The organism is Rhodoferax sp., assembly GCF_044236835.1.
In the GTDB taxonomy this organism is placed as follows: Bacteria; Pseudomonadota; Gammaproteobacteria; order Burkholderiales; family Burkholderiaceae_C; genus Allorhodoferax.
In genome coordinates, this window is record NZ_JBIIGC010000003.1 from 1 (window position 1) to 57671 (window position 57671).

General features: G+C 64.2%; 50 protein-coding genes and 1 riboswitch (1 of these 51 running past the window's edge). Of the genes, 11 read left to right on the plus strand and 39 right to left on the minus strand.

Annotated elements, in window-relative coordinates:
* A partial coding sequence (locus ACILRC_RS03005) for a glutamate ligase domain-containing protein (RefSeq protein ID WP_395667865.1) occupies window positions 1-534 on the plus strand: 534 nt, incomplete at its 5' end.
* Between the two features lie 8 nt (window positions 535-542).
* On the opposite strand, the gene ACILRC_RS03010 is transcribed toward ACILRC_RS03005, so the two are convergent.
* The 4 genes from ACILRC_RS03010 to gspF form a co-directional block, all read right to left on the minus strand.
* On the minus strand, window positions 543-1667 hold the full coding sequence (locus ACILRC_RS03010; RefSeq protein WP_395667866.1) for a 3-deoxy-7-phosphoheptulonate synthase: 1125 nt from the start codon (window positions 1665-1667) through the stop codon (window positions 543-545).
* Window positions 1668-1867: 200 nt separating this feature from the next.
* On the minus strand, window positions 1868-3328 hold the full coding sequence (tldD, locus tag ACILRC_RS03015; RefSeq protein WP_395667867.1) for a metalloprotease TldD: 1461 nt from the start codon (window positions 3326-3328) through the stop codon (window positions 1868-1870).
* A gap of 150 nt (window positions 3329-3478) precedes the next feature.
* Complete coding sequence (gene rodA, locus ACILRC_RS03020) at window positions 3479-4633, minus strand: rod shape-determining protein RodA (RefSeq protein WP_395667868.1); 1155 nt, start codon at window positions 4631-4633, stop codon at window positions 3479-3481.
* 49 nt (window positions 4634-4682) lie between these two features.
* Window positions 4683-5915, minus strand: coding sequence for a type II secretion system inner membrane protein GspF (gene gspF / locus ACILRC_RS03025; protein WP_395667869.1), 1233 nt, complete (start codon window positions 5913-5915; stop codon window positions 4683-4685).
* Between the two features lie 64 nt (window positions 5916-5979).
* Between gspF and ACILRC_RS03030 the strand changes: the two genes are divergently transcribed.
* Window positions 5980-6729: a heparan-alpha-glucosaminide N-acetyltransferase gene (locus tag ACILRC_RS03030; protein WP_395667870.1), complete on the plus strand. Its 750-nt coding sequence runs from the start codon at window positions 5980-5982 to the stop codon at window positions 6727-6729.
* Here the strand turns inward: ACILRC_RS03030 and ACILRC_RS03035 are convergent.
* From ACILRC_RS03035 to gspG, 10 genes are all read right to left on the minus strand, one after another.
* Window positions 6716-8104 carry a GspE/PulE family protein gene (locus ACILRC_RS03035; RefSeq protein WP_395667871.1) on the minus strand — a complete coding sequence of 463 codons (1389 nt, stop codon included), beginning with the start codon at window positions 8102-8104 and terminating at the stop codon, window positions 6716-6718. The two genes, ACILRC_RS03030 and ACILRC_RS03035, sit on opposite strands and share 14 nt — an antisense overlap.
* 5 nt (window positions 8105-8109) lie before the next feature.
* The gene (gene gspD / locus ACILRC_RS03040) at window positions 8110-10314 is read right to left on the minus strand and encodes a type II secretion system secretin GspD (RefSeq protein ID WP_395668088.1); all 2205 of its coding nucleotides are present in this window, start codon (window positions 10312-10314) and stop codon (window positions 8110-8112) included.
* A gap of 82 nt (window positions 10315-10396) precedes the next feature.
* Window positions 10397-11191: a type II secretion system protein N gene (locus ACILRC_RS03045; RefSeq protein ID WP_395667872.1), complete on the minus strand. Its 795-nt coding sequence runs from the start codon at window positions 11189-11191 to the stop codon at window positions 10397-10399.
* Window positions 11192-11725: a type II secretion system protein GspM gene (gspM, locus tag ACILRC_RS03050; protein WP_395667873.1), complete on the minus strand. Its 534-nt coding sequence runs from the start codon at window positions 11723-11725 to the stop codon at window positions 11192-11194.
* Window positions 11726-11727: 2 nt separating this feature from the next.
* A complete protein-coding gene (gene gspL / locus ACILRC_RS03055) occupies window positions 11728-12957 on the minus strand; it encodes a type II secretion system protein GspL (RefSeq protein ID WP_395667874.1) in 1230 nt (409 codons plus the stop codon).
* Window positions 12958-12973: 16 nt separating this feature from the next.
* The gene (gene gspK, locus ACILRC_RS03060) at window positions 12974-13957 is read right to left on the minus strand and encodes a type II secretion system minor pseudopilin GspK (RefSeq protein WP_395667875.1); all 984 of its coding nucleotides are present in this window, start codon (window positions 13955-13957) and stop codon (window positions 12974-12976) included.
* Entirely contained in the window at window positions 13954-14643 is a 690-nt protein-coding gene (locus ACILRC_RS03065) for a type II secretion system protein J (RefSeq protein ID WP_395667876.1), read from the minus strand. The genes gspK and ACILRC_RS03065 overlap by 4 nt, the downstream gene beginning before the upstream one ends.
* The gene (gene gspI / locus ACILRC_RS03070) at window positions 14643-15101 is read right to left on the minus strand and encodes a type II secretion system minor pseudopilin GspI (RefSeq protein ID WP_395667877.1); all 459 of its coding nucleotides are present in this window, start codon (window positions 15099-15101) and stop codon (window positions 14643-14645) included. Before gspI ends, ACILRC_RS03065 begins: the two co-directional genes overlap by 1 nt.
* Window positions 15098-15556, minus strand: a complete 459-nt coding sequence (locus ACILRC_RS03075; RefSeq protein ID WP_395667878.1) for a prepilin-type N-terminal cleavage/methylation domain-containing protein — start codon at window positions 15554-15556, stop codon at window positions 15098-15100. Before ACILRC_RS03075 ends, gspI begins: the two co-directional genes overlap by 4 nt.
* Before the next feature lie 7 nt (window positions 15557-15563).
* Window positions 15564-16022 carry a type II secretion system major pseudopilin GspG gene (gene gspG, locus ACILRC_RS03080; protein ID WP_395667879.1) on the minus strand — a complete coding sequence of 153 codons (459 nt, stop codon included), beginning with the start codon at window positions 16020-16022 and terminating at the stop codon, window positions 15564-15566.
* Between the two features lie 131 nt (window positions 16023-16153).
* Between gspG and ACILRC_RS03085 the strand changes: the two genes are divergently transcribed.
* The 6 genes from ACILRC_RS03085 to ACILRC_RS03110 are packed head-to-tail and all read left to right on the plus strand — an operon-like array spanning window position 16154 to window position 22030.
* Window positions 16154-16609, plus strand: coding sequence for a type II secretion system protein N (locus ACILRC_RS03085; RefSeq protein WP_395667880.1), 456 nt, complete (start codon window positions 16154-16156; stop codon window positions 16607-16609).
* Window positions 16610-16641: 32 nt separating this feature from the next.
* Entirely contained in the window at window positions 16642-18795 is a 2154-nt protein-coding gene (locus ACILRC_RS03090; RefSeq protein ID WP_395667881.1) for a ribonuclease catalytic domain-containing protein, read from the plus strand.
* Window positions 18774-19643, plus strand: coding sequence for a TonB family protein (locus ACILRC_RS03095; protein ID WP_395667882.1), 870 nt, complete (start codon window positions 18774-18776; stop codon window positions 19641-19643). Before ACILRC_RS03090 ends, ACILRC_RS03095 begins: the two co-directional genes overlap by 22 nt.
* 24 nt (window positions 19644-19667) lie before the next feature.
* Window positions 19668-20387, plus strand: a complete 720-nt coding sequence (gene mtgA, locus ACILRC_RS03100; RefSeq protein WP_395667883.1) for a monofunctional biosynthetic peptidoglycan transglycosylase — start codon at window positions 19668-19670, stop codon at window positions 20385-20387.
* 35 nt (window positions 20388-20422) lie between these two features.
* Window positions 20423-21034 carry a lysophospholipid acyltransferase family protein gene (locus ACILRC_RS03105; RefSeq protein ID WP_395667884.1) on the plus strand — a complete coding sequence of 204 codons (612 nt, stop codon included), beginning with the start codon at window positions 20423-20425 and terminating at the stop codon, window positions 21032-21034.
* A 6-nt stretch (window positions 21035-21040) separates the two neighbouring features.
* Window positions 21041-22030: a phosphatidate cytidylyltransferase gene (locus ACILRC_RS03110; RefSeq protein ID WP_395667885.1), complete on the plus strand. Its 990-nt coding sequence runs from the start codon at window positions 21041-21043 to the stop codon at window positions 22028-22030.
* An 89-nt stretch (window positions 22031-22119) separates the two neighbouring features.
* On the opposite strand, the gene ACILRC_RS03115 is transcribed toward ACILRC_RS03110, so the two are convergent.
* Window positions 22120-26262: a pilus assembly protein gene (locus ACILRC_RS03115; protein WP_395667886.1), complete on the minus strand. Its 4143-nt coding sequence runs from the start codon at window positions 26260-26262 to the stop codon at window positions 22120-22122.
* 147 nt (window positions 26263-26409) lie between these two features.
* On the opposite strand from ACILRC_RS03115, the gene ruvC reads away from it, so the two are divergent.
* Together ruvC and ACILRC_RS03125 are read left to right on the plus strand one after the other, a co-directional pair.
* Window positions 26410-26976 carry a crossover junction endodeoxyribonuclease RuvC gene (ruvC, locus tag ACILRC_RS03120; RefSeq protein WP_395667887.1) on the plus strand — a complete coding sequence of 189 codons (567 nt, stop codon included), beginning with the start codon at window positions 26410-26412 and terminating at the stop codon, window positions 26974-26976.
* Window positions 26977-27117: 141 nt separating this feature from the next.
* A riboswitch (cyclic di-GMP riboswitch) is annotated at window positions 27118-27209 on the plus strand.
* A 76-nt stretch (window positions 27210-27285) separates the two neighbouring features.
* Window positions 27286-29643 carry a S8 family peptidase gene (locus tag ACILRC_RS03125; RefSeq protein ID WP_395667888.1) on the plus strand — a complete coding sequence of 786 codons (2358 nt, stop codon included), beginning with the start codon at window positions 27286-27288 and terminating at the stop codon, window positions 29641-29643.
* Between the two features lie 87 nt (window positions 29644-29730).
* Here ACILRC_RS03125 and ACILRC_RS03130 read toward each other — a convergent pair whose 3' ends face one another.
* From ACILRC_RS03130 to ACILRC_RS03245, 24 genes are all read right to left on the minus strand, one after another.
* Window positions 29731-29907 carry a hypothetical protein gene (locus ACILRC_RS03130; protein ID WP_395667889.1) on the minus strand — a complete coding sequence of 59 codons (177 nt, stop codon included), beginning with the start codon at window positions 29905-29907 and terminating at the stop codon, window positions 29731-29733.
* A gap of 10 nt (window positions 29908-29917) precedes the next feature.
* A complete protein-coding gene (lpxC, locus tag ACILRC_RS03135) occupies window positions 29918-30841 on the minus strand; it encodes a UDP-3-O-acyl-N-acetylglucosamine deacetylase (RefSeq protein ID WP_395667890.1) in 924 nt (307 codons plus the stop codon).
* Between the two features lie 215 nt (window positions 30842-31056).
* The gene (ftsZ, locus tag ACILRC_RS03140; protein WP_395667891.1) at window positions 31057-32283 is read right to left on the minus strand and encodes a cell division protein FtsZ; all 1227 of its coding nucleotides are present in this window, start codon (window positions 32281-32283) and stop codon (window positions 31057-31059) included.
* A 127-nt stretch (window positions 32284-32410) separates the two neighbouring features.
* Entirely contained in the window at window positions 32411-33640 is a 1230-nt protein-coding gene (gene ftsA / locus ACILRC_RS03145) for a cell division protein FtsA (protein WP_395667892.1), read from the minus strand.
* 23 nt (window positions 33641-33663) lie between these two features.
* Complete coding sequence (locus tag ACILRC_RS03150) at window positions 33664-34449, minus strand: cell division protein FtsQ/DivIB (RefSeq protein WP_395667893.1); 786 nt, start codon at window positions 34447-34449, stop codon at window positions 33664-33666.
* Window positions 34446-35426 carry a D-alanine--D-alanine ligase gene (locus ACILRC_RS03155; RefSeq protein WP_395667894.1) on the minus strand — a complete coding sequence of 327 codons (981 nt, stop codon included), beginning with the start codon at window positions 35424-35426 and terminating at the stop codon, window positions 34446-34448. Before ACILRC_RS03155 ends, ACILRC_RS03150 begins: the two co-directional genes overlap by 4 nt.
* The gene (gene murC, locus ACILRC_RS03160; protein WP_395667895.1) at window positions 35423-36853 is read right to left on the minus strand and encodes a UDP-N-acetylmuramate--L-alanine ligase; all 1431 of its coding nucleotides are present in this window, start codon (window positions 36851-36853) and stop codon (window positions 35423-35425) included. Before murC ends, ACILRC_RS03155 begins: the two co-directional genes overlap by 4 nt.
* The gene (murG, locus tag ACILRC_RS03165; protein WP_395667896.1) at window positions 36850-37932 is read right to left on the minus strand and encodes an undecaprenyldiphospho-muramoylpentapeptide beta-N-acetylglucosaminyltransferase; all 1083 of its coding nucleotides are present in this window, start codon (window positions 37930-37932) and stop codon (window positions 36850-36852) included. Before murG ends, murC begins: the two co-directional genes overlap by 4 nt.
* A complete protein-coding gene (ftsW, locus tag ACILRC_RS03170; RefSeq protein ID WP_395667897.1) occupies window positions 37929-39185 on the minus strand; it encodes a putative lipid II flippase FtsW in 1257 nt (418 codons plus the stop codon). The genes murG and ftsW overlap by 4 nt, the downstream gene beginning before the upstream one ends.
* Window positions 39182-40693, minus strand: coding sequence for a UDP-N-acetylmuramoyl-L-alanine--D-glutamate ligase (murD, locus tag ACILRC_RS03175; RefSeq protein WP_395667898.1), 1512 nt, complete (start codon window positions 40691-40693; stop codon window positions 39182-39184). The genes ftsW and murD overlap by 4 nt, the downstream gene beginning before the upstream one ends.
* 3 nt (window positions 40694-40696) lie before the next feature.
* Complete coding sequence (gene mraY, locus ACILRC_RS03180; RefSeq protein ID WP_395667899.1) at window positions 40697-41875, minus strand: phospho-N-acetylmuramoyl-pentapeptide-transferase; 1179 nt, start codon at window positions 41873-41875, stop codon at window positions 40697-40699.
* Window positions 41866-43308: a UDP-N-acetylmuramoyl-tripeptide--D-alanyl-D-alanine ligase gene (gene murF, locus ACILRC_RS03185; RefSeq protein WP_395667900.1), complete on the minus strand. Its 1443-nt coding sequence runs from the start codon at window positions 43306-43308 to the stop codon at window positions 41866-41868. Before murF ends, mraY begins: the two co-directional genes overlap by 10 nt.
* A complete protein-coding gene (locus tag ACILRC_RS03190) occupies window positions 43305-44816 on the minus strand; it encodes a UDP-N-acetylmuramoyl-L-alanyl-D-glutamate--2,6-diaminopimelate ligase (RefSeq protein WP_395667901.1) in 1512 nt (503 codons plus the stop codon). The genes murF and ACILRC_RS03190 overlap by 4 nt, the downstream gene beginning before the upstream one ends.
* Window positions 44816-46558, minus strand: coding sequence for a peptidoglycan D,D-transpeptidase FtsI family protein (locus ACILRC_RS03195; protein ID WP_395667902.1), 1743 nt, complete (start codon window positions 46556-46558; stop codon window positions 44816-44818). The genes ACILRC_RS03190 and ACILRC_RS03195 overlap by 1 nt, the downstream gene beginning before the upstream one ends.
* Complete coding sequence (gene ftsL, locus ACILRC_RS03200) at window positions 46555-46902, minus strand: cell division protein FtsL (RefSeq protein ID WP_395667903.1); 348 nt, start codon at window positions 46900-46902, stop codon at window positions 46555-46557. The genes ACILRC_RS03195 and ftsL overlap by 4 nt, the downstream gene beginning before the upstream one ends.
* Window positions 46899-47834: a 16S rRNA (cytosine(1402)-N(4))-methyltransferase RsmH gene (gene rsmH, locus ACILRC_RS03205; RefSeq protein ID WP_395667904.1), complete on the minus strand. Its 936-nt coding sequence runs from the start codon at window positions 47832-47834 to the stop codon at window positions 46899-46901. Before rsmH ends, ftsL begins: the two co-directional genes overlap by 4 nt.
* A gap of 9 nt (window positions 47835-47843) precedes the next feature.
* On the minus strand, window positions 47844-48272 hold the full coding sequence (mraZ, locus tag ACILRC_RS03210) for a division/cell wall cluster transcriptional repressor MraZ (protein WP_395667905.1): 429 nt from the start codon (window positions 48270-48272) through the stop codon (window positions 47844-47846).
* Between the two features lie 262 nt (window positions 48273-48534).
* Complete coding sequence (hslU, locus tag ACILRC_RS03215) at window positions 48535-49860, minus strand: ATP-dependent protease ATPase subunit HslU (protein WP_395667906.1); 1326 nt, start codon at window positions 49858-49860, stop codon at window positions 48535-48537.
* Window positions 49857-50417 carry an ATP-dependent protease subunit HslV gene (hslV, locus tag ACILRC_RS03220; RefSeq protein ID WP_395667907.1) on the minus strand — a complete coding sequence of 187 codons (561 nt, stop codon included), beginning with the start codon at window positions 50415-50417 and terminating at the stop codon, window positions 49857-49859. The genes hslU and hslV overlap by 4 nt, the downstream gene beginning before the upstream one ends.
* Before the next feature lie 5 nt (window positions 50418-50422).
* Complete coding sequence (locus ACILRC_RS03225) at window positions 50423-52033, minus strand: STAS domain-containing protein (RefSeq protein WP_395667908.1); 1611 nt, start codon at window positions 52031-52033, stop codon at window positions 50423-50425.
* 35 nt (window positions 52034-52068) lie between these two features.
* Complete coding sequence (gene dksA, locus ACILRC_RS03230; RefSeq protein WP_395667909.1) at window positions 52069-53310, minus strand: RNA polymerase-binding protein DksA; 1242 nt, start codon at window positions 53308-53310, stop codon at window positions 52069-52071.
* Between the two features lie 226 nt (window positions 53311-53536).
* Window positions 53537-54619, minus strand: coding sequence for a CobW family GTP-binding protein (locus tag ACILRC_RS03235; protein WP_395667910.1), 1083 nt, complete (start codon window positions 54617-54619; stop codon window positions 53537-53539).
* Between the two features lie 31 nt (window positions 54620-54650).
* Window positions 54651-55832, minus strand: a complete 1182-nt coding sequence (locus tag ACILRC_RS03240) for a class I SAM-dependent rRNA methyltransferase (RefSeq protein WP_395667911.1) — start codon at window positions 55830-55832, stop codon at window positions 54651-54653.
* Entirely contained in the window at window positions 55829-56749 is a 921-nt protein-coding gene (locus ACILRC_RS03245) for a LysR family transcriptional regulator (protein WP_395667912.1), read from the minus strand. The genes ACILRC_RS03240 and ACILRC_RS03245 overlap by 4 nt, the downstream gene beginning before the upstream one ends.
* 88 nt (window positions 56750-56837) lie before the next feature.
* Here ACILRC_RS03245 and ACILRC_RS03250 point away from each other — a divergent pair, with 88 nt between their 5' ends.
* On the plus strand, window positions 56838-57671 hold the 5' portion of the coding sequence (locus ACILRC_RS03250) for an Acg family FMN-binding oxidoreductase (RefSeq protein WP_395667913.1). Its footprint extends 351 nt past the window's final position; 834 of the gene's 1185 nt are visible here — the first part of the coding sequence; it begins with the start codon at window positions 56838-56840; its stop codon lies off the right edge, out of view.

Genomic DNA, 57671 nt, shown 5'->3' on the forward strand with positions numbered 1-57671 from the left:
GCGGCCGAGCATGTGGGCGTGGCGCCCGCCGACGCAGCCGCTGCGCTGGCAAGTTTTGAGAGCGTCAAGCGGCGCATGGAGGTGCGCGAGCGCATCACGCTGTCCAAGGCCGCAGCCCACACCTCCGACGTAGATTTGCCGCCGGTCACGATCTACGACGACTTTGCGCACCACCCCACCGCCATCCGCACCACCCTGGACGGCTTGCGCCGCAGGGTGGGTGGCGCGCGCATTCTGGCAGTGTTCGAACCGCGCTCCAACACCATGAAGCTCGGCGCGATGAAAGCGCAATTGCCCTGGAGTCTGGAGCAGGCCGACCTGGCGTTTTGTCACAGTGCTAGCTTGGGCTGGGACGCGTCAGAGGCGCTCGCGCCCATGGGTGCGCGCTCCGAGGTGATAGACACGGTGGACGCGTTGGTGGCACGCATCGCACACGTGGCACGCCCGGGCGACCACATCGTGTGCATGAGCAACGGCGGTTTCGGCGGCATCCACCAAAAGTTGGCCGACGCCCTGCGCGCCCCAAGCGACTAAGCGCCGGTCTAGGCGCCAGCCATTTGCTTGCGCCGCGCCTGAACACCCTCGGACAAAAGCGCCAAAGTCTTGAGCGAATCGTCCCAACCCAGGCACGCATCGGTGATGCTCTTGCCGAACTCGAGTTGGTCCACACGGTCCTTGCCAGGCGTGAACTTCTGGGCACCTGCTTGCAGATGGCTCTCCACCATCACGCCGAAAACGCTGCGCGATCCGGATGCGAGCTGGGTGGCGATGTCGGCGGCGACGGTCAACTGCTTTTCGTGCTGCTTGCTGCTGTTGGCGTGGCTGCAATCGACCATCAGCGTGGCGCTTAACTTGGCTCGGGCCAACTCGGCGCAGGCCTCGGCCACGCTCTGGGCATCGTAGTTGGGCGCCTTGCCACCGCGCAGAATCACGTGGCAATCCGGGTTGCCCTTGGTCTGCACGATGGCGACCTGACCGTTTTTATGCACCGACAAAAAGTGGTGCCCACCGGCTGCCGCCTGGATCGCGTCGGTGGCGATTTTGATGTTGCCATCGGTGCCGTTCTTGAAGCCGATGGGTGCCGACAAACCGGAGGCCAATTCGCGGTGCACCTGGCTCTCGGTGGTGCGCGCGCCAATCGCACCCCAGGCGATCAAGTCGCCCAGGTACTGCGGCGAAATCACGTCCAAAAACTCGCTGGCTGCGGGCAATCCCAGGCGGTTGATCTCGATGAGCAGTTGGCGCGCAATGCGCAGACCCTCGTCGATGCGAAAGCTCTCGTCCAGGTACGGATCGTTGATCAGCCCTTTCCAACCGACCGTGGTGCGTGGCTTCTCGAAGTACACCCGCATCACGATTTCCAGCGTGTCGGCGTAGGCGATGCGCTGCGCCTGGAGGCGGCGGGCGTACTCCAGTGCCGCGCCGGGGTCGTGGATGGAACACGGCCCGATGATGACCAGCAGCCGGTCGTCCTTGCCCGCCATGATGTTGTGGATGGTGCGGCGGGTGTCGGAGATCAAGCCCTCGACTGCGGTGCCACGGATCGGGAAAAAGCGCACCAGGTGCTCGGGCGGTGGTAACACGGTGATGTCCTTGATGCGTTCGTCGTCGGTGATTCCGGTGCGGTCGCCGTGCGGTTCGGCGCTGCGGTGGCTGGAAGCGGTCATGTGGGGAACTCCAGGGTCGTGGGTGAATGAACATAAAAAAACCGCCGGGGGAGCCGGCGGTTTTTGGAGGGTTCGGAACGTTTACTTCAGCACGCTTCAAATCTCTCTACCGCCGCAGGCGCTTGAGAACCAAAAGAAGCCAAAAAAATAAGAACGCGAAACCATGGACGGCAATGTAGCACAGCTTTTGCGGACCACGCTCAGGCGGTTCCGCCCACAGTCAGGCCATCGATGCGCAGCGTGGGCTGCCCCACTCCGACCGGCACGCTTTGCCCTTCTTTGCCGCAGGTGCCCACCCCGCTGTCCAGCCGCATGTCGTTGCCAATCATGCTGACCCGCGTCAGCGCGTCGGGGCCATTGCCCACGATGGTGGCGCCCTTCACCGGATACAAAACCTTGCCGTTCTCCACCCAGTAGGCCTCACTGGCGGAAAACACAAACTTGCCGCTGGTGATGTCGACTTGCCCACCACCGAAGTTGGTGGCGTACAGACCCTTCTTGATGCTCTTGACGATCTCTTGCGGGTCTTTGTCGCCGCCCAGCATGTAGGTGTTGGTCATGCGCGGCATGGGGATGTGCGCATAACTCTCGCGGCGGCCGTTGCCGGTAGGGGCCACGCCCATCAGGCGCGCGTTCATCGCATCTTGGATGTAGCCCTTCAAGATGCCGTCTTCGATCAGCACATTTCGCTGGCTGGTGTTGCCCTCGTCATCCACATTGAGCGAGCCGCGCCGGTCGGCCAAGGTACCGTCGTCCAACACGGTCACTCCTTTGGCAGCAACCCGCTGGCCGATGCGGCCACTGAAGGCGCTAGAGCCTTTGCGGTTGAAGTCACCCTCCAGGCCGTGGCCAATCGCCTCGTGCAACAAGATGCCTGGCCAGCCAGGGCCCAGAACCACCGTCATTTCGCCCGCAGGCGCTGGGCGGGCGTCCAGGTTGGTAAGGGCGGCGTGCACCGCTTCATTGACGTAGGTGGCAATCTGCTCGTCGGAAAAGTAAGCTAAACCGAATCGGCCACCGCCACCGCTGGAGCCCATCTCGCGGCGGCCCTTCTGCTCGGCAATCACCGTCACCGACAGGCGCACCAAGGGACGCACATCCGCAGCTATGGTGCCGTCGGCGCGGGCAACCAACACCACGTCGTACTCACTGGCCAAGCCAGCCATCACCTGGGCGACCCGTGGATCTTTGGCACGCGCCAGCCGCTCTACTTTGCCCAACAAAGCCACCTTGGTGACGCTGTCTAAGGTGGAAATGGGGTCCACGCCGGTATACAGCGCACGGCTCGAAGCGAGCTTTCGACTGGCGGCCTTGACGCGTCCGCCCTTTGCCGCCGCAGAGATGGTGCGCACCGTACGGGCGGCGTCGAGGAGAGACGCTTCAGAGATGTCATCCGAGTAGGCGAACGCTGTTTTTTCGCCGCTAACCGCACGCACGCCAACGCCTTGGTCGATGCTGAACGAGCCGCTCTTGACAATGCCTTCCTCCAGACTCCAACTCTCAGAGCGGGTGTACTGAAAGTACAAATCGGCCTCGTCGACAGCGTGGGCGCGGATCTCGCCCAGCGCTTTGGACAAGTGCGACTCGTCCAAGCCGAAAGGTGTGAGCATCAGGGACTTGGCGATCGCCAAGCGTTCAAGGGTAGGTTCGCGGGAGATCATCCGGTCATTTTAGGTGTGTGCGGACCGCGGCTGGCGCAGCGACGATCTATGCCCTTTGGGACGCGCAGGGGCAGTCAATGGCGCGTGAGCGCTCACCCGTTGGCTTACATGCTGGCGTGGCAAAAGAGCATCCACCAGAAACGTTCATGTCTAGCTTTGCACCAGCCGCTTCGAGTTTGCAATGGACATCAATATCCCTAGCGCCAAGCCCAGGGTCACCATGGCGGTACCGCCGTAGCTGATGAAGGGAAGTGGCACGCCCACCACCGGCAAGATGCCGCTGACCATTCCCATGTTGACGAAAGCGTAGGTGAAAAAAATCATGGTGACGCTGCCCGCCAGCAAGCGGGCAAACAAAGTGGGTGCTTCCAGTGCGATGGCCAGGCCGCGAAAGATCAAAAACAAAAAGGCCGACAGCAGTAACAAGTTGCCCGCCAGCCCAAACTCCTCGGAAAAGGCGGCAAAAATGAAGTCGGTGGTGCGCTCGGGAATGAACTCCAGGTGGGTTTGGGTGCCTTGCATGAAGCCCATTCCAAAGAAGCCGCCCGAGCCGATGGCTATCATGCCCTGGATGATGTGAAAGCCCTTACCCAGCGGATCGCGAGTGGGGTCCAGCAAGGTGCAGATGCGCTGCTGCTGGTAATCGTGCAGCACCGCCCAGCGCAGCCCCTCGGCGCACAAGGTGGGCTCCAGCACCACCAGCAACACGATACCCACCACCGCCGCCAACACCGGCGGAACCACCAGCTTCCACGGCATGCCAGCAAAGAAGATGACCGACAGACCTGCAGCGAGCACCAGCAAGGATGTGCCGAGGTCGGGCTGCTTCATGATGAGCAGCACCGGCACCGCCAGCAGGACCCCGGCCACCAAAAAATCCAGGGGCCTCAGCTGGCCCTCGCGCTTTTGAAACCACCATGCCAGCATCAGCGGCATCGCGATCTTGAGTATCTCGCTGGGTTGGATGACCAAGCCCACATCGATCCAGCGTTGCGCGCCCTTTTTGGTGATACCCACCAGCTCCACCCCCACCAACAAGGCGACGCCGACCAGGTACAGCGGCACCGCCAAAGCCATCAGGCGCTGGGGTGGCACTTGCGCCACCACAAACATAATGGCCGCAGCAATCAGCATGTTGCGGCCGTGATCCACGAAGCGGGTGCCGTGGTCCCAACCAGACGAGTACATGGTCAGCATGCCAGCAAAAGCCAGTACCAGAACGGCCAGCGCCAAGGGGCCATCAAAGCCCGCAAACCAGGGAGCTAGGCGTCGGCGAAGTGAAGGTTGACCAAAACGGGTTGCCATGGCCTGCGATTATCTCGCGCACCTTGCTCAAGCCGCGCCGCGCAGAACGCTAGCCAACCCAGCGATTGAGTTCGATGATGGGCATCAGCACCGCCAGTACGATCAACATCACGATCAAGCCCATGGCGACGATGAGCAGGGGCTCCAGAACAGTGGCTAGCGCCAAGGAGCGGCGTTGTACTTCGGTGCTGAACTGGCGCGCGGCGCGCTCTAGCATCTCGGGCAACTGGCCCGTTTGTTCGCCTAGCCGGGCGAACATGGACAGCAGGCCAGGGAAACGCTTTTTTTGCGCCAGAGCCGATGCCAGGGGCGCTCCCTCACGCACCAGCACCAGCGCGTCTTGTGCATCGCGGCGCAGCGCATGGTTGCCCAAAGTGTCCGAGGCCGCCTGCAGCGAACGCAAAATCGGCACCCCAGCGGCGCACAACATGGACAAGGTGCTGGCAAAGCGCGCCGCGTTGTACAGGCGCGCGAGCTTGCCCACCACCGGCAGGTTCAACCAGGCCGCATCAAAGCGCTCACGCACAGGTGCCCTTTGCAGCATCCAGCGGCCTACGCCCGCAATGCAAGCCAGTACCAGCAAAGCCAGCCACCCATAGCCGCGCACCAAGTCGCTCACCAAAAGCATCACACGGGTCAACCAAGGCAGTGCGTGTTTGGTACCGGCAAACACCTGTGCCACCTGCGGCACGACGTAGCCCACCAAAAACAGCACGATAACCAAGGCAACCAAGGAGACGATGGCCGGGTACAGCGCCGCGCCAATCAACTTGGACTTGAGCACCTGCCGTTCTTCCAGGTCCTCGGCTAGGCGCAAGAGGACCAGCCCCAAATGGCCGCTTTGCTCACCGGCACCGACCACCGCCACAAAGATGTCTGCAAACTCGCGCGGGTGCTCGCCCAAGGCCTTGGCAAAGCTGCTGCCACCGTTCACCGCGGCCCGCAGAGCAGCATTGAGGTTGCGCTCGCTCTCGCGGTCTGCTTCTTCGGCCAACGACCCCAGCGCGCGCTCCAGAGGCAGACCGGAGCTGACCAGTGAGGCCAGCTGACGCGTCCAGACCGCCAACTGGTTCGCAGTGAAGACCCGGGCTGTCCACCAACCTGTCGATGGACTGCCGGCGCTGCCACGCACCGCCTGGCCCAAAGCCACCTGCTCTACCGCCAAGGGAATCATCGCCTGGGCCCGCAGCTGGGCGCGGGCCGACTTAGCGCTGTCGGCCTCCAAGGTCCCTTTATGGGCTTGGCCTTGTTGGTCCAGCGCTGAAAAAGTGTAGGCGGGCATGCTTGGAACATACCACGAGCCCCCACGCCAACGCGCTCAGTGACAATGTGCCATGCGTCCGACTTTGCACCCCTCTTCCCGTCCCATCGGCGAGCGCGCGTCGGCGCTGGACAGCTTGCGCGGCTTCGCCATGCTCTGGATGACCGGTTTTCACCTGTGCTTTGACTTGCAGCACTTTGGCCACCTGCAGGCCGACTTCTATAACGACCCGTTTTGGACGGTGCAACGCAGCGCCATCGTCACCCTGTTTGTGTTTTGTGCGGGCATGGGCCAGGCGTTGGCAGCGCACCAAGGGCAGGGCTGGCCGCGCTTTTGGCGGCGCTGGCGCCAGATCGCGTTGTGCGCTGTCTTAGTGACTGTGGGCTCGGTGGTGATGTACCCAGACAGCTTTATCTACTTCGGCATCTTGCATGGCCTGGCACTGATGTTGATCGTGGCGCGGGCCACGCAGCACTGGGGGCGCTGGCTGTGGCCGCTCGGGGCGCTGGCCATGCTGCTGCCGATACTGGCCAAAGGTGCCCACCAGCAGTTCCCTGCTTTGGAGTTCTTGAACACACCGGCCTTCAATTGGCTTGGGCTTATCAACCGCAAACCAGTGACCGAGGACTACGCGCCACTGATGCCGTGGCTGGGCGCCATGTGGTGGGGCGTGGCCAGCGGCCAGTGGTGTTTGCAGCACAGGGCGCACTGGCTAACCCACGGCGGTGTGCCTCTGCTGGCGCGGTTGGGACGCTGGAGCCTGTCGTACTACATGGCGCACCAGCCAGTGCTGATCGGTGGCTTGCTGGCCTGGGGCTGGCTCAGTCGCGGGTAACGCGCACCAGCTCTTCGGCGGTGGTTACGCCACCGGCTACCAAACGCGCGCCATCGTCGCGCATGAGCACCATGCCCGCAGCCAGTGCGGCAGCACGCAGCTCGGCCTCGGATGCTTTTCGGTGGATCAAGGCGCGCTGCGCTTCGTCCGTTACCAGCAGCTCAAAGATGCCGGTGCGGCCGTGGTAGCCCGTGTGTGCGCATACCGCGCAGCCAGTTCCTGCGCAGGCGATGCATGTCTTGCGCACTAGCCGCTGGGCCAGCACACCCAGTAGGCTGGAACTCAGCAAGAAAGGTTCAATCCCCATGTCGGTCAGGCGGGTCACCGCACTGGCAGCGTCGTTGGTATGCAAGGTAGCCAGCACCAGATGGCCGGTTAGCGAGGCCTGGATGGCAATCTGCGCGGTCTCGAAATCGCGGATCTCGCCGATCATGATTACGTCTGGGTCTTGGCGCAGGATGGCGCGCAGCGCCTTGGCAAATGTCAGGTCAATCTTCGGGTTGACCTGGGTTTGCCCGACACCGGCAAGCTCGTACTCGATCGGGTCTTCCACCGTCATGATGTTGCTGCGCCCGGCGTCCAAGCGGCTCAATGCAGCGTACAACGTGGTGGTCTTGCCTGAGCCGGTCGGGCCGGTCACCAAAATGATGCCGTGCGGCTGGTCGATGAGGTGCTGTAAGCGCCGCAGCACCTCGCCATGCAGACCGACCGCCTCAAGCTCCAGCTTGTTTTGACTTTTGTCGAGCAGGCGCAGCACCGCGCGCTCTCCGTGGGCGCTGGGCAGGGTACTGACCCGCACATCCATGGCGCGGGTGCCAATGCGCAGCGAGATACGGCCATCCTGCGGCAGGCGCTTCTCGGAGATGTCAAGCTGCGCCATGATTTTGAGGCGCGAGATCAGCGCCGCATGCAGCGCTCGGTTGGGCTGCACCACCTCGCGCAGCGTGCCGTCCACCCGAAAGCGCACGCTGCTGTGCCGCTCGTACGGTTCGATATGGATGTCGCTCGCGCCGTCGCGCGCGGCCTGCGTGAGCAAGGCGTTGAGCATGCGGATGATGGGCGCGTCGTCGGCGGTTTCCAAAAGGTCTTCCACGGCGGGCAGCTCTTGCATCATGCGCGAGAGGTCGGCGTCGCTTTCCACCTCGCTGACCACCGAGGCCGCGCTGGACTCACCTTGCGCATAGGCCGCGCTGATGCGCTGCTGCAAGCCCGCCGCTGCTTCCACTTCCACCCGGTGTGCGCGGTGGCGGCGCATCACCTCCGCGATGCCAGCCGTAGGACTTTGCGGGTGCACCCACAAGGTCAGCGTGTCACCGCTGTCTTCCAGCAGCAGTTGCTGGTTGCGGGCGAACGCGTAGGGCAGCGGGTAGCGCATGGTGGCTATTGCGGCAGGGCCGCACCGGGTGCAGCGGGCAGTGGCGCCACTGGCATCGACGTTGCAGGCTGTGGCGCGGCCTGCGCAGGCGCAGCCGGAACGCCGGTGGCGGGGACAGGTGCGCCCGTGGCGGGCGGTGCCAAGGCCGGGCCAGGCAGTATCGGTGCTGCGTTGATGGGCAGGCGGTCGTTCTCCAGCGGCTGCGCATCGGTTTGTACTTTGCGCATCTGTTCGTAGCGACCTGCGGACAAGGCCTCGGCACCCGCCGCATCACGCACCACCACCGGGCGCAGGAACACCATCAGGTTGGTCTTTTTGCGGCTGCGCGATTCGCTCTTGAACAGATTTCCAAATATGGGGATGTCCGCCAGCCCCGGGACTCGGTCATCGTTACCCGAGTAGTCGTCTGACAGCAAGCCACCGAGCACTACGATGGCGCCGTCCTCAACCAACACGTTGGACTCAATGGAGCGCTTGTTGGTGATCAGTCCCGTTGAGGAGTTGACGCTGGACGACTGCACGCTGGAGACCTCTTGAAAGATCGACAGCTTGACGGTGCCGCTCTCGCTGATTTGCGGCTTGACTTTGAGCGTCAGCCCCACGTCTTTGCGCTCGATCGTCTGGAACGGGGTCACCGTTGCGCCGTTGCCGCCCCCACCCGAGTTGGTGTACTGGCCGGTAACGAAGGGCACGTTCTGTCCGATCACGATCTTGGCTTCTTCGTTGTCCAAGGTCAGCAGGTTGGGTGTGGACAGGACGTTGCCATCCTCGTTTGCCTCCAAAAAGCGCGCCAAAAAGCCTAGCGTGTAAACCCCCTTGGTGTACTGCGTGGCCACACCCACATTCAAGCCGTTGCCGGGCAGCGCCACACCGCCAGCCTGCGCGGACAGACTGATAATATTTCTGCCGGCGGTTCCAAAGTTGGTACCCAGAAGGCCTATGGTGCCGCCGCTGGTGTTGCCGATGGGGCCTTGCCACTGGATGCCAAATTCGGCGGCGCGCGCGGCGTTCACCTCAACAATCAGGCTCTCCACAAACACCTGCGCTCGCCGGGCATCGAGCATGCGGATGACCTCACGCAACTGGCGGTACTGCGGGTCGGGCGCAGTGATGATCAGCGCATTGGTGGCCACATCGGCCTGAATCTGACCGGCGGTGCTGGTCGGACTGGCTGCTGCGCTGGCGGCCACACTGCCTGCGCCTACGCCCGCGCCTGCACTCGGCGTGCCCGGGCTGCGAACCTCGCCAGACAGGACGGCCCGCAGCGTGGCAGCTAGCTTGGTGGCGTCAGCGTTCTTCAGGTAGACCACGTGGATGTTGCCGGTACCTGCGCTGCCCTGCACCGCCGGCTGGTCGAGCTTGGCAACAAGCGAACGCACCAGTGCGACGCGGGCAGGATTGGCCGCGCGCAGAATCAACGAATTGCTGCGCGGCTCGGCAATCAGCGTGGTGCGAAAGGAGTTGTCGGTTTGGCCCTGGGCTGCGGCACCTGGTGTGCTCGAATCGGCCAAGCGCAGCACCAAGGGCGCCAGGTCGGACGCAATCGCATGCTTGAGGCTAATGACCTCGACTTCGGTACCGTTGGCCACGTCGCTGGCCGCAATGATGCGGGCGATGCGCTGCAGGTTGTCGGCGTAGTCGGTAATGATCAAGGAGTTATTGCCTGGGTTGACGTTGATCACGTTGTTGGGGCTGATCAACGGGCGCAGCACCGGCAACAGGTTGCTGGCATTCTCGAAATTGAGCTTGAAGATTTGCGTCATTACCTGGCTGCTGCCACCCGCGCCCCCACCGGTCAGCGCACCCGCATTCACTGCGCCGCTTTGCAGCTTGGCTTCGGCCTCGGGCACCACCTTGTCAAGCCCCCCGGACTCCACCACCGTGAAGCCCTGCAGCCTCAGCGCCGCCAAAAACTGGTTGTAGGCCGCGTTGGGCGACAAGGGTTTGTCACTTTGCAGGGTGATAGTCCCTTTCACCCGGGGGTCCACTACGACTTGGCGGCCGGTGATTGCCGCCATGGCGCGAGCCACCGCTTCGATGTCCGCATTGCTAAAGCTCAGGGTGACCGGCCCGCCCGCTGGCGCTGCGGCCTGGGCGCGCACCGGCTGCGGCAACGCCGCAATCAAACTGGCAAACAGCAGCAAGGCCGCAGCAGCTTGGGCAGCCCGTGAGGGCGCAGCGCAGGTTGCTCGCGCTCCGGCCGATGGCACCGTGGTGGGCGGGGCTGCGTGCGCCACGCAGGAGGCGTTCGCTACGCACAAAGAAGACAGTCGAAGTAGACGTGGCATAGCACTAGCCCAAGGTGATAACGGAGCGTGCACCGTCGCGGCGCCCGATGATATTGAGAAGGTTGGAGAGTTCCTGCGCATGCTCGGGCGTGGCGCTGGCTTCGCCTTCAAAGCGCAAGCGTCCGGCCGTCCAGCGCCCCTGACCCTGAAGTTGCAGCGCGCCACGTTGGGTGGACAGCGTCAACGCAGGCTGGTCGCCGCCTGTGACACCTAGGCGGTAACTGCCCAGCGGGCGCAGGCCCGACAGGCGCGACTGCATTTCCTGCGCGTCGAGCTGGACGCTGCCTTGCAAGGTCCAACGGTCGAACGTCGTGGTAAGCACCATGGCGGAGGTGTCGAGTACCAGGTTGCCCTGAAGCTGCAGCGTGTTCCAAGGCGTGCCCAAACCCGCCAGCACAGACGCTGGCCAGCGCGATTGGTGGCGCGCAATATGCAGCGTCCAACCCGGCCAGGCTGGCGCAAGCGCAAGCTCCAAAGGATCGGTGGTACAGCAATCGGCGCCCAGCTTCAGGCGCAGCGTGCCCCAACCCGGCGCCAGCGACCAGTGCACCCGCCCGGGCAGGCGCGCCGCATCACGGCTGCCAGCGCCGCCAGTAAGTGTGAGCCCGGCAGAGCCCGACCATACGGTGCCGGTGGCGTCAGTGAGCAGCACCTTGCCCTGGGTGGTCGCAGCGACCGTGCGCACCAACCAGGCAGCGGGCGCCCACCAAAGCGTGGCCAACACAGCGCCAACCAGCAGACCGCAAGCAGCCCAGGTCCAAGCGGCGGCGGTAGAGTTGGAAGACGGCGTGCGCTGCATTTACGGAGTCCGTGCGTCGAGCGCAGGCAGTCGGTACACCAAGGTGCCACTCCAAGCCGGCACGGGCCCCGGATCGCGCACCCACCGCGCCTCGACGGGCTGCAGCCGCGTCCCCACCTGCGGTTGCACCAGCCACTGGGCGAGTGCGTCGGCGCTGACCTGCTGCAACTTGACCGTCGCCACCTCGCCGACCACCTGCAAGCTGGCTCCACTACCCAAGGCGGAAACCGCCGTCTGCAAGGCCTGCAAGGCATCGGCCGGGGACAAGGTGGCCTGGGCCTGCAATGTTTGCGCGCGCAACTGCAAAGCCAGCATGCGATCGCGCTGCTGCTCCAACTGCAGGCGCTGCGCCGGCGCCTTTGTGAGGGTGCCCAGCGCAGGCGCCAGGACCACCCACCACACCAATGCGAAGCCGACGACAACAACGGCCGTCTGCAAGGCGCGCCGCTCACGCGGCGCCAGCGCGGCAAAGCGCGTGGCGAGCGCAGCGCGCAGCGTACGCCATCCAGTCCAAGCGCTTGCTGGTGCAGACATGATCACGGAGCCCCTTGTTGCGAGAGCACCAACTGGTCACCCTGCAACTTCGCGGTCCAACCTTGGCCACCCAAGACTGCGGTCAAGTCGGCCGCATCCTGGTCGCTGAGTTGGCTGGCCCGCACACGCAAAGCGCCGGCAGAGAAATCCAGGGTGGTCACCGGCTTGTTCACTCCCAGCACGGTGCCGACCGCGGTGAGAAGCCGGGCCAGATCGGCCCCCTCCTGGCCACGGGCGCGAGCCAGCGCAGCCACCTCGCGCTGCATCTGCAGCGGTGCATCGATGACAACCGGCACGTTGGGAAAGGTTTCCAACAACACCGAGCGGACCGCGGCGCGCTGGGCTTCGAGCTGGGCTTCTTGCTTGTAGGCCAAAGCATTGAGCGCCACCATCTGCAGCAGCAGCAAGGCCAGCAGACCATAGCGTAAGGGCTGCCAGTGTTTCGCATGGAGCAGCTCTGACCAGGCTGCCGCCATGCGGCGCGACAGCCGCCCGCTTTGGGACGGTTTGAACTCCAATTGCGCCAAGTTCCAGGGCGAGCGTGCCGCCGCAATCCAACGCTGCGCCGAGGTTTGTGCCACAGCCGGCACGCCAAAGCACTGTTCGGCCAGGCCCATCACCGACGGTTCTGCCAGCAACTCCAACGGGTGATGCGGCTGGGCCAGACGGGCCACCGCATCACCCAAGGGCAGCAAGCTTACCCCGGCCGCTGTGCACAAGGCGGCCTGGGCCGGGGCGAGCGCGTCAGTCACCGTCACTCGGGCAGTGGCCGGGTCTGGCATCGGCTCGTATTCGGCCACCAACCGGGCAAGCTGGAGACCAGCCACATCAAGCGCTTGCACAGCGGCACGCAGCCAGGCGCGGTCGCACGTCGCCACCCACAGCGTCTGCGCAGCCGCACCGCCAAAGACAGCGAAGTGCAGCTGCACGGGCTCGTCAAGCAAATGCTCTTCCAATGCACCACCCAGCACCGCGCGGGCGCGTTGGGCATCGGTGCGACCCGCCAGCAGGCCAGCAACCACCCGCGCCGGCAGCACCAAGCTGTGCCACGACAGCATGGCGCCGGGAATGACAGCCACCACCTCTTTGGCTTGGCGCGCACTGTGCGGGAGCAGCGAGGCCAGCGCGCGCCCATGCGCATCCGACAGTCCGTCGTCGCGCAGCACGACAAAGTCGTACTCTGGCGCGTGGGGACCGGATGCAAGGGGCAGGGAAAGAATCAGGGTCGACATGGGCGTGGGATGGCGGTCATTGTAGAGACGCGGCAACCGCACCGGCTGGCGACGACAGGGCCTCTCGCGCGCGCCACAACACCGTGACTGTGGTGCCGTCTCGGCTTACCAGCGAGGCTTCCTGCACCACCGTATTGCCCAGGCGCAGCTGCCCATGCACCATGAAGTACCGCGAGGCGACCGCCAGGCGAGCCACGTCGACTTGGTCGACCCTCAACTTGGCCGCCTCCAGTGCCTGGGCCACGTTGGCGTAATGGGTCAATGCGCGCTGGGTCACCATCTGCTGCGCCAGGCGCAGGTCCACGCCTGGCAGCGCCGCAGACAGCACTTGCGCGGGCGCAGTATTGAGGTTCACCGGCGTGCGGGTGGGCAGCCAGGTGACATACGGGCGCAGCGCCTGCAGGCTGCTGCTGGGCAGGCCTAACCAAAGAAGATGCTCCAAGCGCTGGGGGCCAAGCACCCCCGGCGCATCCGCAACGGGTGGTCCTGGGCGGTTGGCAAGCAGCAGCTGATCAGCCAAACGTGCGAGCTGCGACTTGGGAATTCCCAGTTGCTTGAACAGGCGGTCAAACGCGGCATAGTCGGCGCCCGACACCTCGCCGCCTTCGACCAGGTTGGCCAGGTTAAGCAAGCCTTGTTGGTCGGTAACTTGGCCCGACAAAAAGGCCTCCATCGCACCGTCGGTGTTGTTCTGGTCCACCGCCAAAAAGCTCGAAAGGCGTGCCTCAGCCAGAGGCAAGGCCCAAGGCTCGGAGAGGTGGTCCACCGCGCTGGTGCGGGCGTCTTCGCGCAGGATGAGGCGGGCCCAGTCCAGCGCACCGGTCAGCACCCAGGTCATCTGCGTGCGGGTTCGCTCGGCACTTTCCACTTCGACCGCGCGCCACTGCTGCCACAACGCCGCCGACGCCAGCGTGGCCACCAGGGTGACGGTGAGCATGGCGGTCAGGATGGCTGCGCCGCGCTGGCGCGCCGAAGGCTGGTGCAAAGACGCTGGCCTCATGACTTGGGGCCCGCCACCGCGGGACGAATCCAGTCGCGCGTCAGCTTGCCAGCCAGCACACCGCCGCTGGGCAGCGTCAGGACCAGGCGCACTGCGTCGGGCGTGGCGGTGGCGTTCTCGGCGCTGGATAGCGGATTGCTCCAGGCGTCATTTCGGAAGTAGAAGATCTGCCAGTCTGAAAGCGGCAGCACCGCTAGTTCTTGCAGGCGCTCGGCATCGCCCGGGTTCTGGCCCCAGAGTGCAGCCTGAGCCCAGGCCGCGCGCCAGGCCAGCGGGTCGCGAATGGGCGGCGACTGCCAGCGAAGCCAGTGCGGCACGCCTTGCACCTCGCGACGGCCCCACGCCACCACCCGCAGGCCGAACTGCGCTCCGGCGGGGTCGGTGCGGGTCAGGCGCAGCACCTGCCCATTCCAGTCCAGGGCGGCGGGCGCGGACGGGTCCGGCTTGGCGGGGCCGGGCTTGGGCGGGTCCACCATGGCGTCCAAGTCCACCCCCCATTGCGCCATGCCAGTTTGCAGCACCATGAGTGCGTCGGAGCGTTGCTGGGTGTGGGTGGTGGCGCGGGCCATGGCGTCGAGCCCGCGCCAAGCCATCACCGACATCAAGGCCATCACTGCCAACGCCACCAGCAGCTCCACCAAGGTAAAGCCGCGCAATGTGCGCGCTGACGTGCCCTGCGTACACATCAGTAACGCCCCACCACCGTAGTGAGTTGGAGCAGCGGGGTCTGCCCGCGCAGTACCTTGGCCTGCACGCGCATGAAGTTGGGGTTGGGCGTGGGCCGCACACTGGCTACCACCTGCAATTGTTGCCCCGCTTGCTCGCACACCTCTTCGGTGTCGCCCGCCGAGGGAAGTTGCCTCGTGAGGCGGATGCGGATGAGCGCGTTTTCGGCACACCACTGGGCGATTAAGGCGTCGGACTGGCGCTGTGCGTTGGACGCCAGTGCGCTGCTGGCCTTGATGCCCGCAGTCAGCGCAATCGCCACGATGCCCAGCGCCACCAGCACTTCCACCAGCGTAAAGCCCCACTGGCGCCGGCGTGCCAAGGGTCGGTGGCCTGTGGGCCTGCGCCCACCGAACGGATGCGCCTGGCTCCGGTGCACGCCTTGCAACTGGGCCGTGGCCGCAGGCCCGGCCATCATGGGCGCTCCACCTGGAAGGGGCGCAGCCCGTCGCTGGCCACACGCCAACCAGGCGCCGAAGGCTGGCTACCGCGCAAGGTGACGCCTTGCGGCGCCAGGATAGGCTCTGGACCCAGCACGAGCCAGGCACCGACCGGCGCGCGCGTGGCGGAGTCCAGCCAGTTGCTGGGCAGGGAGTCGGGCTGCACGCCCTCAAACCGAAAGCCGCTGGGCGTGACCCGCCAACGCACCACCGTGCCGGTCAGGCGGGACTGGGCGCGGGCTGACTCCAACAGGCTGGCCAGACGCTGCGCCTCGCGCTCCAGTTGGGCCTGGCCGCTGTCTGGCAAAGCCATGGCCACGCCGGCCGCCGCAATGGCGATGATGGACACCACCACCAGCAGCTCCAGGAGAGTCACGCCACGGACGACCCACGCAGCCGCTGTGGTGGCGGTGTGTCGGGGCTGCCGACCCATCGCGAGGCTACTGCCAGCTGCCGATGTCGGCACCGGTGCCCTCACCACCAGCTGTGCCATCGGAACCGAAGGACATCACATCGATCTCACGCTGGATGCCAGGGTTAAGGTACTGGTAGGGGCGGCCCCAAGGATCGTCGGGCAGTTTGTCGAGGTAAGGCCGCCAGTTGGGCGGAATGGGGTCCACGCTGGGCTTGGCCACCAACGCCTGCAGACCCTGCTGCGCGCTGGGGTAGCGCTGGTTGTCCAGCCGGTACAGCTTGAGGGCTTGGCCCAGGTTGGCAATGTCGGCCTTGGCGGCGGTGACGCGCGCACTGTCGGCACGGTCCAGCACATTGGGAACGATCAGCGCCGCCAGCACGCCAATGATGACCAGCACCACCATCAACTCAATGAGCGTAAAGCCACCAAGGCGGGTTGCAGCTGTGGATGGACGGGGTCGTTGGAGATGCAAATGGCGTGTCATACAAGAAAGACCCAATAAAGAGCCAAGAAACAAAAAAACAAAGGCCAGAAAACGCAGCCAAGAATCCACGCGACTCTGGGGCGGCAGTCCATGGTAAGGGGTGAAGGAATGCTTACACGATAATCGCAATCATGCAACGGAATGTTTACTCCCCTTGGGCACCGCGGCTCGGCGCATTTTTTTCCGCGCTGCTGCTCGGTGCCAGTGCGGTCTATTGGGCGTTGCAGTGGCAGCAGGCACAACCTGCAGCGCCAGCGTCGGCGGCGGCGCAATCCGAACTCCCCACGGCCGCACTGGGCGCGGTAGTCGGGGTGCTGGGCGGTCGTCCTCAGCCCGTGACCAATGCGCCGGTGCAGGACCGCTCCGAACAGTTCAAACTGGTAGGCGTACTGGCACGCAGCAACGGCCGGGGAGCCGCGATCATCTCTGTCAACGACTTGCCGCCCAAAGCCTTCAGGGTGGGCAGCACTGTCACCGAAGAATGGGTTCTACATACAGTCGCGCCGCGCCAAGCCACCTTGGCGCGCGGCGCTGACCGCAGCCAAACCCACATCCTGGACATGCCCGCGGCCGACGCAACCAACTAAGGCGCTGGGGCCCGCATGGGACAATTCGTTTCATGCATGTACTCTTCGAAGAAGCGGGCCGTTTCATGGCTGGGCGGGTGTTGTCTGAAGCCGAGGCCTCAGCGCAGGTGGAGCTCGACAGCGGCAAGCGCGTAAAAGTCAAAAGTAGCCACCTGCTGCTGCGCTTTGAGACCAGCGCCAGCGCCGCCTGGATGGCCGCCGCGCGCAGTTTGGCCGACACCATCGAGTTGGATTTGGCTTGGGAGTTTTCTCCTGAAGACGAGTTCGGATTCGCCGATCTGGCCCGCGATTACTTCTCTGCGCAAGCCACCCCACAACAACAAGCGGGCATGTTGCTGGCCTTGTTTGAGGCGCCGCACTACTTCCGCCGCGCCGGCAAAGGGCGTTTTCGCAAAGCCTCAGCCGAAGTCATCGCGCAGGCACTGGCAGCCATTGAAAAAAAGCGGCGCGTGGCCGAGCAAATTGCCCAATGGGCCACCGAATTGGGCCAAGGCAGTTGCCCTGCGCCGATTGCAGAACAGCTCTACAAAATCCTGTTCAAACCCGACAAAAACGCGCCCGAGTACAAGGCCGTAGTCGACGCTTCGCGCGCCACCCAAACCGCTCCACTGGCACTGCTGCAAAAGGCGGGAGCAATTGCCTCGCCATACCTGTTCCACTGGAAGCGTTTTTTGATGGAAAACTTTCCCAAGGGCACTGGTTTTCCGGCTTTGGCAGCACCGGCGATTGCCGAACCACTGCCGGTGGCCAGCGTGCAGGCGTTCTCCATTGACGATTCGCAGACCACAGAAATTGACGACGCCCTCTCGGTGCAAGGCCTGGGTAGCGGCACGGTGACGCTGGGCATCCACATCGCCGCACCGGCGCTCGCGGTGCTGCCGGGCAGTGCGGTCGACCTGGTTGGGCGCGCGCGCCTATCCACCGTGTACATGCCGGGCTACAAAGTCACGATGCTGCCCGACGAGGTAGTGCAAACCTACACCTTGCAAGCCGGGCGCAACTGCCCCGCGGTGTCGTTGTACGTCACACTGGACGAAGCCAGCTTGGCAATCCAATCGTCTGAAACCCGGCTGGAGTCGGTGCCCATCGCCCACAACCTGCGCCACGACCAACTCGACGCGGTGGTCACCGAGCCGTGGTTGACCGATCCAAGCTTTGTGCACGGCGCAGACGACCCCACGCCAATGCCCACACTGCGCCGCGAGCTCGCCTTTTTGTTCCGACTCGCCAAGGACCTCAAGGCCAAACGCGAGCTGGTGCGCGGAAAGCCCGAAACATTTAACCGCCCGGACTACAACTTCCGCCTGCAAGGCAACGACGGCCAGGAGCCCCAGGGCACCGAGTTGGTGTCCATCGGCCTGCGTCAGCGCGGCGCGCCGCTGGACCTGATCGTCGCCGAGGCCATGATTCTGGCCAACAGCACCTGGGGCCAGTGGATGGCGGAGCTGGGCGTGCCCGGCATTTACCGTAGCCAGGCGTCGCTTGCGCCCGGCGTCAAAGTGCGCATGGGCACCAAGGCACTGCCGCACGCGGGCATCGGCGTCAAAAGCTACGCCTGGAGCACCTCGCCGCTGCGCCGCTATACCGATCTGGTCAACCAATGGCAAATCATCGCTTGCGCGCGCCACGGCAAGACCGCAGCCCTGGTGGCGCCCTTCAAGCCCAAGGACGCGGACCTGTTTTCCATCATCAGCAGCTTCGATGCCGCCTACAGCGCGTACAACGGCTACCAGAGCGCGATGGAGCGCTTCTGGACCCTGCGCTACCTGCAGCAACTGGGCTGCACCGAACTGACGGCCAGCGTGGTCAAAGACAACCTGGTGCGCGCCGAAGACATTCCGCTGGTGCTGCAGGTGGTAGGTACCCAGGGCCTACCGCGCAATGCCAGAGTACGCGTCAAGCTCGGTGCAATGGACCTGATCACGCTCGACGTGCAGGGCACGGTGATCGAGCGTCTGGACACCCCGGTGGCTGCGAACCCGCAGGGTGGCGATGACTTCGTCGCAGAAGGCCCCGGTGACGACGAGGACAACGATGACGCCATGGCCGGGCCGATCACGATTGCGGTGGACCTGAACGACGCGCCCGAAGCAGCAGGCGACGACCTGCCTGGCAAATCAGCGAGTGCCGAGTCCGCGCCGGCGGAAGACTCCGCACCCGCGCCATGGACAGGTGGCACGCCGTGACACCAACGCGTATCAGCACCCTGCACTGGGCGCTGGGCGCCTCGCTGGCGGTGCATGCCAGCCTGTTGACCGTACGTTTTGTCGCTCCCGAGTCCTTCAACCGGGTGTTTGAAGACACGCCGCTGGAAGTCATTTTGGTCAACGCCCGCAGCAAAGATGCCCCCGAGATGGCCCAGGCCATTGCGCAGGCTTCGCTCAACGGTGGTGGCCAGGCTGAGAGCGGGCGCGCTACCAGCCCACTGCCCGCGTCAGACCTTAGCCAAGCAGGCGAAACCCAAGAGCAAAGCCGCGCCCGTGCACTACAACAAATGCAGGACCAGCAAAACCTGTTGCTGGCGCAAGTGCGCAGCCAAATCAGCGCCCTGCCCCAACCCCAAGAAGCGGGCGATACCGCCAGTGCGGCGCGAGAGGAGCGGCGTCGCCAGCTGGAGAAAATCCTCGCGGAGATTGAGCGACGGATCCAAGCCGAGAACGCGCGCCCGAAGAAAGGCTACATCAGCCCGGTCACGCGCGAAAGCGTGCACGCCGCCTACTACGACGCGTTCCGGCGCGCGGTAGAAGCACGCGGAACCGAGAACTTTCCCACCCTCAACGGCAAGAAGCTGTATGGCGAACTCACCATGGTGGTCACGGTGAACTTCGATGGGAAGGTGCTGTCCACCGAGGTGATGCAAAGCTCGGGCATTCCCACGCTGGACCGCCGTGCCGCTGCCATCGCCCGCACCGCCGGCCCCTTTGGGGCGTTCCCCAAAGCTATGCGCGCACAGATGGACCAGCTGCTGGTCGTGTCGCGCTTTCGCTTTACCCGAGAGGAAACCTTGGAAACCAAGGTATCGACCGGGCCATGACGCTCGAACCATGAAAACTGCACGATGAAGACCGCACTGCGTTGGCTGGTCATGTTTGCACTTGCGGTTGCGGCCATGCAGGTGTTTTTTGTCCTGCGGATTGCGTCTATGGCGGTGGTTGATGTGCAGTCCACCGCCTTCGAGCGCTCGCAGGCGTGGCAGATTGCTCTAGCCCAAGGCGCACTGCCATGGCGACAAGAGTGGGTGGACTACCCGCAGCTATCGGACCGGCTCAAACGCGCCGTCATTGCCTCCGAGGACGACGGCTTTGCCAGCCACGGTGGCGTGGATTGGGATGCGCTGGAAAAAGCCTGGGCCCGCAACACCCGTGCCGAGCAGCGGGCCGAGCAGCGCAAATCCACCCGCCCCCCAAAGGTCGTTGGCGGCTCCACGATCACCCAACAACTGGCCAAGAATTTGTTCCTCTCCGGGGAGCGCACCTTGTTGCGCAAAGGCCAGGAGCTGGTGTTGACCCTGGTGCTGGAGCAACTGCTGTCCAAGGAGCGCATCCTAGAGATCTACCTCAACCATGTGGAGTGGGGCCAAGGCGTGTTTGGCGCGCAGGCCGCCGCGCAGCACTACTTTCGCAAGCCAGTGCAGCAACTCAGCGCTTTTGAAGCCGCCCGACTCGCCGTGATGTTGCCGCGCCCAAAGCACTTTGAGAAGCTGCCCAACTCGGCGTACCTGAGTGGCCGTGCAGCCGTGATCGTGCAGCGCATGGATGACGCACAGCTGCCGCCTTGAGCTTGGGACCAAGCGCCGTCGGTATCATCTCACCCATGCTGGCGACACTGGTGCGTTATTTTTTGCTTGGCGTGGTACGTGTCTTGACCGGCTCACAGGCCCGCTGGCTGGGCTGCCCACCCAAGGCCGAGCAGCGTATCTACTTTGCCAACCACCAAAGCCACGCCGATCTGGTGCTGCTGTGGGCAGCACTTCCGCATGAGTTGCGCAGTGTCACCCGGGCCATCGCCGCACGCGACTACTGGACCAAGACGCCGCTCAAGCAGTGGCTCACCACCCGCGTCTTCCATGTGATCTACGTCTCGCGCGAGCGCAGCGCCGACGAAGACCCGCTAGAGCCGCTGATAGAAGCACTTGAGAACGGCGACTCCATCATCTTGTTCCCCGAAGGCACCCGCGGCCACACTGGCGATCCGCAACCCTTCAAGGCCGGGCTGTACAACCTCGCGCAGCGCTTCCCCAAGGTGGTTCTGGTGCCCGCGTGGATCAACAACGTGCAGCATGTTCTGCCCAAGGGCGAGGTGGTGCCGGTGCCGGTGCTGTGTTCCGTGACCTTTGGTGCGCCCATCGCGCTGCAAGCGGGCGAGGCGCACCGCAGCTTTCTGGAGCGCGCGCGCGCTGCGGTGCTGGCCTTGCGCGATGCTTAGGCCAACATGTACATCTACCTGAGAAACCTGTCCCCCACGCAGCAAATCGGCACACTCTTTGTGGTCGTGTTTGGCGTGCTGGCGCTGGCCAGCTTGCTGTTGTTTGTGTTTTCCATCCGGGACTTCGCCGATGCCGACGCAGCCCAGCGCCGGCGCGCCAGCCTGAAGAGTTTTCAAGGCATCGTGCGCACCAGTTGGGTGATGGTGCTGGTGTTTTGGCTGGGTTGGATGATGGGAAACTGGGTGGCACTGTCCCTATTTGGTCTGGTTTCTTTTTTCGCCTTGCGGGAGTTTTTGACCCTCTCGCCCATCCGGCGCGGCGACCACCGCAGTCTGGTTCTTGCTTTTTTTGCGGTGCTGCCCACGCAATACTGGTTGGTAGGCAGTGGGCACTTTGATATGTTCGCAGTGTTCATCCCGGTGTACGCGTTTCTGGCACTGCCGGTCGTGAGCGCGCTGGCCAACGACCCGCAGCGTTTCCTGGAGCGCAATGCCAAATTGCAGTGGGGCATCATGGTCTGCGTGTACGGCATGAGCCATGTGCCTGCGCTGTTGATGTTGGATTTCCCCGGCTACGACCGGCGCAATGCCTTCATGGTGTTCTTCCTGGTCATCGTAGTGCAGGTCTGCATGGTCACACAGCACCTCGTGGGGCGCCATTGGAAGCGGTCTGCGGTGGCACCGGCCATCAGCAGCAGCTTCCATTGGACTGGGGCTGGCGTCGGCATGCTGGTGGCCAGCCTCTTGGGCGCGGCCTTGGCCGGCATCACACCCTGGGTTCCCGCCACCGCCTTTGTGTTCTCACTTATCGCCTGTTGTGCTGGCACCCTGGGGCACTTTGTCATGAAGGCACTCAAGCGCGACCGGGGCATCCCAAGCTGGGGCGCACAGGGGCGCGCCGTGACCGGGGCGGGCGGCCTGCTCGACAGGGTCGATGCGCTGTGCTTTGCGGCACCGGTGTTTTTCCATTCGGCGCGTTGGTACTTCGAGTTGTAGCCTGTAGGGTAGTCTGCGTCGTCTGTCGGTGCATCACCGGATGTGCTGCCAGGTGCTTGCGGCCTACTTTTGCCATGGTGGCAAGCACCTTACCAAGCTGCAGCGCGCTGCAGCGTGTAGTTGCTGATCTGGCGCCAGCTCAAGACCCCAGCATTCACCTGGGTGCATAGAAGGCCCGGCGGCATGTCCGCAGGACAGCGCTGCGTGACTGAGAAGTCCAAATCTGCGCCATCTGCCACGCCGTGCGGACCTTGCTGCACCAGGGCGCGTACCACGGTCTTGGTCCTGCGCCCGGCGCTGTCGGGCGCGGTGCTGCGTGCGGCCTCAGGCACGTCCAGCAAGAGCAGGCCCGCCGACGGGCCGGTACGGACAGCGCGTTGCAAACCCTGGCCGGTCGCCATGTCCAGCAGGTAGTGAAACCCCGTGCCCTCGCCCTTTCTGCAGACGCCGCCTGTCGACCCACGCGCTTGGGGAATAACGCTGGTGAACAGCAGCTGGGATGGCAAGACCCGCACCGGGCCGGCCAGCCGCTCGCCCGCCGCAGAGAAGTCAAAGTACCAGCCCGCAGATGGTGGACCTGGGGCGATTGGGCCGGGGGCGGCCTGCTCTGAAGGCTGGGTTGGCGCCTCCAGGTTCACGCCAGGCGGCCGCAGCGTGACCGCCTCCAAACGCCCTCGCCCAACGATGGCACCCGATGGTTCAGCTGTATTGGGCAGCGCCAAACCATTGTCTTGAAGCAGGTACAAGGTCTGCACCCCGGTGGACTCCACATCGGCGGCCTCCAGCAGCTTTCCGGTTCCAAACACCACCAGCCGCGGTGCGCCTGGCGCGCCTGGTGATACGCTGGGCGCCAGGGTGATAGGCTGCGCGCGCCCCTGTGCGTCTTGAGCGGTGAACCAGGGCACCGGCCTGCGCGCCGCAGCTGTGCCAGTATGGAATGCGGAGAGCGTCATCAACTGCCAATCCGCACTGGCGGCGCGAGAGAAGTCAAGCTTCCACAACTGCCCGTGCAAGTCGCCGGCGTAGAGCACAGAGACGGCCTGCTGTGCATCTAGCACGGCGCTGAAGTCGACCAGCCCGGTGGGCATATCGGCCTGCAGTGCGTGCTGGGTTGGAAAGCTGACTTTGAAATAGTTCTGACCGGCCAACCAAGGTTGGCCCGCAGGTTTGCTGAGGTCTAAAAAGTACAGCGTGGCCATGCCGGTACGGCTGGCGCCTGCGCCAGCATCACTGAGGTAGCTGTTGACGCCGTTGCCCACTACCGCAAACCAACGGTAGGTGGGGCGCTGCGCTGAGGCGGCGCTGGTGCGCAGCTTGAGTACCTGCGGTCGAGCCATTACATGACCCAAGTCGAAGTCGGGGTCGTCTGCGCTGGTGAACTCCCACAGCACCTTGTCGGCTGAGAAGGCACTTGGGTGGGTCACATCGAGCGCAAACACGCCCTTGCCACCGGCACCGGTACCTGAGACCAGTACCGTTGCCCAGCCGCTGCGCAGCTCGGCCTGCGCCACGGTAGGCGTGGCATCTACGTAAGCGCGGTGGTTCTCGGCGTAGTTGGGCGCAAGAAGTGCTGGGAGATGGGGTACCAACCAACTCGGGATATAGGCAAACAGCTCGTTACCCGAGGCGGCGTCGAAGGCGTGCAGCATGCCGTCATTGGCTCCAACCAGCACCACCGGTCGACGCTGCGCGTGGTCCGCTGCGAACGCGGCATAAGTCGCCACACTGAATTGCCCTGGCGCGGGTGCACCGCTGTAGACCACTTCTGACCGGATGACATCGCCCAGCCGCTGGCCGCGAAGCCGCGAGACCCGTTCGGGCCCCAGTGCGTCGGGCACAGCCCCAGGGTGGGCCCGTCCCAAGGCCTGCTGCAGCACCGGCGGCAACGCGGCCCAACGAAACTCCACCGCCCGCTGCAGCGCACCCGAGCCGGGCACACCGACCGCGATGTTGCGACTGCGATCCGCATCCGGCAATGAGCGCAGCTGAGCCGCTGCGCTCCAAAGTGGCATGTTGTCGAAAGTGACCCCCCGCTGGGCATCCCACTTGATGGGGTAGGCCAGCACATCGCCCTGCCAGTCGCTGCTGTCGTACACACTGCGGTACAACATGCTACCTTGGGCAGTGAGCGTGGTAGATGCCACCGTGCCGGACGCGCCGCTCTGAGGAGCAGCCAGCGCCTGCGCAAACAGCGCCTCAAACGCCCGCAGGGTGTCAAGCGGTCGTGCGGCAGCGCGGAAGTAGGTCTGGGCCACTCCCTCACGGCCGGGCTGCGCGCTGGCCCAGATGTAGTCAGCCCGCGGCCCCATGGCGGGCGTCACCTGGCCCATATCCGAAGCGCCACCGTCGCCCGACTGCACAAACGGATTGCCCCAAGCGTTGTACACACCGGCTGCAACATCGGACGCGTCGGTTGCATAGCCACCGTACTTGGCAGCCATGAACAACGCATTGTTGTCGTGGTCGGCCTCTTGGAACGCTGTTGGCGTGGTGTCGACCACCATCGTGCGCACCCGCAGGCCACGCCACGCTTTGCTGCGTGCGCCGCTGCGGTCCCAACCCAAGTCACGGATGTCCTGGGATCGGGCCCAGTACGCACTGCCGTAAAGCTGCAGCCGGTAGGCGCCGTCGGGTCCGGGAAACACCGCATTCGGCCCGGGCAAGCGGCCGGTGGTTGTGCGGCGGGTACCGAAGACGTCGGTGTAGCTGGCGAGGGCCTGCGTCTCGAAGTGCCGCACCGTGGCGCTCCAAAGGCCGATGTCAGGCAGATCCATGGCTGGGTTGGGCGCGGGCCGCTGCGCGTGGTCGGTGGCTGCCTGCGCACCCAGCACCAGCAGGTGCGCGCGCTGGCAGCTGTGGTCTGCGCTGGGGTCGCGCCCGGCATAGGGGTCGGCCCAGCGCGTGTACGCTGGCAGGCCGCCGTAGACGCGATTGTCGGCGCGCCCGTCAAGGCCATCCACCGCAGCGAGGCTCGGTTGCTGGCCTTGCAGGTAGCGCAACGCCTCCAGGTGCATTTCACCCAGTGCGTTGCGACTTGGGTACTGGCCGTTGCGCCCCAAACGGTTGATGGTGTTGATCACTCCGCTCAGCCCAAACTGCGGTAGGCCCAAGGGGTTGCTGCGCAGCACGCCGGTGTGGGCATCCCACTCGGCTGTCGGGTTGCCGCTGGCAGGGGTGTTTTCGTGACCCAATGGATCGAAGCTGCGCGCACCGATGTATTGCAGGGGCGCACGCAGCGCTGCGCCATAGCGAGCCGGTGGCAGCGCAGGGTCTGCCTGCGCCAACGCGGTGAACACTGCCACCCGCAAACGCTCGGCATAGGCTTGCAATACGCCGGTCGGCTTGTAGTGGCCGCTGGGCTGGCGCTGGCAACGGGGCCAAGGTCGCGACTCCAGCAACTGCCCCTGCGCGTCCTGGGCGCACACCTCCACCCGAGCATAGAAGTGCTGGGCATTGGCCAAAGAGTTTGAAGCACCGATTGGCGCCGAGAGGCTGGCGCTTCCCATCTCCCATTGGTTGCCCATGTTGCGCACCACCAAGGCCTGCACGCCGCCACCGCGCGCCACCCACTCCTGCGGCACCGCACCAAAGTAAGGTCTGCCCGATGCGCCGCCGCTGGGCAACAGCAGTTTGATCGGAAATTGGTAGGGCGCCTCGCCTGCGCCCACAGGGCTGCCCTCCGGCGGCAGGACCGCGCGCTGCAACACGGTAGTGTCGGCGGTATCCGCAATCCGGTCGCCTCCGGTCAGGGCCATGCGTACGACGTCCAGCGAAGAGGTCACTGCCCAGTTGAGGAAGTTGCCACTGAATGCATCGGCGCAGGTGCGCTCGGCAGGGGGTTGCATCGGGGCTGCTGCGCTGCGTACAAAGCGGTGGGGGTTCTGCGCGGTGTCGGTGCCTCCGGGGGCGTGGTAGTGGTAACAGCTGTTGGCGTCCCAGTAGCCCAGGTACTCGGTGCTATTGGAGTAGCTCTTATCTTGGTCCGCGCTGGTTGCCTGCGGATCGCGGTACTGGGCGCTGGCTGCGTGTGGCCCGAGCGACAACACCAGAGTCAAGGTGGGCTTGTCGCCTACCGGAGCCGAGTTGAGCGGCTGCGAGGGCAGCGCGACCGGCGCGATTGCGACCAAAGCGCCTTGCCCGGCCACTTGCCAAGACACCAAAGCCAGCGCGGCGATGCCTCCTAGCCAGGTCGCAAGGCGCTTCGAGCGTGCTGCAAAATAGCGTGTGATCACAAGCGTCCCCCTTCCCATTTTGCGTACTTCGTTGGCCCCCGAAGTTCGGTTGGCAAAGGTCAATTTAGGCAAGCCCAACCTGGCTCCAATGCGTCTTTGTTCTGACCAACACACTTGCGCGCGGCCAACGAGCACAGGCCGACGGCTATGCGCATAGTCGGCATCGACCCGGGATTGCGCACCACCGGCTTTGGCGTGGTCGACTCCGACGGCGGCACGCTGCGCTACGTAGCCAGCGGCACCATCAGCACCCAGCATTTGGACACCCGTGCGCTACCAGAGCGGCTCAAGGTACTGTTCGACGGCATCGGCGAAGTGGTGGCGCGCTACCGGCCCGACTGCGCTTCCATCGAGATCGTGTTTGTCAATGTCAACCCGCAATCCACGCTGCTGCTGGGGCAGGCGCGCGGAGCGCTGATTACGGCGCTGGTGACCCACAACCTGCCAGTGGCCGAGTACACCGCGCTGCAACTCAAGCAGGCGGTGGCGGGCCATGGCCGCGCACAAAAAAGCCAGATCCAAGAAATGGTGCGTCGCCTGCTGGGCCTCAACGGGCTGCCCAGCAGCGATGCAGCCGACGCACTCGGGCTGGCCATCACCCACGCCCACGCGGGCAAAGCCATGGCTCGGTTGGCGGCGGCAGACGGACTGGGCGGTACAGGCACGGTCAGGACCGGTGCCAAGGCATCGTACCGCGCTGGGCGCAGCCGGTAGCATTCGCAAAAAAATCCGGTTTTTGAACAATCTTATGGGTGCCGGTAGCTTGAGCGAGCTATCGGATTCGCTTACATTGTTTTCGCGGGAACAATTCCGCCGCCGTCAGCACAGCGGGCGCACAGCGCCATAGCGGACACAGGGAGAAAAGGGCAAACCTGACGAAAGTCGGGGACGCAAAGCCACCGGGCTTCGGCACTGACTTTCAGGGCCATGCTAGCGGGGTTGCCGGACGAAGCAAGGTATGTGCTTCGACGCTGCAGGTGGGTCCTTTTCGTTTGGTTCAACTTAACGACAAAGGCACCCACCATGTTCCAGCCGACCCCCCTTGTTGCTGCGCTGCTTGCAGCATTCGTGGCTCCTGGCTTCGCGCAAACCAGCGACGACCCCACCACGGTCCCCAGCCAATTCGACGGGGCACGGACCGCAGTTGCCACAGGCATCGCAACCCCAATCACCTCCATCATCAGGACGCCAATATCCAGCAGTGCCACGCTGGTCAAGGCTGCGCCCACCAGCGCGGAGTTGCGCGCACGCATGTACCAGCCGTGGTTGAACCAAATCAACAAGCCCTATGCCAACCAGCTTGGGGCCGGCAACGGTACTGGGGTGCTGATTGGCGTGGTCGATAGTGGTGTTCAAGTGACGCACCCGGCGCTACGAGGCCGCATTCAGGCCAGCTACAACGCGTTCAATGGTGGCACGCAGGTGAGCGACCAAATGGGGCACGGCACCCATGTGGCGGGCATTCTTGCAGGTAACCTGGCCAATGGCGGAATGCTCGAAGGCGTGGCACCGAATGCCCAACTTGCAGTAGCCAAGGTGTTTACCACCGGCGGGTCCAGCACGGTGACCATCGGGCGCGGCATCGACTGGGTGGTCAATGTACAAAAGGCGCCTATCGTCTCGCTCAGTCTTGGCAGCAGCTCACCATCCATGCAAGGCAATCTGCAGAACGCGGTGAACAAGGGCACGCTGGTGACAGCAGCTCTGGGCAACGAAGGCAAAGCCTCAGGCAGCTGGCCCGCCAAGTTCGCGCGGGAAGCCTGGGCCAAAGGTCAAATCATCGCTGTGGGCGCGTTGGACGCCAACAACCAGCGCGCCAGCTTCAGCAACTACGACGCCACACTGGCCAATTGGACGGTGTTTGCACCGGGCGTGAATGTGGCTTCCAGCTATACGGCGCCCGGTGCACCCAACAGCTACGCCAGCATGTCGGGCACCTCCATGGCCACACCCATGGTGGCCGGCCAAGCGGCGCTGATCAAAAGCAACTGGAACTTTCTGGCCGCACCGGACTTGGCACAGATCATCTTCCAGTCCAGCACCCGTCTGTGCAGCGACAACGTCAGTGCTGCGGTGTGCAAAACGCGTGCGGCCGCCGATGCGGTGTATGGCTGGGGCTTGATCAACGTGGGCGCGTCGCTGCAGCCCATTGGTGGCCTCAATCTGACTAGTAAAGCCGGCAGGCCGATCAGCTTTGCCAGCGCGAGCCTGGCCAGCGCAAAATCAGGCAAGGTGGTGGGCCTGCCCGCGCTCACATCGATGGCGGTAGACAAGTTCAACCGAGGTTTTGTGGTCAATGTGGGCGCCGGGGTGACTAGCTCGGTCACAACCACCAACGCCATGCCGGTCAGCGCCGCCCCTTCCGTAACTTTGGGTGCAGCCCGCTTCAGCGTACAAGCCACCCCGGTGACTGGTTACCAGACCGCGCTGGGGCTTGGCAAGGCCGCCGACTTGACTTCGGGCGCTGCCGAAGTGCTTACGCTGGGCAAGGTTAGCCTTAGCTTTGACGGCGCCAATGGCAAAACCTACGGCATGGGCACCGGTGCCAGCCATGCCGACTTCTTTGGCTTGCAGTCCACCGGCACCGCACCGCTGAATCTCAGCGGTGAGACCAGTCGCTTCAATGCACCCTACTTTGCGTTGGCCTCCAACGCCAGCCACATGGGTTACGCCATGGCACTGCCCAACGGCGCAGTGCTGCGCATGGGCAGCCTGGTCCAGTCGACTGGGTTGGACACTGCGATGTTGGGCACCAGCGCAACACAGGGCAGCGCGTCTGTGACCACGATGGAACTGCAAAAGACATATGGCGCAATCACCACCGTGACCACAGTGGGGCTACTGCAAGAGACCGACGCCGTGCTGGGCATGCAAGGCAGCGGCGCGCTGGGCATCGCTGGCAACACCCGCACCAGCTTTCTGACGTTGGCAGGCTCCCGCGCCATGGGGGCCTCCACCACCCTTTCAGCGATGCTCTCTGTCGGCACGACAGGGAGCTACCAGAACACAGCGGCGTCCTTGATTGACGGTGCAACTGCGTCGCAGTCCATGGCCTGGAGCTTGGGACTGGCGCGTGCCAACGTGCTGCAGCACGGCGACAGCCTGGGTCTGAGCTTATCGATGCCACTGCGCACCCAGTCGGGCAGCATGCAGGTCACCACGGCAACGGGGCAAAGCCAGGAGGACGGCGCTCTGAGTTACACAACCCAAACATTGGCGCTGAGCCCCAGCGGCATAGAGCGCAACCTGGAACTTGCCTACGCCCGCGCGCTGTCGTCTGGCACGCTCAGTGCGATGGCGCAGCTCAAATTCCAACCGGGCCACGATGCACAAGCCGCAACGCAATTGGGTATCGGGCTGCGCTACCAGAAGCGCTTTTGAGGAATGGTGTTGGCCCCTACGGCCTTTGCGCGTTGCCGTGGCAGCCGCTGGGGGACCCTTGCGGTGGCAGTGCTGCCTGCCGCGCGCCTAGGCCAGGCGCTCGAGGATCAGAATGCCAAAAAAGCCCAGGCCAGTGAGCACAGCCCACTTCAAGCACAACACCCCAAAGCGCTTGAAGTGCGGCAGATTGGTGAGGGCGTAGGCTGCAAACGATACGCCGGAGGCGATCAGCAGCAACAAAAGTATCCAGCGAAACACCAGCACGGTGACCTCCCTACCAGGCCGCAGCCGTTTGTGCAAAACCACGGGGGGCTAGCAAATGGTCTTCGAAGGTGACCACCTCCCATGCGTCCTTTTGCGCCAGCAGCGCCCGCAGCAAGGTGTTGTTGAGCGCGTGACCCGAACGGAACGCGCTGTAGCTACCCAGCAAGGGCTTGCCCACCAGGTACAGATCGCCCATCGCATCGAGAATTTTGTGCTTTACGAACTCGTCGTCGTAGCGCAGGCCATCGGCATTGAGCACTTTGTAGTCGTCCATCACGATGGCGTTGTCCAAGCCGCCGCCCAGCGCCAGGCCGTTGGCGCGCATCATCTCCACATCCTTGGTAAAACCAAAGGTACGCGCTCTGGCGATATCACGGGAGTAGGAGCCGGTGCTCAAATCAAATTCCACGCACTGGCCGGTGGAGTCCACCGCTGGGTGGTGGAACTCGATTTCGAATCGCAACTTGTAGCCATGAAAGGGCTCCAGCCGGGCCCATTTTTCGTTGGCGCCCGTGCCCTCGCGGACTTCAACCGGTCGCAGGATGCGGATAAATCGGCGCGGCGCGTTCTGGGTCACGATGCCTGCGCTTTGCAGCAAGAACACAAACGAAGCTGCCGAGCCATCGAGTATGGGAATCTCCTCGGCGGTGATGTCCACCATCAGGTTGTCCACGCCCAGACCTGCGCACGCCGACATCAGGTGTTCCACCGTCAGCACCTTCGCGCCTCCCTTGGACAGGGTCGAGGCCAGCCGCGTGTCGGTCACCGCCTCGGCCGACACCACAATGTCCACCGGCTCGGGTAAATCGATTCGCCGAAACACAATGCCGGTGTCGGGCGCCGCTGGGCGCAAAGTCAACTCCACCCGCTGACCACTGTGCAGGCCCACGCCGACAGCACGGGTCAAAGATTTAAGCGTTCGTTGCTGCAACATGCGCCAAGTTTACCGAGCAGCGCAGCGGTGGAGCGTGGGGGCGATCCAACCCACCGCCGGGCCGCCCCAAGGTGGGTTAGCCCCCCTCGGGGGGCAGCGAACCACGCGCAGCGGGGAGCGTGGGGGGATCCAACCCACCGCCGGGCCGCCCCAAGGTGGGTTAGCCCCCTCGGGGGGCAGCGAACCACGCGCGGCGGGGAGCGTGGGGGCTTGCCTCAATCCGCTTGCTTTCGCAAGAAAGCGGGGATTTCGTAGTCGTCCATGCCGCCGCTGGAGAGTGCGTCCACCCGTGCCGCCGCTTGCGTTCGGTTGGTGCGCCAAACGCTGGGGGTGGCCATGGTGTTGTAGTCTGGTTGCGCAACACCGGTTGCCAATGCGCCCGCACCCGAGGCCACAGCCGAGTTCATCGTGGGCACCTGAAAGGGCACATTGTCGGTGCCAGTGCGCAGCACCTGCAGCGGTGGCGCAGTGCGGCGTGCGCCCTGGCGGCTCAAACCGGTGGCCACCACGGTGACGCGGATGTTGTCGCCCAAAGCGTCGTCGTAAGCGGTGCCGTAAATCACATGGGCGTCGGCCGAAGCATAGGCCCGGATGGTGTTCATGGCCAGCTTGGACTCGGACAACTTCAAAGAGCCCTTGGCAGCGCTGATCAGCACCAGCACACCCTTGGCGCCCGACAGGTCAATGCCTTCGAGCAGCGGGCAGGCCACCGCCTGCTCTGCGGCGATGCGGGCGCGGTCCGGGCCGCTGGCAAGCGCGGTGCCCATCATGGCCTTGCCGGGCTCGCCCATGACGGTGCGCACGTCTTCAAAGTCGACGTTCACATGGCCGGGCACGTTGATGATTTCCGCAATACCGCCGACCGCGTTTTTCAGTACATCGTTGGCATGTGCAAAGGCCTCGTCTTGGCTGACATCGTCGCCCAACACTTCGAGCAGCTTCTCGTTGAGCACCACGATCAGCGAGTCCACGTTGGACTCCAAATCTTGCAGGCCGGCGTCGGCATTGCTCATGCGGCGTCCACCTTCGAAATCGAAGGGCTTGGTCACCACGCCCACCGTCAAGATGCCCATGTCTTTGGCCACCCGCGCGATGACCGGTGCTGCGCCGGTGCCGGTGCCACCGCCCATGCCGGCGGTGATGAACAACATGTGCGCGCCGGCAATCGCCTCGCGGATGTCGGCCTCGGCCAGCTCGGCAGCCTCGCGACCCTTGTCGGGCTTGCTGCCCGCGCCTAGACCCGAGCCACCGAGCTGGATGGTCTTGTGCGCCGAGCTGCGCGATAACGCCTGTGCATCGGTGTTGGCGCAGATGAACTCCACGCCGCCCACGGCAGACTGGATCATGTGCTCGACCGCGTTGCCGCCGCCGCCGCCAACGCCGATGACCTTGATCTGCGTACCTTGGTGAAATTCTTCTACTTCAATCATCTCGATGGCCATGTGGTTCTCCTAACTTGCGATAAATGGGTGGGTTTGCTGAGGCTGAGTCGGTGGCGGGTGGGCGGGTCGGTGCCTCGCCAGCGCCCAGGCGGACTTCCGCGTGCGAGCCAAATCTTGCTTTGCATGGCTAAAAGTTCCCCACGAACCAGTCCTTGATGCCGCCCAAGGCGTTCTTCATGGAGCCGGCCTTTTGCGCCACCTTGTAGCCGCGCATGCGGGCTACGCGGGCCTCTTCGAGCAGGCCCATGACGGTGGCTGCACGCGGCTGCGCGACCATGTCGGCCAGCGCGCTGTTGTACTTGGGAACGCCCCGGCGCACAGGTTTGAGGAAGATGTCTTCGCCCAACTCCACCATGCCCGGCATCACACAGCTGCCGCCAGTGAGCACGATGCCGCTGGAGAGCACCTCCTCGTAGCCGGAGTCGCGCATGACCTGGTTGACCAGTGAAAAAATTTCCTCGATGCGCGGCTCGATCACACCGGCGAGCGCCTGGCGGCTGAGCATGCGCGGCCCGCGGTCGCCCAGCCCGGGTACCTCAACCTGGGTCTCTGGGTCCACCAGCAGCTGCTTGGCATGGCCGTACTCCACCTTGATGTCTTCGGCGTCCTTGGTAGGCGTGCGCAGCGCCATGGCGATATCGCTGGTGATCAAATCACCGGCTATCGGGATCACTGCCGTGTGCCGGATGGCACCGCCCGTAAAGATGGCCACGTCGGTCGTGCCAGCGCCGATGTCCACCAACGCCACGCCCAGGTCGCGCTCGTCGGCGGTCAGCACCGACAAGCTGCTGGCCAGCGGGTTGAGCATGAGCTGCTCAACCTCCAGGCCGCAGCGGCGCACGCACTTGATGATGTTTTCGGCCGCAGTTTGCGCACCGGTGACGATGTGCACCTTGGCCTCCAAGCGGATGCCGCTCATGCCGATGGGCTCGCGCACATCCTGTCCGTCGATGATGAACTCCTGGGGCTCGACCAAGAGCAAGCGCTGGTCAGTGGAGATATTGATGGCGCGGGCCGTCTCCACCACGCGGGCCACGTCTGCAGCGGTTACCTCGCGGTCTTTGACTGCCACCATGCCGCTGGAGTTGATGCCGCGAATGTGGCTGCCGGTGATACCGGTGTACACACGGCCGATCTTGCAATCGGCCATGAGTTCGGCTTCTTTGAGCGCTTGCTGGATGCTTTGCACCGTGGCGTCGATGTTGACCACCACGCCACGTTTGAGGCCGTTGGTGGGCGCGACCCCCAGGCCCGCGAGCTTGAGTTCACCGCCGGGCAGGACCTCGGCCACCACCACCATGACTTTGGCGGTGCCAATGTCCAGGCCGATCACTAGGTCTTTGTATTCTTTTGCCATACGTTCACCTGCTCATTCTTTGTTTAATTCTTGACCTCGTCGGCGCGCTGCGTGGTCACCCCACGCAGCCGAATTGCGTACCCGTTCTCATGCCGCAAATCCGCCGACTCCAACGCTTGAGGACCGCGGCCGTAGCGGGTAACGACTTGGGTCAAGGTCTTGAGGAAACGATGCACCCGCGCCAGCACCTCGTCGGTGCTGCCACGCCCCAGTTCGATCACCGCGTCGCTGGCCAGTCGCGCGGTCCAACTACCGCCGCCAGACAACTTCAGTGCCTCGAGCTGAATTTGCAACTCTGCAAACTGCGGCGCCAGCACGTTGTACATGGCCAACACTTCGGCGGCCTGGCCGTCTGGGCCACTCAAGGTGGGCAGGCTGTCTTGGTCCACCTCGTCCACGTTGGCCTCGAACACCTCGCCAAAGCTGTTGATCAAACGCTGCTCACCCTCGCCGCCCCACAGGGCTGCGGCCTGGTGCTCTTGCAGCACCACCCGCAAGCGGTTGGGAAAATCGCGGTGCACCACCGCCCGGCGCACCCACGGCGCCGACTCGAATGCGTTTCGCACCTGGCCCAGGTCGACGGTGGTAAACGTGCCGGAAATGCGCGGCGCGACGTTGGCGCGCAAGGTCAGGCTGTTGTTGTAGTGGGTGTCGCCGGTGACGGTGATCTTCTCGATTTCGAACACACTCCAGCGCGCCACCCAACGCCCCGCCGCCGTTGCAGACAGCAGCGCAAACACCGCCAGCAGCAAAGCGGTGCTGAGCTGCATCAGCCGGACATCGAGCGGCATGGGTGGCGTGGCGTTCATGGTGCGCTGGCGCCATCGAGCGCGGTGGATTGCAGCAGTTGCAGGCACAGCGCCTGGTAGCTGGTACCTCGGGCCTTGGCCGACATCGGTACCAGAGAGTGGCTGGTCATTCCCGGTGAGGTGTTGATTTCCAACAGGTAGGGCGCGCGGGTGCGCGCATCGATCATCACATCCGCACGCGCCCAGCCACGGCATCCCAGCACTGCATAGGCCTTGCAGGCCAGCGCGGCAATCGCTTCCTCCTCGCCGGCTGGCAGTCCTGCGGGCACCAGGTACTGGGTGGTGTCGGTGAAGTATTTGTTTTGGTAGTCGTAATTGCCCTCGGGCGCGACGATGCGGATGACGGGCAGCGCACTCGGCGCATCGGTCGGCCCCAGCACCGGGCAGGTCACCTCGTCGCCGGCAATGAACTGTTCGCACAGCACCATCGCATCGTGCTGCGCGGCCAGCGCGTAGGCGGCGTCGCATTGGTCGGCGTGGGTCACTTTGGTAAAGCCGATCGAGGAGCCTTCTCGGGCGGGCTTGACGATCATGGGCGCGCCCAATGCGACCAAGGCGGCGCGGGTTTGGGCGGCGCTGTGCACCTGCTGCCAGGCCGGGGTGGGCAGACCTTCGAAGCGCCAGATCCGTTTGGTCATGACCTTGTCCATCGAGATCGCTGACGCCATCACACCCGAGCCGGTGTAGGGAATGCCCAGCAATTCCAACGCACCTTGCACCGTGCCGTCCTCGCCCAGGCGGCCGTGCAGCGCAATAAAGCAGCGGGCAAAGCCCTCGCGCTTGAGTGCACCCAAGTCCTGCTGCGCGGGGTCAAACGCGTGTGCGTCCACCCCAGCGGCGCGCAGGGCCTCCAGCACGCCGTGGCCTGACATCAGCGAGACCTCGCGCTCTGCCGACGCGCCACCCATCAACACCGCCACCTTGCCGAACTTGCGTCCCATGTTCTGCACCACCTTCGTGCCTTGTTGCATGCTCATGCCCGCCCCCCGTTCGTGGCCAACATGTCCACCAATTTGCCGGGCACCGCGCCAATCGACCCCGCGCCCATGCACAGCAGCACGTCACCATCTTGTGCGTTATCAATGGCGGCCTGCGGCATGGCAGCGATGTCGTCCACAAAAATCGGCTCCACCTTGCCTGCGATGCGCAAGGCGCGCGCCAGCGCCCGGCCATCGGCCGCCACGATGGGCGCCTCGCCTGCGGCATACACCTCGCCTAGCAAGACCGAGTCGGCCGTGCCTATCACTTTCACAAAATCGTCAAAGCAGTCGCGTGTGCGGCTGTACCGGTGTGGTTGGAACGCCAGCACCAAGCGGCGCCCAGGGAACGCACCGCGCGCTGCCGACAGCGTGGCGGCCATCTCGACAGGGTGGTGGCCGTAGTCGTCCACCACCGTGACCGTGCCCGCAGGTTGGCCGTCTTTGGCAGGCAAAGCCAGGTCGCCGTAGCGCTGAAAGCGCCGGCCCACACCACGAAACTCGGCCAGCGCCTTTTGCACTGCCGCGTCTTCAATCCCAAGCTCGACTGCCACCGCGATGGCCGACAAGGCATTGAGCACGTTGTGCAGGCCGGGCAGGTTGAGCACCACCTCCATGTCCGGCAGCACCACGCCATTGCGCCGCTGTACCGTGAATTGCATCTGCGCTCCGACAGCGCGCACGTTGATGGCACGCACCTGCGCCGCCTCGTTGAAGCCGTAGCTGGTGATCGGGCAGGTCACTTCGTCAACGATGGCGCGCACCGCAGCATCGTCGGTACACAAGATGGCGGTGCCGTAAAACGGCATGCGGTGCAGAAAATCGACGAAGGCTTTTTGCAGTCGGCCAAAGTCGTGGCCGTAGGTTTCCATGTGGTCGGCGTCGATGTTGGTCACCACCGCCATCACCGGCAGCAGGTTGAGGAAGGACGCATCGGACTCGTCGGCCTCCACCACGATGTAGTCACCCTGCCCCAACCGCGCATTCGCACCCGCGCTGTTGAGCCGCCCGCCAATCACAAACGTGGGGTCCAACCCAGCCTGCGCCAGCACGCTGGCGACCAAGCTGGTGGTGGTGGTTTTTCCGTGGGTTCCGGCAATGGCGATACCTTGCTTGAGGCGCATCAGCTCGGCCAGCATCAGCGCGCGGGGCACGATGGGAATGCGCATTTCGCGGGCGCACAACACCTCGGGGTTGCTGGGCTGCACCGCAGTGGACGTGACCACCGCGTCGGCACCGCGAACCTGCTCGGCGGCATGGCCCACATAGGTGGTGATGCCCAGGGACGCCAGGCGCCTGAGGGTGGTGCTGTCGGACAGATCGGAGCCAGAAATGGTGTAGCCCAGGTTGTTGAGCACCTCGGCAATGCCCGACATGCCCGAGCCGCCGATACCCACGAAGTGAATACGTTGGATGGCGTGTTTCATGCGGCCAGTTCCTCACAGGCTGCAACCACCGATTCGGTCGCCTGCAGTTGCTGCAATTTTTTGGCGGCCAGCGCGCGCTGCAGTAGTGCGTCGCGCGGGGTGGCTTGCAGGAAGGCCGCCAAGGTTTCGGGGGTGAACGCAGCTTGCGCCATCAGCCAGCCTGCGCCTTGTTCCACCAAGAATTGGGCGTTGCGTGTCTGGTGGTCGTCCACCGCAGAGGGGAAGGGCACAAACACCGCCGCCGCACCGACCGCGGCAATCTCAGTCACCGTGCTGGCACCGGCGCGGCACACGATGAGGTCGGCCTGCGCAAAGGCCTCGGCCGGGTTGTCGATGAAGGGTGTGAGCGTGGCCTGCACACCGGCGGCGGCGTAGTTGGCACGCAGTGCTTCAATCTGCTTTTCGCCGCTTTGGTGGGTTACTGCAGGTCGCACTGCCTCAGGGATACGCGCCAGCGCTTGGGGCACCACGGTGTTGAGCGCGCGCGCACCCAAGCTGCCGCCCACCACCAACAAGCGCAGGGGGCCACTGCGCTGTGCAAATCGCTGTTCTACGGGTGCTTGCTGCAAGAACTCGGGTCGCAAAGGGTTACCCACACAAGCGCCTTGCGCAAACACACCAGGGAAGGCAGTGAATACGCGGTCAGCCAAGTGCACCAGCACTTTGTTGGCCATGCCGGCTACCGAGTTTTGCTCGTGCAACACCAGCGGTTTGCCCAGCAGTACGCCCATCATGGCGCCCGGAAACGTGATGTAACCACCCAGGCCCACCAGCACATCGGGCTTGACGCGTCGCACCACGCCGATGCTTTGCCAAAAGGCGCGCAACAGGCGCAGCGGCAGCAATACCAAGGTTGGCACGCCCTTGCCGCGCACGCCACCAAAATCGATGGTCTCCAGCGTGAAGCCGCGCGCAGGCACCAGGCGGCTTTCCATGCTGCCAGGGGCGCCCAGCCAGTGCACCCGCCAGCCCTTGTCGCGCAGCGCCTGTGCCACCGCCAAGCCCGGAAAGATGTGGCCGCCGGTGCCGCCCGCCATGATGAGTGCGCAGCGCGTGGATGGAGCCTGCGCGGTGTTCATACCCGTCCTCCGTGCATGAGTTGGCGGTTCTCAAAGTCGATGCGCAGGACGATGGCAATGGCGATGAGGTTGATCAGAATCGCCGAGCCGCCGTAGCTCATGAGCGGCAAGGTCAAGCCTTTGGTCGGCAAAGCGCCCAGATTCACGCCCATGTTGATGAAGGCCTGAAACCCCATCCAGATGCCCACGCCTTGAGCCACCAGCCCGGCAAACACCCGGTCCAGTGCCACCGCCTGGCGGCCAATGTGCATGATGCGGCGGGTTAACCACAGGAACAGGCCAATCACCGTGAGCAGGCCCACCAGCCCAAACTCCTCGCCAATCACCGCCAGCAAAAAGTCGGTGTGGGCCTCGGGCAACCAGTGCAGCTTTTCCACACTGCCACCCAGCCCCACACCGAAAATTTCGCCCCGCCCAATGGCGATCAGCGAGTGCGAGAGTTGGTAGCCCTTGCCCGTGGCGTAGCGTTCATCCCAGGGGTCAAGGTAGGCAAAAATCCGCTCGCGCCGCCAGTCTGAGAGCGCAATCATCAGCGCGAAGGCCACCACCAAAATCGCAGCGATCAAAAAGAACATGCGGGCGTTCACACCACCCAAAAACAAGATGCCCATGGCAATCACAGCAATCACCAAGAAGGCGCCCATGTCGGGCTCTGCCAGCAACAGCAAACCGACGATGGCCACCGCACCGGCCATGGGCAGTACGGCGCGAAAGAAGTGCTCCTTGACTTCCATCTTGCGCACCATGTAGTCGGCGGCGTACAGGAGCACCGCAAGCTTGGTCAGCTCGGAGGGCTGGAAGTTCAGCACACCCAGCGCAATCCAGCGCCTCGCGCCGTTGACGCCCTTGCCGATGAAGGGCATCAGCACCAGGATCAGCAGCACCAGCGAGAACACAAACAACCAAGGTGCGATGCGCTCCCAGGTCTGCACTGGGATCTGAAATGCCAACAGCGCAGCCACAAAGCCCACGCCCATCGACAACATGTGGCGCACCAGGAAATGGGTGTGTGCGTAGCGTGCAAAGCGGGGGTTGTCGGGCATGGCAATCGATGCCGAATACACCATCACCAAGCCCCATAGCAAGAGCGCTACGGTGACCCACACCAGCGGCTGATCAAAGCGGCGCACTTGTGTGGCGGTGGCGGTGGCAGAGAAAGAGCCCCGCCCCGCCAAGCGCACAGGCAAGGCAGTGGCAGCGGGTGCCAGCTTGGCGCGCAGCCAGGCGAAAGTGAAGTTGGCGGAGGCGCTCACGGCATCTGCTCCAAGGTCACTCCCGCGTCCAAGGCGAGCGCCTGAACTGCCGCCACAAACACTTCGGCACGGTGGGTGTAGCTGCTAAACATGTCAAAACTGGCGCAAGCCGGTGACAGCAGCACCGCGTCACCCGCGTGCGCAGCGCGCAGGGCCAGAGCGACTGCATCGTGCATCGCGTCGGCATGGTGCAGGGCGACGCCACCATCGGCCAACGCAGCGGCAATCAAGGGTGCATCGCGACCCAAGAGGACCACTGCGCGGGCAAATCGGGACACCGGCGCGGCCAGCGGCGCAAAGTCCTGGCCTTTGCCCACCCCACCCAAAATGACCACCAGCTTGCGCTCGGCCCCCAGGCCCTGCAAGGCGGCCACAGTGGCGCCGACATTGGTGCCCTTGCTGTCATCAAAAAATTCGACACCGTGCAAGATGCCAATGGACTGCACCCGGTGCGGCTCACCACGGTACTCGCGCAGGCCGTACAAGATGGGTCCCAAGGGGCAGCCCGCTGCAGCGGCCAGCGCCAGCGCGGCTAGCGCGTTGCTGGCGTTGTGGCGGCCCCGGATGCGCAGTGCATCGGCCGGCATCAGGCGCTGGATGTGCACGCCGTCGGCGGCATCGGCTGCGGCCCGCACCAGCCAGACCATGCCGCCACTGTCTTCGAGCCCAAAGTCGCCCGCGCGCTGGGGCAACTGGGTGCCAAAGGTCACCATGTCGGGCACCAAGGGCCGCTGCGCCTTGGCCCGCGCGGGTCGCGCACCCAACACTGGTTCGGCTTGTGCCCGCATCGCCATCACCTGCGGATCGTCGCGGTTGAGCACCATCACACCGTGGCCAAAGATATTGGCCTTGGCCTGCGCGTAGGCCTGCATGCTGCCGTGCCAATCCAGGTGGTCTTGCGTCAGGTTGAGCACGGTGGCTGCTGTAGGCTCGAAGCCGCAGGGGCTGTCCAGCTGGAAGCTCGACAGCTCCAGCACCCACACCTCGGGCAGGGCGGCAGCATCCAGCGCCTGGCCCAGCGTGTCCAGCAAGGCCGGGCCAATGTTGCCCGCCACCGCCACCGACTTGCCCGCCCAGCCCACCAGGTGGCCGGTCAATGCAGTCACGGTGGTTTTGCCATTGGTGCCGGTCACTGCCAGCACCTTGGGCGCATAGCCTGCACTGGTTTTCAGGTCGGCCAGCGCCTGGGTGAACAGGGCCAACTCGCCACCCACCCACAGGCCAACGGCGCGGGCGGCGTCCAGCACCGCAGCAGTTTCCGCCGGGGCCAAGCCGGGGCTGACAAACACTGCGCGCACCGGTGCGCCTTGCACCAGATCGGCACCGAATGGGGCGTGCAACCAGCGCGCCTGAGGCACCGTGTCTTGCAACTGCTGGCGCTGTGGCGGTTCGGGGCGGTTGTCCACCACCGTCACCTGCGCGCCTTGGCGTGCGCACCAGCGTGCCATGGACAGGCCCGAGGCCCCCAAGCCCAGTACCAGCACCACCTGATCGCGCAGTTCGTTCATGGATTAACGCAGCTTCAGGGTAGACAGACCCACCAGGCACAAAAGCATGGTGATGATCCAAAAGCGCACCACCACCTGGGTCTCGCGCCAGCCTTGTTTCTCGAAGTGGTGGTGCAGCGGCGCCATCTTCAATAGGCGCCGGCCTTCGCCGTATTTGCGCTTGGTGTACTTGAAATAGCTCACCTGCAGCATGACCGACAGGGCCTCGACCACGAAGATGCCGCCCATGATGGCCAGCACAATTTCCTGGCGCACGATGACGGCAATGGTGCCCAAAGCAGCACCCAGGGCCAGGGCACCGACATCGCCCATAAAGACCTGCGCCGGGTAGGTGTTGAACCACAAAAAAGCCAGACCCGCGCCGGCCATGGCGGCACAGAAAATCAGCAACTCCCCCGCCCCCGGAATGTGCGGGAAGAAGAGGTACTTGGAGTACACCGCGCTACCCGCCACATAGGCAAACACGCCCAGGGCCGAACCCACCATCACCACCGGCATGATGGCCAGGCCGTCCAGTCCGTCGGTGAGGTTGACTGCGTTGCTCGAACCGACGATAACCAAGTAGGTCAGCAGCACAAAGCCCAGCACCCCCAGCGGGTAGCTGACCTCTTTGATGAAGGGCAGCAGCAGACCGGCCTTGGGTGGCAGATTGACATCGAAGCCCGAGCGAACCCAGTTGAAGAACAGCTCCAGTACCCGCAGGTTGGAACTCTCGGAAATGCTGAACACCAGGTAGAGTGCCGCCAGCAGCCCGATGAGCGACTGCCACAGGTACTTTTCGCGCGAGGGCATGCCCTCGGGGTCTTTGTGCACCACCTTGCGCCAGTCGTCGGCCCAGCCGATGGCGCCAAAGCCCAAGGTCACGATCAGCACAATCCAGACGAAGCGGTTGCTCCAGTCGAACCACAGCAAAGTGGAAATGGCAATGGAGAGCAGGATCAACACCCCGCCCATGGTGGGGGTGCCGCTTTTGCTCAGGTGCGACTCCATGCCGTAACCCCGAATCGGCTGACCGATCTTGAGTGCGTGCAGCCGGCGAATCACCGCCGGGCCAGCCAAGAGACCAATCAGCAGCGCGGTCATCGCCGCCATCACCGCCCGAAAGGTCAGGTACTGGAACACCCGGAAGTACCCCAGCTCCGGGGAAAGGGTTTGCAGCCACTGGGCCAAACTCAACAACATACGATGTCTCCCTGGGGCTGGGCGTCTGCCACCTCGGTGATGGTTTGCACCACGCGCTCCATGCGCATGGACCTGGAGCCTTTGACCAACACGCTGGCCATGCTGGGCAAGGCGGTGCGCACGGCATCTGTCAGCGCATCGATGCTTTGAAAATGCTGCGCGCCGTCGAAGGCAACGGCAACCGACGCCGCCAACTCGCCCAGCGCAAACAGGTGGTCGATGCCGCAAGCTTTGGCATGGCGCCCAGCCTCGGCATGCAGCGCAGGGCCATCGCTACCGACTTCGCCCATGTCGCCCAAGACCAGCAGGCGCGGCCCGGGCAGCTCAGCCAATACCTCGATGGCGGCGCGCACCGAGTCGGGGTTGGCGTTGTAGCTATCGTCCACCAGGGTCAGCTGGTGGCCGCTGGAGGCGAGCCTTATCTCCTGCGCGCGTGAGCGGCCCTTAACCGGCACAAAGCGCTCCAAGCCCTGCTCTACCGCTGCCACGCCTACCCCTGCAGCCAGCGCGCAGCTGGCGGCCGCCAAGGCGTTTTGCACGTTGTGGCGGCCTGCAATGTGCAGCGTGAATTGCAAAGTAGTCTGTGCGATTTGCGCCTGCACTTGCCAAGCCCCATGCGACCAGACCGCGCTGCGGCACACCAGGGCGTCGCTGCCGCCGGCGGCGTCGGGCGTGCCTCCAAAGCGCGCCACCTTGCGCGTGCCAGCGATGGATTGCCACAGCGCGCTGTAAGTATCGTCAGCCGGAAACACCGCCACACCGCCCTCGGGCAAGGCGGCGAACACACTGCCGTTTTCCTGGGCCACCGCCTCGACGGTGTGCATGAATTCCAGGTGCTCGCGCTGCGCGTTGTTGACCAGCGCCACCGTGGGCCGGGCGCAGTCGGCCAGGCGGGCGATCTCGCCAGGGTGGTTCATGCCGAGTTCCAACACGGCGATGCGGTGGTTGGGGCGCAAGCGCAGCAATGTGAGCGGCACACCGATGTCGTTGTTGAAGTTGCCCTGGGTCGCCAGCGAGGCACCGTCGGGCGCATGGGCTTGCAAAATGCTGGCCAGCATTTGGGTGACGGTGGTCTTGCCGTTGCTGCCGGTGACCGCGATGAGTGGCACATCGAACTGCATGCGCCAGCCACGCGCCAGCGCGGCCAGCGCAAGCCGGGCGTCCGGCACCTCGATGCGTGCGATGCCGCTGGGGTAAGCCGCCGCAGGCAGGCCCGCCTGACACAGCAGCGCGCTGGCGCCGCGCGCCTGGGCCTCGGCGAGAAATTCGTTGGCATCAAAGCGCTCGCCTTTCAGGGCCACAAACAGGTCGCCGCTTGCCAGGCTGCGGGTGTCGGTGTGCACCCGCACAACGGATGTGTTGCCGTCGCCCACCAACGTGGCCTGGTCCAGCCAGGCCAAGGCACGGTGCAGCGGCATCATGGGCTGGCTCATGGCGCCACCCCGCAGGTCGTAGGCATACGCAAGTCGAGCGCTTGGCGTGCGTGCGCCAGGTCAGAGAACGGGGTCTTGACGCCGGCAATTTCTTGGCTGTCTTCGTGGCCTTTGCCAGCAAGCAGCACCACATCCTGGGGCTGGGCGGCAGCGACGGTGTGGGCAATAGCGCGCGCGCGGTCTTGCTGCACCTCTACCGTGGCGCAGGGTGGCAGTCCACGCAAGATTTGCGCGATGATGGCCTCGGGCTTTTCGCTTCGCGGGTTGTCGCTGGTGACCACCACACGGTCGGCGCGCTTGCCCGCGATCGCGCCCATCAGCGGACGCTTGGAGGCATCGCGGTCGCCCCCGCAGCCAAACACGCACCACAGCTGGCCACCGCGCTGCTGGGCCAGCGGACGCAAGGCGGCCAGCGCTTGGTCCAAGGCATCTGGGGTGTGGGCGTAATCCACCGCCACCACCGGGGCGCCCGGCGCGTCCACGCACTCCATGCGGCCTGGCACCGGACGCAATGCATTGCAGGCGCGCGCTGCATCCGCCAGCGGCACGCCCAGGCTGCGCATGGCACCCAACACGGCCAGCACATTGGAGACGTTGTAGCTGCCCAGCAAGCGCGTGCGAAGCTGCACCGATTCCGCGCCCTCGCACACTTCAAAGGAAAGGCCTTGCGCACTGTGCTGCAGATGCCGCGCTTGGAGGCGGGCGCTGCCTTGCACGGAATAGGTCCACAGATCGATGCTGTGCGCCCTCTGGCCCTGCAGGGTCTGCGCCAACTCCAAACCGTGCGCGTCGTCGGTATTGACCACCGCAGCGCGCAATCCAGGCCAGAAAAACAATCGGCGTTTGGACTCCCAGTACGCTGCCATGCTGCCGTGGTAATCGAGATGGTCCTGGGTCAGGTTGGTGAAGATGGCCACCGCGATATCGGTGCCCGCCAGCCGGTGCTCCTGCAGACCGATCGACGAAGCCTCGATCGCGCAGGCCCGCAGTCCTTGGTCTGCGAAGTCGCGCAAGGCCTGCTGCAGGCGCACCGGATCGGGGGTGGTCAGGCCGGTGGGGACCAAGTCGGCACCTGCTGCGCCGACGCCCAGGGTGCCGATGAGGCCCGCCGGTAGCCGCAGCGGCTCGGGTAATGCCGAAAGCGCATGGGCCAACCACCATGCGGTTGACGTCTTGCCATTGGTGCCGGTCACCGCAAGCACCGGCAGCGTGCGCGAGGGCTGGCCGAAGTAGTCGGCGGCAATCGCACCGGTGGCGGCCTTGAGTTCCCGGTAAGTCGCTACCGGGCCACTGAGGCCAAAGCCCGCAGCACCCTCGTGCTCCACCACGCAGGCCACTGCACCGGCGGCCTGCGCCCTGGGCACGAAGGCACGGCCATCGTGCGCCGCGCCGGGCCAGGCCACAAAGCCGTCACCGGGTACCACCTGGCGGCTGTCGGTGCGCAGCGTGCCGCGCACCCGCTCGCGCAGCCACTGGGCCGCTTGCGTTGGCGTGTGCAGTTGCTCCATCAGAAGCTCTCATCCACCACGCTGGCCACGATCTGCGGCCGTACCGCAACATCGGGCTGCACGTTGAGCATGCGCAGGGTTTGCTGCACGGTTTCGCTGAACACCGGCGCTGCGACTTCGCCGCCGTAGAACTTGCCGGCGCTGGGCTCATCGAGCATCACCCCGACGATGATGCGGGGCGCATCGATCGGCGCCATGCCCACAAACCAACTGCGGTACTTGCGGTTGCCGTCGGTGCCGTAGCCCTTGCCCACCTGCTTGTACGCCGTCCCGGACTTGCCACCCACCGAGTAGCCCACGGTCTGTGCCTTGGGCGCGGTGCCGCCCGGGCCTGCGGCCATCTGCAACATCTTGCGGATCTCGGCGGCGGTCTGCGCAGAAAACACGTTTACGCCGACCGCAGGTTGGGTGGTTTTGAGCAGCGTGGCTGGGATGATTTGCCCGTCGTGGGAGAACACGGTGTAGGAACGGGCCATTTGAAAGAGCGACGCGGAGAGTCCGTACCCATACGACGCGGTGGCCTGCTCAATGGGTCGCCATTTGCCGTAGGGACGTAGGCGACCTGATACCACCCCGGGAAACTCCACCTGCGGCTTGTGACCGAAGCCAGCTTGCGAGAAGGTCTCCCACATATCGCGCGCAGACATCTGCATGGCGATCTTGGCCGTGCCCACATTGCTGGAGACCTGAATCACCTGCTCGACGCTCAATGCGCCGTGCGGATGCGAGTCGCGGATGGTGGCACCAGAAATCGTGATCGAGCCCGGTGCAGTTTCGATCATGGTTGAAGGCTTGTAGTGGCCCTTCTCCAAGGCGAGTCCGACGGTAAACGGCTTCATCACCGAACCGGGCTCGAAGGTATCGGTTAGCGCCCGGTTGCGCAGCTGCGCGCCGCTAAGGTTGTTGCGCTTGTTGGGTTGGTAGCTGGGGTAGTTGGTGAGCGCCAAAACCTCGCCAGTGGTGGCATCCAGCACCACCACGCTACCAGCTTGCGCCTTGTTGGCCAGCACCGCTTCGCGCAGTTTTTGGTAGGCAAAGAATTGAATCTTGCTGTCAATGCTGAGCGCGATGTCGGTGCCGTCTACCGGCGCGATCACCTCGCCCACATCTTCCACTGCATGGCCCAAGCGATTCTTGATCACACGGCGCATGCCTGGCTTGCCCACCAAGGATTTGTTGTACAGAAGCTCAATCCCCTCCTGCCCGTTGTCCTCCACGTTGGTGAAGCCCACCACATGCGCCGCGGCCTCACCCTCGGGGTACTGGCGTTTGTAGTCCTTGCGCTGGTAAATGCCTTTGAGGTTCATTTCGGCAACTTGCTTGGCGACATCGGCATCCACCTGGCGCTTGATCCAGACAAACGTCTTGTCCTCGTCAGCGAGCTTTTTTCCCAGTTCGGCGGGAGTCATGTCTAGCAGCTTGGCCAGCTTTTTGCGTTGCTCCGGGCCCATATCCACATCCTCTGGGATCGCCCAAATACTGGGCGCCGGCACGCTCGATGCGAGGATCAAGCCGTTGCGGTCCAGGATGCGGCCCCGGTTGGCCGGCAACTCTAGGGTGCGGGCAAAGCGCACCTCGCCCTGGCGCTGGTAGAAATCGTTGGCCACTACCTGGATGTAGCCCGCGCGCGCAGCCAGGCCACAAAAGGCCAGCGCAAGCGCAGCCACCACCAACTTGCTGCGCCATACCGGCGTGCGGCTGGCCAGCAAGGGGCTCGACGCGTACAACACGCTGCGGCTCACGGCACGGTCCCCGCAACGCGACCTGCCCCTTGCGCGCTGGCAGCGGCGGGGTTTCCATTGGTGGCGCTACCCATGGTGGGCGCGGTGTAGTTGACGTAGGCACTAATGGCCGCTGTGGCCGGGCGCATGTCCAGCTTCTCCCGGGCCAGTTTCTCGACACGGGCCGATGTGGCCTGGGCGCGCCGCTCCACCTGCAGACGCTCGTGCTCCATGGCCAAGCGGCGTGCCTCGTTGTTGACCCGATCGAGCTCCACAAAGTGGCGGCGCGAGTCGTACTGCACGCCTACCAAGTAGATTGCACTGAGCACCAACGCCACCAGCAAGACGAGGTTGACGCGCATCATGCCTCGGTCCTTTGCGCCACACGCAAGATGGCACTGCGTGCACGAGGGTTGCTTCGGACTTCTTCAGCGCTGGGCTTGGTGCGTCCCAAATCGCGCAGTTTCATGACCTTGGGCGCTGCAAAAGGGGTGCGGCGGTCGTACCCATCGCGCGCGTGCTGGGCGATGAATTGTTTGACGATGCGGTCTTCGAGTGAGTGAAAGCTGATCACTGCAAGACGCCCCCCAGGTTGCAAGACATGCAGACTCGCCTCTAACGCTTGTTGCAGCTCTTCAAGCTCGGCGTTGATGAAAATCCGAAAAGCCTGAAATGTGCGCGTTGCAGGGTTCTGGCCCGGCTCGCGGGTTTTGACCTGCTCAGCCACGAGTTGGGCCAACTCGGTGGTGGTTGAAATTGGCCCCCGTTCCTGTCGGCGAGCAACAATCGCCTTTGCAATGGGGCCAGCAAACCGTTCTTCACCATATTCACGTATCACCTCCGCAATCTGGTTGGCGTCCGCGGTTTCCAGCCACTGGGCAACGCTCTGTCCGCGCGTGGTGTCCATGCGCATATCGAGCGGACCTTCGAAGCGAAAACTGAAACCCCGCTCTGGGTTGTCGATTTGGGGCGAGCTCACACCCAAGTCCATCAGCAAACCGGCCAGGCTGCGGGGCGCGAGTTCGCTCACGCTTGAAAACGCCGCGTGGCGAATCGAAAACCGGGGGTCGCCAATCGACGCCGCCTCGGCCACCGCCATCGGGTCGCGGTCGAATGCAATCAAGCGCCCCGCCGCCGACAAGCGCGACAGCACCAGCCGGGAATGCCCGCCCCGACCAAAGGTCGCATCCACATAGGTACCGTCGGTGGCATGGGGATGGTCGCGGGTACCTTCGCTGAACAATGCACCGACTGCTTCGTTCAGTAAGACGGTGGCATGGCTCCATGGTGTGTCCACACGCCGCGCCTAGAAAGAGAAGTCCTTGAAGACGTCGGGCATGTCGCCCTGCATGGCCTGCGCTTCTTGCGCGTCGTAGGTGGCCTTGTCCCACAGTTCGAAGTGGTTGCCCATGCCCAGCAGCATGGTGTCGCGGGTGATGCCGGCGGCGGCACGCAACTCAGGCGACACCAGAACGCGGCCCGTGCCGTCCAGCTCCACGTCCATCGCATTGCCCAGGAAGATGCGCTTCCACCACTGCGCCGACATGGGCAGGGCGGCAATGCGGTCGCGGAACTTTTCCCACTCGGGGCGGGGAAACACCATCAAGCAGCCGTGGGGGTGTTTGGTGATCGTCAGTTGGCCGGCGGCGGTCGCACTCAGGACGTCACGGTGCCGGGTCGGCACCGAGAGCCGGCCTTTGGCATCCAAGCTGAGAGACGAAGCCCCTTGAAACACGGCGGAACACCTTTATTGACCAATGGCAGGGAAGACAGCAGCTTGGTGGCATTTTTTACCACTTAAGTGCACTTTTTTGCACTGTACCAGCAATTGGAGGCGCTGCGAACCATCGCAACAGAAAAATTTCCAATGAAATCAAGGACTTACAAGCGATCTTGGAGGGAGAACGATAGGAAAAATTCGTTCTAAATGAAGCACTTAGAAGTGCATTTGAAAGTAATGCATGAAACCCATGGGCGGGCCGTGCCCCGACCATGGCTCAAAGGATGTACCGCGACAGGTCTTCGTTTTGACTGAGTTCGACTAGGCGCCGGTCCACATAGGCCGCGTCAATCACCACCGTCTGGCCCGACAACGCGGCTGCGTCGAAACTGACATCGTCGAGTAAACGCTCCATCACGGTGGCCAGGCGCCGGGCGCCGATGTTCTCGGTGCGCTCGTTGACTTCAAAGGCAATGCGGGCCAAGCGGGTGACGCCATCGGCCCGGAAATCGAGGGTCACGTTCTCGGTTGCCAGCAGGGCCTGGTACTGGCGTGTGAGCGACGCCTGGGTCTGGGTCAGGATGGCCTCGAAATCTTGCACCGACAGGGACTGCAACTCGACCCGGATTGGGAAGCGGCCTTGCAGTTCAGGAATCAGGTCGCTGGGTTTGCTCAAGTGAAAGGCACCGGAGGCCACAAACAGGATGTGGTCGGTCTTCACCACACCGTACTTGGTGGACACGCTGGTGCCCTCGACAAGCGGCAACAAGTCGCGCTGCACGCCTTGACGTGAGACCTCAGCGCCGCTGCCTTCGCTGCGGGAGGTGACTTTGTCGATCTCATCGATGAACACAATGCCGTTTTGCTCCAGAGTGTGCAGGGCCTGCGCTTTGATCTCATCTTCGTTGATCAGTTTGGCAGCCTCTTCGTCGACCAGCAACTTGTGGGCCTCGGCGATCTTCATGCGTCGGCTCTGGCGCTTAGCTTGCCCCATTTGGCCGAAGATGCCGCGCAACTGCTCGGTCATTTCCTCCATGCCGGGCGGCCCCATGACTTCAAGTGCTGGGCTTGCGGCCGCCACATCAATTTCAATCTCACGCTCGGCCAACTGCCCCTCGCGCAGCTTTTTTCGGAAGGTCTGTCGCGCGGTGCTCTCGGCGACTGGCTCCGACGACACCATGCCGAACTCGCCGCGAGGCGGTGGGAGCAGTATGTCCAAGATACGCTCTTCTGCGGCGTCTTGGGCACGCGCACGCACCGCCGCCTTCGCCGTCTCCCGGGTTTGCTTGACTGCAATATCGGCCAGGTCGCGAATGATGGAATCCACATCCTTGCCAACGTAGCCCACCTCGGTGAATTTGGTAGCCTCGACCTTGATGAAGGGTGCATCAGCCAGGCGCGCTAGGCGCCGTGCGATCTCGGTTTTGCCCACGCCGGTAGGCCCAATCATCAGAATGTTTTTGGGCGTGATTTCTGCGCGCAATCCAGCGTCGACTTGCTGCCTGCGCCAGCGGTTGCGCAGCGCAATGGCCACCGCACGCTTGGCTTGGGGCTGGCCAACGATGTGCTTGTCGAGCTCTGCGACGATGTCCTGCGGCGTCATGCAGTGGGTAGATCCAGGGTTTCGATGGTGTGCTGCATGTTGGTGTAGATGCACAGCGCACCGGCAATTTCAAGGGCGTTCTTGACAATCTCTGGCGCGCCCAAAGCGGTGTGTTTGAGCATAGCCACCGCAGCAGCCTGCGCGTAGGCGCCACCCGAGCCAATGGCGACGATGCCGTCTTCAGGCTCCAGTACATCGCCGTTGCCGGTAATGATGAGCGAGGCCTGGTGATCGGCCACAGCCAGCATGGCCTCCAAACGACGCAGCACCCGGTCAGTGCGCCAGTCTTTGGTGAGCTCGATGGCGGCGCGCACCAAGTGGCCCTGGTGCTTTTCCAGCTTCGCCTCAAAGCGCTCAAACAACGTGAAGGCGTCGGCGGTGGCACCCGCAAAGCCTGCCAACACCTTGCCGTGGTGGAGCTTGCGTACCTTGCGTGCGCTGCCTTTGACGATGATGTTGCCCAGGGTGACTTGCCCGTCACCACCAATGGCGACCTGGTCACCATGGGGCGTCTTGCGCCGCACGCTGATGATGGTGGTTCCGTGGAATGCTTCCATGATGTTCAGACTGGGCGGGGCACCACGGTAGCGAATTCGTGGATGCCGACAACGGTAAAGAAGGCCGCAACCAAGCGCTGCACCTGATTGAACTGCACATGCAGGCCTTGCATATGCTTGCCACTGGCCCAGTTCAAGATGCTACCGGCTGCGGCAAAGTCCACCCGCAACAGCCCGGCGCAGTCGACTGCCAAGGTTTGTCCGGGTTGATGCAACATTTCCATCATGGCCAAGGCGGCGCTAGCGTCGCCCAATACCTCACCGCGCAAGCCAGGCTGCAGCGGATCCGGTACGGTCTGCATTTGCATGCCCTGCGGTACGGGACTGGCAAGGCTCAAAGCCGCAATTTCACGGTACTGGCAGCGGGCGTCCACCCAATCAGGCGGCACCAGCTCAAAGGTAATGCAGTAGTCCAGCGCTGCCAGCTCGAAGTCATCTTGCAAGTGCATCGACCGCAGTGCATTGAGCCGTGTGATCCACCAGGCGGGATCCACGCTGCGGTCACCCGAGGGGGTCATGTACCGCAAGGCCTGCACCAGCCTCTGGCTGCCGGCAAACTGCAATTCCACCGGTTCCTCGCACAGGCTCGAAAAAAGCTCTCCCAAAAGCGGCATGGCGCCGGGCGCAATTCGGGTCAGGCTGGACCAGTCGATTCGCCATGGCATGGGTTGGGACGACATGGCATCGCGCAAGTCTTCCATGCCAGCCAGATTGAGCAACTCGGGGCAAGTCCATGTAGGGACTTGGACCGCTTGCGAGGCCGCCATCGCAGCGCCACCAGTGGTACCCCAGTCGGCCAGCCGGACCCACGTGGGCTGGACCCTTCCGGGAGTGGCGCAAAACTCCATCACTACGGCGTCAAAAGCGGCCCGGTTGCCGGTGGCGCGGTACAAGTCCAGCAGCGCTGCGGCCCAGACTTGCAATGCAGCCGGCGGGCAGCCCGGCGCGCGCATGGACGACAACAGACCCTGCTCGGCACCCCAATCGTCGCCACTGGCAAAACGGATCGCGGCTTGCTCTAGCACCGGGTCGATGGCCACGGCACCAGGCATGGCCACAAAGGCGCGGGCAGTCGACAGCCCTAGTTCGGGCACACCAAACTCGGAGGCCAGTGCATGGGTGCCGCCGCCCGGACCCATCTGAATCGTGGCCACATCCTCCGCAAGTGCAGTGGCGCCTTTACCGGCAGCGGGGAAATTGGCCTGCGTTGTGTCGAAATCTTCACCCTGGCCCGCTGTGTCCGCCTGGACGCTGGTGCCGGATGGGCTGTTGCCCAACTGCGTAGCCATTTGCGCCTCGATGGCGTCGATCTTCTTCAGGGTGTTGGCGCGCCCATCTTGGTCGCTGGGCCAGCTGGTTTGGAAAAACGAGGAGAGGGCAGCGCCTACAGCCCCGTCCAGAGCGCGGTTGCGCAGCTTGCGCAACTGGTCGAACTCACGCTTGCGTACAAAGTCGTTTTGTCGCTTGCGCTCCATCATGGCCTTGATGGCCTGTTTGTCGTACTCCTGCTCAGGCGCCTTGGCCAGGTCGTCGAGCTCAGACCAGTCCTTGGTCGGATTACGCACAAACAAGGCCACCTTCGACAATAGGCCGGGACGCTCGTCTTTGGTGGCCATGGGCTGCGTAGGCAGGTGGGGGAAAGACGGCGGGCTTAGTCGCCAAACATCTTTTGCTTGAGCTCGCGGCGCTGCTGGGCCTCGAGCGACAGCGTCGCAGTGGGTCGCGCCAGCAATCGGCCCACGCCGATGGGTTCACCTGTCTCGTCGCAATAACCGTAGTCGCCCGCGTCAATGCGGGCAATGGACTGCTCAATTTTCTTCAGCAGCTTGCGTTCTCGGTCACGGGTACGCAACTCCAGGGCGTGTTCTTCTTCAATGGTCGCACGGTCGGCCGGGTCTGGTACCACCGAGGTGTCCTCACGCAAGTGTTCGGTGGTTTCGCCCGCGCTATTGAGAATTTCACGCTTGAGCACCGACAACCGGTGGCGAAACGCAGTCAATTGCACCTCGTTCATGTACTCGGCATCGGGCATCGCCATCAGCTCAGCGTCGGTCAACTCGACCGCTGGCTTGGTCTTCCAGTGGTTGGCGAGCTTGGGGTCTTTCTTGATCAAGGCTGGCGCCACGGGCACGATCAACGTCGGGGCAACTGTCTGGCTGTAGCTGGCCTTGGCCGCGGTGGATGCCACCGATTGGGCCATGGAGGGCACGGTCAGTTGGGCCAAGCGCGAGGACGGACGTCCAGGCTTTTGCTGCAGGCCGATGGGCGCAAGCACCGCAGAAGACGGGGCTGGCTTGGTAATGGTAGGGGGCATGGGGGAAACGGGTTTCACTGTTGCTGCCATCCGGGCTGCGGGCTGCGCCGCCGGCGCGGTGCCAGGTTTGGCTTTCACCGAGGCCGCTGGCTGGGTGGTCGCTGCGGACTTGACCGCAGTGGCCGCCGGAGCTTTCGCCGGAACCTTCACGGGGGGCTTGACTACGGCTTTGGCGGCTGGCTTGGCGGGTGCCTTGCCAACGGCCTTTTGCGCCGCTAGGCTGGGATTTGGCTTGGTGGGCTTGGTTGCCGCTTTGGTGGCGGGTTTGGCAACGGTAGATTTGGAGGCGAGTTTGGTGACCACGGTGGAGGTGGACTTGGCCTGCGGCTTGCTTGGCTTTGCCGCAGGTTTGGTTACAGATTTACCGGCGGCCTTGGTGCTTCCCTTGTTCAGGGGCTTACCCGCCGTCTTGACGGGCGCCTTGGTCGGCGGCTTGGCGGCACCCTTGGCCGACACAGCTGGCTTGGCGGGTTTCACCGGTTTGCTGGGCTTGGCGGGCGCCTTGGCTGCTTTGGCGACCACTTTCTTGGCGCTGGGGGCCGCTTTGGTGGCGGGCTTCTTACCGGATTGGGCTTTCACGTCGGGTCTCCTGGCCGGGGTCACGGGGGTTTTTTTGGATGTCCCCTGCGCCTTGGCGGAAGCCTGTGGGGGCTGGGAAACCGGGTTTTTGTCGGCGCGCGAGTGTACAGGCTTGGCCATCGGAAAACCCATCAGTTGCAAAATCGAGACAATCATGTGGAGCTGGGCCGGAAGGTGCTACCGGCATCAAAAAAGTGTTGCGGTGCATCATGCACCAGATTTAGGCTCACACCAGCGCCTGTTCCAGCCCTTGCAACAAGATGTCCTTGGGCAGGTCGATGCCAATGAACACCATCTTGCTGCAGCGGGTTTCGCCAGCCGCCCACGCCGGGCCCAAGTCACTGCCCATGAGCTGGTGGACGCCCTGAAAAATCACCTTGCGCTCGGTGCCCTGCATGTGCAAAACACCTTTGTAGCGCAGCATGCGCGGGCCGTAGACGTTGACGATGGCGCCCAAGAAGTCTTCCAGCTTGGCCGCGTCAAAAGCACGCTCTGAGCGAAACACAAAGCTCTTCACGTCGTCATCGTGGTGGTGGTGGTGACCATGTCCGCCATGCGCATGCGAGGGGTGGTCGCAGTGCTCGCCCTCGGCATGGTCGTGGTGCGCATGTGCGTGGTCATGGCTGTGGTCGTGGTCGTGATCGTGGTCATCGGCCTGGAGGAAATCGGGGTCAACGTCGAGCTTGGCATTGAGGTTGAAGCCACGCAGGTCAAACACCTCGCTCAAAGCCACTTCACCAAAATGCACGGAACGCTGGGGCGCGCGCGGGTTCATGTGCTTGAGGCGGTGCATCAGCGCAGCGAGCTCATCGCCCGAGACCAAATCGGACTTGCTGATGAAAATCTGGTCGGCAAAACCGACTTGGCGGCGCGCCTCTTGCCGGTCGTTGAGTTGCTGGGCGGCATGCTTGGCGTCCACCAAGGTGAGGATGGAGTCCAGCAAGTAGCTCTCCGCGATTTCGTCGTCCATGAAAAAGGTTTGCGCCACTGGGCCGGGGTCGGCCAAGCCGGTGGTTTCAATCACCACGCGCTCAAAATCGAGTTCGCCTTTGCGTTTTTTCTCAGCCAGATCGCGCAGGGTGGCGCGCAGGTCTTCGCGGATGGTGCAGCAGATGCAGCCGTTGCTCATCTGGATGATTTGCTCGTTGGTGTCGCTCACCAGGATGTCGCTGTCGATGTTTTCTTCACCGAACTCGTTCTCTACCACCGCGATTTTTTGCCCGTGCGCCTCGGCCAGCACCCGCTTGAGCAGGGTGGTTTTGCCCGAACCCAAGAAGCCGGTCAGGATGGTGGCGGGAATCAGCGACATGGCGGCATCCAGAAATTTGAAGCTGCGGAGTTTAACGGCGCAGGATGACCAGCCCCTTAAGGTACTCGCCCTCGGGAAAGGCAATGGTCATGGGGTGGTCGGGGGCGGCGCTCAGACGCTCGGTGATGAAACCGTCCACCCCCGCGTCCGAACCCGCGCCGGCCACGATTTTGTGGAACAGGTCGGCGCTGATGCCACCCGAGCAAGAATAGGTGTAAAGCACCCCACCCGGCTCCAGCAATTTGAAGGCCAGTCGGTTGATGTCTTTGTAGGCGCGCGCAGCGCGCTCAGCATGGGCCACGGTGGGCGCGAATTTGGGCGGGTCTAACACAATCGCGTCGAAGCTGCGGCCATCCTCGGCAAAGCGGCGCAGCGAGGCGTTGACGTCGGCGTCCAAAAAGCTGGTGCGGCTTGCATCAAAACCGTTGCGCGCCACATTGGCCGCCGCCAAGGCCAAAGCCGGGCCGCTGGAGTCGATGGAAGTGACGTGCGCGGCCCCGCCCGCGAGTGCTGCCACGGTGAAGCCACCGGTGTAGCAGTAACAGTTGAGTACGCGCTGCAATTGCAGGCGGTGCACCGCCTCTGCAAACTTTTTGCGGTTGTCGCGCTGGTCCAGGTAAAAACCGGTTTTGTGGCCCTCGGCAATGTTCAAGGCCAAGGTCCAATCGTGCTCTTGCAGCTCCAGGTCCAGCGTGCCGCTGCCGCGCAGCCAGCCAGTGCGTTCGCCCAGGCCTTCCAATGCACGGCTGCTAGCGTCGGAGCGCTCGTAGAGCCGGGTCAGGCCGGTCTCGGCGAGCACCGCGTCGGCCAGCACATCTTTCCAGCGCTCTACTCCGGCTGCGCCAAACTGCGCCACCAGCGTGTCGCCATAGCGGTCCACCACCAGGCCGGGCAGGCCGTCGGACTCGCCGTGAATCAGTCGCACGCCGTTGCTGCGCACATCCAGGCGCGCCCGGGCCCGCACCGCGCGCGCCACCGCCGCCTGAAAAAACCCGGCATCGATGCGTTGGTTGGCATCAAAACTCCACGCGCGGGCGCGGATTTTGGAGCTGGGGCTGAACGCCGCCCAGGCCAAAAAATGGCCCTCGGCTGACTCGACGCGCACCGTCTCGCCACTGTCGCCGCCGCCTTTGGCGATGGCGGACTCAAAAATCCAAGGGTGGTGGCGTAACAGAGAGCGCTCTTTGCCGGCGCGCAGGCGGATGGACTTCATGCGCTGATTGTCGCTGGCAGGGTGCGCGCAAAATAGTCAAACACCAAACGGATGCGCGGGCTGCTGCGAATCTCGCGGTGCACCACCAACCACATCGGCAGCGGCGGGATGGTCAGCGCATCGGGCAAGACACGCTGCACCACCGGGTCGGTGCGCGCCAGGTAGTGCGCGAGAAAACCAATCCCTAAGCCTGCGCGCACCGCCTGCCACTGCAGCACCAGATCGTCGCTGCGAAACACAAAGGCCTCGCGCGCGACGGGCACGCCCAAGGCGGCAAAGCCTTCCACAATGGTGGCATCGGTGTCGCCGCCCACCAGGTCGTGCTGCAACAGGTCGGCGGCCGTGTGCGGCGTACCGCGGCGCGCCAGGTAGCTGGGGTGGGCGTACGCACCTAGGCCCACATCGCCCAACTTGCGGGCCACCAGCGAGCTTTGGTCGGGCCGCACCATGCGCAGTGCAATATCGGCCTCGCGGCGCAGCAGGTTGCTCACCTGGTTGCTGGCGACCAGCTCCAGCGCGATCTCGGGGTGCGCCAAGCGCAGCGCGGCCAGCGCCGGCGGCAGGAGGTAATGGGCCACCGGCTCGCTGGCGGTGATGCGCACCGTGCCTCCGAGCGCGGTGTGCGCGCCGGACAACACGCCCGAGAGCTGCAAGGCCCCGGCCTCCATGTCGCGCGCGGCAGCGGCCAAGGCCAGCGCAACCGGCGTGGGCGCCAGTCCGCGACCGGTGCGTTCAAACAGCACCACACCCCATTGGCTTTCCAGCTCGGCCACATGCCGCCCGAGTGTGGGCTGACCCACCTTGAGCGCACGCGCGGCGCCCGACAACGTGCCGTGGTCCAAGGCCGCCAGAAAAGAGCGGACCAGGCTCCAGTCAAACGCTTTGGGGGGCTGCGGGTGCGCTCTGGGGGTCTTCATAGGTGCATAGCTGGTGTGGGCAATTCGGCATTGTGGAGTCCCCATGGGCTTCCCACAATGGCAACCACCACGACTACGAAGGAACACCATGCAACGCAGAAACTTTTTGCGCGTCAGCGGCGGCGGCTTCATCGCAGCAGCCACGCTGGCACCACTGGCATCGATGGGTTTGAGCGGCTGCAGCCCGACCATGCCCGAGAGCGCCGTCGAGGCCTGGAAGGGCCCGGCACCCGAACTGGCCAACACCGATGTGCGCCGCTGGATCCTGTCCTACGCCATCCTGGCGCCGCATGCGCACAACCTGCAATCCTGGGTGGTCGACCTGCAGCGCGACAACGAGATCGTGTTGCGCTGCGACGTCAAGCGCCTGTTGCCCCACACCGACCCGCTCTCGCGCCAGATCATGCTGAGCCAGGGCACCTTTTTGGAGCTGCTCGACTTGGCCGCCAAAGCGCGCGGGCTCCGAGCCGACATCAGCCTGTTTCCCGAAGGCGCGCACAGCGCGCAGAACGTGGACGCCCGCCCCGTGGCCCGCATCCGTTTGGAGCCCGACGCCAGCGTGCAGAAGGACCCGCTGTTCGCCCAGGCGCTGCTGCGCCACACCCACCGCGGCGCGTATGACATCGGTCGCCCGGTGCCCGACGCGGCCTGGCAAACGCTGACCGAGGCAGCGCGCGCACCCGGCCTGCGTCTGGGCTATGTGGGCAGCGCGCAAGCCGCTGCGCTAGACGCCCACCGCAAGCTGGCGGCGCAAGCCTGGCGCATCGAGCTGACCACGCCGCGCACCGTCATGGAGTCCTACGAGTTGCTGCGGGTGGGCGCCGACGAGATTGCACAGCACCGCGACGGCATCTCGCTGTTGGACACCAAGGTCGTGCTGCTCAACCGCTTCGGTCTGCTCGACCGCAGCACCGCCCCCGCC

Bases quoted from the DNA above. Each gene is read 5' to 3' on its own strand.
- ftsL (WP_395667903.1), bottom strand. From the start codon at position 46,902: ATGATGCGCGTCAACCTCGTCTTGCTGGTGGCGTTGGTGCTCAGTGCA.
- ACILRC_RS03045 (WP_395667872.1), bottom strand. From the start codon at position 11,191: ATGCAGCGCACGCCGTCTTCCAACTCTACCGCCGCCGCTTGGACCTGG.
- gspG (WP_395667879.1), bottom strand. From the start codon at position 16,022: ATGACACGCCATTTGCATCTCCAACGACCCCGTCCATCCACAGCTGCA.
- ACILRC_RS03090 (WP_395667881.1), top strand. From the start codon at position 16,642: ATGCATGTACTCTTCGAAGAAGCGGGCCGTTTCATGGCTGGGCGGGTG.
- murD (WP_395667898.1), bottom strand. From the start codon at position 40,693: ATGAACGAACTGCGCGATCAGGTGGTGCTGGTACTGGGCTTGGGGGCC.
- ACILRC_RS03150 (WP_395667893.1), bottom strand. From the start codon at position 34,449: ATGAACGCCACGCCACCCATGCCGCTCGATGTCCGGCTGATGCAGCTC.
- ACILRC_RS03035 (WP_395667871.1), bottom strand. From the start codon at position 8,104: ATGCGCTACCCGCTGCCCTACGCGTTCGCCCGCAACCAGCAACTGCTG.
- ACILRC_RS03240 (WP_395667911.1), bottom strand. From the start codon at position 55,832: ATGAAGTCCATCCGCCTGCGCGCCGGCAAAGAGCGCTCTCTGTTACGC.
- gspI (WP_395667877.1), bottom strand. From the start codon at position 15,101: ATGATGGCCGGGCCTGCGGCCACGGCCCAGTTGCAAGGCGTGCACCGG.
- ACILRC_RS03105 (WP_395667884.1), top strand. From the start codon at position 20,423: ATGCTGGCGACACTGGTGCGTTATTTTTTGCTTGGCGTGGTACGTGTC.
- gspF (WP_395667869.1), bottom strand. From the start codon at position 5,915: ATGCCCGCCTACACTTTTTCAGCGCTGGACCAACAAGGCCAAGCCCAT.
- ftsZ (WP_395667891.1), bottom strand. From the start codon at position 32,283: ATGGCCATCGAGATGATTGAAGTAGAAGAATTTCACCAAGGTACGCAG.
- ACILRC_RS03225 (WP_395667908.1), bottom strand. From the start codon at position 52,033: ATGGCCACCAAAGACGAGCGTCCCGGCCTATTGTCGAAGGTGGCCTTG.
- ACILRC_RS03095 (WP_395667882.1), top strand. From the start codon at position 18,774: ATGGACAGGTGGCACGCCGTGACACCAACGCGTATCAGCACCCTGCAC.
- gspM (WP_395667873.1), bottom strand. From the start codon at position 11,725: ATGTCTGCACCAGCAAGCGCTTGGACTGGATGGCGTACGCTGCGCGCT.
- ACILRC_RS03065 (WP_395667876.1), bottom strand. From the start codon at position 14,643: ATGTGTACGCAGGGCACGTCAGCGCGCACATTGCGCGGCTTTACCTTG.
- rodA (WP_395667868.1), bottom strand. From the start codon at position 4,633: ATGGCAACCCGTTTTGGTCAACCTTCACTTCGCCGACGCCTAGCTCCC.
- ACILRC_RS03010 (WP_395667866.1), bottom strand. From the start codon at position 1,667: ATGACCGCTTCCAGCCACCGCAGCGCCGAACCGCACGGCGACCGCACC.
- gspL (WP_395667874.1), bottom strand. From the start codon at position 12,957: ATGTCGACCCTGATTCTTTCCCTGCCCCTTGCATCCGGTCCCCACGCG.
- murG (WP_395667896.1), bottom strand. From the start codon at position 37,932: ATGAACACCGCGCAGGCTCCATCCACGCGCTGCGCACTCATCATGGCG.
- ACILRC_RS03155 (WP_395667894.1), bottom strand. From the start codon at position 35,426: ATGAGCATGCAACAAGGCACGAAGGTGGTGCAGAACATGGGACGCAAG.
- ruvC (WP_395667887.1), top strand. From the start codon at position 26,410: ATGCGCATAGTCGGCATCGACCCGGGATTGCGCACCACCGGCTTTGGC.
- mtgA (WP_395667883.1), top strand. From the start codon at position 19,668: ATGAAGACCGCACTGCGTTGGCTGGTCATGTTTGCACTTGCGGTTGCG.
- hslU (WP_395667906.1), bottom strand. From the start codon at position 49,860: ATGACGCCGCAGGACATCGTCGCAGAGCTCGACAAGCACATCGTTGGC.
- ACILRC_RS03190 (WP_395667901.1), bottom strand. From the start codon at position 44,816: ATGGAGCAACTGCACACGCCAACGCAAGCGGCCCAGTGGCTGCGCGAG.
- lpxC (WP_395667890.1), bottom strand. From the start codon at position 30,841: ATGTTGCAGCAACGAACGCTTAAATCTTTGACCCGTGCTGTCGGCGTG.
- ACILRC_RS03235 (WP_395667910.1), bottom strand. From the start codon at position 54,619: ATGTCGCTGATTCCCGCCACCATCCTGACCGGCTTCTTGGGTTCGGGC.
- hslV (WP_395667907.1), bottom strand. From the start codon at position 50,417: ATGGAAGCATTCCACGGAACCACCATCATCAGCGTGCGGCGCAAGACG.
- ftsA (WP_395667892.1), bottom strand. From the start codon at position 33,640: ATGGCAAAAGAATACAAAGACCTAGTGATCGGCCTGGACATTGGCACC.
- murF (WP_395667900.1), bottom strand. From the start codon at position 43,308: ATGAGCCAGCCCATGATGCCGCTGCACCGTGCCTTGGCCTGGCTGGAC.
- ACILRC_RS03075 (WP_395667878.1), bottom strand. From the start codon at position 15,556: ATGGGTCGGCAGCCCCGACACACCGCCACCACAGCGGCTGCGTGGGTC.
- tldD (WP_395667867.1), bottom strand. From the start codon at position 3,328: ATGATCTCCCGCGAACCTACCCTTGAACGCTTGGCGATCGCCAAGTCC.
- ACILRC_RS03125 (WP_395667888.1), top strand. From the start codon at position 27,286: ATGTTCCAGCCGACCCCCCTTGTTGCTGCGCTGCTTGCAGCATTCGTG.
- ACILRC_RS03245 (WP_395667912.1), bottom strand. From the start codon at position 56,749: ATGAAGACCCCCAGAGCGCACCCGCAGCCCCCCAAAGCGTTTGACTGG.
- gspK (WP_395667875.1), bottom strand. From the start codon at position 13,957: ATGAGGCCAGCGTCTTTGCACCAGCCTTCGGCGCGCCAGCGCGGCGCA.
- mraY (WP_395667899.1), bottom strand. From the start codon at position 41,875: ATGTTGTTGAGTTTGGCCCAGTGGCTGCAAACCCTTTCCCCGGAGCTG.
- ACILRC_RS03110 (WP_395667885.1), top strand. From the start codon at position 21,041: ATGTACATCTACCTGAGAAACCTGTCCCCCACGCAGCAAATCGGCACA.
- ACILRC_RS03085 (WP_395667880.1), top strand. From the start codon at position 16,154: ATGCAACGGAATGTTTACTCCCCTTGGGCACCGCGGCTCGGCGCATTT.
- murC (WP_395667895.1), bottom strand. From the start codon at position 36,853: ATGAAACACGCCATCCAACGTATTCACTTCGTGGGTATCGGCGGCTCG.